31 protein-coding genes (1 of these 31 running past the window's edge) are annotated in these 41,273 nt (G+C 48.5%); 12 read left to right on the top strand and 19 right to left on the bottom strand.

Translation table 11 applies throughout. From position 1 onward, the window contains the following. Positions 1 to 581, top strand: the final stretch of a protein-coding gene (locus J0A67_RS20035; RefSeq protein ID WP_206571171.1) for a SusC/RagA family TonB-linked outer membrane protein. 2,758 nt of this gene lie to the left of the window's left edge; the window shows 581 of its 3,339 coding nt (coding positions 2,759-3,339); its start codon lies off the left edge, out of view; its stop codon occupies positions 579 to 581. 17 nt (positions 582 to 598) lie between these two features. Further along, entirely contained in the window at positions 599 to 2,185 is a 1,587-nt protein-coding gene (locus J0A67_RS20040) for a RagB/SusD family nutrient uptake outer membrane protein (RefSeq protein ID WP_206571172.1), read from the top strand. 264 nt (positions 2,186 to 2,449) lie between these two features. Here J0A67_RS20040 and J0A67_RS20045 read toward each other — a convergent pair whose 3' ends face one another. Further along, on the bottom strand, positions 2,450 to 3,808 hold the full coding sequence (locus J0A67_RS20045; protein WP_206571173.1) for a DUF6600 domain-containing protein: 1,359 nt from the start codon (positions 3,806 to 3,808) through the stop codon (positions 2,450 to 2,452). Positions 3,809 to 4,251: 443 nt separating this feature from the next. On the opposite strand from J0A67_RS20045, the gene J0A67_RS20050 reads away from it, so the two are divergent. Then, a complete protein-coding gene (locus J0A67_RS20050) occupies positions 4,252 to 6,621 on the top strand; it encodes a tetratricopeptide repeat protein (protein ID WP_206571174.1) in 2,370 nt (789 codons plus the stop codon). Positions 6,622 to 6,673: 52 nt separating this feature from the next. On the opposite strand, the gene J0A67_RS20055 is transcribed toward J0A67_RS20050, so the two are convergent. From J0A67_RS20055 to J0A67_RS20070, 4 genes are all read right to left on the bottom strand, one after another. Continuing rightward, positions 6,674 to 7,567 carry a hypothetical protein gene (locus tag J0A67_RS20055; RefSeq protein WP_206571175.1) on the bottom strand — a complete coding sequence of 298 codons (894 nt, stop codon included), beginning with the start codon at positions 7,565 to 7,567 and terminating at the stop codon, positions 6,674 to 6,676. Positions 7,568 to 7,654: 87 nt separating this feature from the next. Next, complete coding sequence (locus J0A67_RS20060; RefSeq protein ID WP_206571176.1) at positions 7,655 to 8,854, bottom strand: cation:proton antiporter; 1,200 nt, start codon at positions 8,852 to 8,854, stop codon at positions 7,655 to 7,657. Between the two features lie 97 nt (positions 8,855 to 8,951). After that, positions 8,952 to 9,956 (bottom strand): Gfo/Idh/MocA family protein, encoded by a 1,005-nt coding sequence (locus tag J0A67_RS20065; RefSeq protein WP_206571177.1) that lies wholly within the window; start codon positions 9,954 to 9,956, stop codon positions 8,952 to 8,954. 125 nt (positions 9,957 to 10,081) lie between these two features. Beyond that, complete coding sequence (locus J0A67_RS20070; RefSeq protein ID WP_206571178.1) at positions 10,082 to 11,122, bottom strand: zinc-dependent alcohol dehydrogenase family protein; 1,041 nt, start codon at positions 11,120 to 11,122, stop codon at positions 10,082 to 10,084. Positions 11,123 to 11,319: 197 nt separating this feature from the next. Between J0A67_RS20070 and J0A67_RS20075 the strand changes: the two genes are divergently transcribed. Beyond that, positions 11,320 to 12,669, top strand: a complete 1,350-nt coding sequence (locus J0A67_RS20075; protein WP_206571179.1) for a DUF3472 domain-containing protein — start codon at positions 11,320 to 11,322, stop codon at positions 12,667 to 12,669. Positions 12,670 to 12,728: 59 nt separating this feature from the next. On the opposite strand, the gene J0A67_RS20080 is transcribed toward J0A67_RS20075, so the two are convergent. Continuing rightward, the gene (locus J0A67_RS20080; protein WP_206571180.1) at positions 12,729 to 14,195 is read right to left on the bottom strand and encodes a Gfo/Idh/MocA family protein; all 1,467 of its coding nucleotides are present in this window, start codon (positions 14,193 to 14,195) and stop codon (positions 12,729 to 12,731) included. A gap of 391 nt (positions 14,196 to 14,586) precedes the next feature. Between J0A67_RS20080 and J0A67_RS20085 the strand changes: the two genes are divergently transcribed. The 4 genes from J0A67_RS20085 (at position 14,587) to J0A67_RS20100 (ending at position 18,068) form a co-directional block, all read left to right on the top strand. Then, on the top strand, positions 14,587 to 15,711 hold the full coding sequence (locus J0A67_RS20085; protein ID WP_206571181.1) for a Re/Si-specific NAD(P)(+) transhydrogenase subunit alpha: 1,125 nt from the start codon (positions 14,587 to 14,589) through the stop codon (positions 15,709 to 15,711). Between the two features lie 12 nt (positions 15,712 to 15,723). Next, entirely contained in the window at positions 15,724 to 16,011 is a 288-nt protein-coding gene (locus tag J0A67_RS20090) for an NAD(P) transhydrogenase subunit alpha part 2 (protein ID WP_206571182.1), read from the top strand. Next, positions 16,008 to 17,396: an NAD(P)(+) transhydrogenase (Re/Si-specific) subunit beta gene (locus J0A67_RS20095; RefSeq protein ID WP_206571183.1), complete on the top strand. Its 1,389-nt coding sequence runs from the start codon at positions 16,008 to 16,010 to the stop codon at positions 17,394 to 17,396. Before J0A67_RS20090 ends, J0A67_RS20095 begins: the two co-directional genes overlap by 4 nt. A gap of 234 nt (positions 17,397 to 17,630) precedes the next feature. Next, positions 17,631 to 18,068 (top strand): hypothetical protein, encoded by a 438-nt coding sequence (locus J0A67_RS20100; protein ID WP_206571184.1) that lies wholly within the window; start codon positions 17,631 to 17,633, stop codon positions 18,066 to 18,068. A 142-nt stretch (positions 18,069 to 18,210) separates the two neighbouring features. On the opposite strand, the gene rnhB is transcribed toward J0A67_RS20100, so the two are convergent. Both rnhB and J0A67_RS20110 read right to left on the bottom strand, forming a co-directional pair. Then, a complete protein-coding gene (gene rnhB / locus J0A67_RS20105) occupies positions 18,211 to 18,816 on the bottom strand; it encodes a ribonuclease HII (protein WP_206571185.1) in 606 nt (201 codons plus the stop codon). After that, positions 18,788 to 21,460, bottom strand: a complete 2,673-nt coding sequence (locus J0A67_RS20110; protein ID WP_206571186.1) for an MGH1-like glycoside hydrolase domain-containing protein — start codon at positions 21,458 to 21,460, stop codon at positions 18,788 to 18,790. The genes rnhB and J0A67_RS20110 overlap by 29 nt, the downstream gene beginning before the upstream one ends. Positions 21,461 to 21,597: 137 nt before the next feature. Between J0A67_RS20110 and J0A67_RS20115 the strand changes: the two genes are divergently transcribed. Then, positions 21,598 to 21,966 (top strand): BlaI/MecI/CopY family transcriptional regulator, encoded by a 369-nt coding sequence (locus J0A67_RS20115; protein WP_206571187.1) that lies wholly within the window; start codon positions 21,598 to 21,600, stop codon positions 21,964 to 21,966. Beyond that, a complete protein-coding gene (locus tag J0A67_RS20120) occupies positions 21,966 to 24,335 on the top strand; it encodes a M56 family metallopeptidase (protein ID WP_206571188.1) in 2,370 nt (789 codons plus the stop codon). The genes J0A67_RS20115 and J0A67_RS20120 overlap by 1 nt, the downstream gene beginning before the upstream one ends. A 4-nt stretch (positions 24,336 to 24,339) precedes the next feature. On the opposite strand, the gene J0A67_RS20125 is transcribed toward J0A67_RS20120, so the two are convergent. Both J0A67_RS20125 and J0A67_RS20130 read right to left on the bottom strand, forming a co-directional pair. Then, positions 24,340 to 25,476 carry a glycosyltransferase family protein gene (locus tag J0A67_RS20125; RefSeq protein WP_206571189.1) on the bottom strand — a complete coding sequence of 379 codons (1,137 nt, stop codon included), beginning with the start codon at positions 25,474 to 25,476 and terminating at the stop codon, positions 24,340 to 24,342. Further along, on the bottom strand, positions 25,476 to 26,345 hold the full coding sequence (locus J0A67_RS20130; RefSeq protein ID WP_206571190.1) for a UDP-2,3-diacylglucosamine diphosphatase: 870 nt from the start codon (positions 26,343 to 26,345) through the stop codon (positions 25,476 to 25,478). The genes J0A67_RS20125 and J0A67_RS20130 overlap by 1 nt, the downstream gene beginning before the upstream one ends. Before the next feature lie 306 nt (positions 26,346 to 26,651). Between J0A67_RS20130 and J0A67_RS20135 the strand changes: the two genes are divergently transcribed. After that, entirely contained in the window at positions 26,652 to 29,126 is a 2,475-nt protein-coding gene (locus J0A67_RS20135) for a S9 family peptidase (RefSeq protein WP_206571191.1), read from the top strand. A gap of 153 nt (positions 29,127 to 29,279) precedes the next feature. Here J0A67_RS20135 and J0A67_RS20140 read toward each other — a convergent pair whose 3' ends face one another. The 9 genes from J0A67_RS20140 to J0A67_RS20180 form a co-directional block, all read right to left on the bottom strand. Further along, entirely contained in the window at positions 29,280 to 29,894 is a 615-nt protein-coding gene (locus tag J0A67_RS20140) for a cytochrome c family protein (protein WP_241265274.1), read from the bottom strand. Between the two features lie 140 nt (positions 29,895 to 30,034). Then, entirely contained in the window at positions 30,035 to 30,388 is a 354-nt protein-coding gene (locus J0A67_RS20145; RefSeq protein ID WP_206571192.1) for a hypothetical protein, read from the bottom strand. Positions 30,389 to 30,498: 110 nt separating this feature from the next. Beyond that, entirely contained in the window at positions 30,499 to 31,743 is a 1,245-nt protein-coding gene (locus tag J0A67_RS20150; RefSeq protein WP_206571193.1) for a sterol desaturase family protein, read from the bottom strand. A 268-nt stretch (positions 31,744 to 32,011) separates the two neighbouring features. Next, complete coding sequence (locus J0A67_RS20155) at positions 32,012 to 32,770, bottom strand: DUF2490 domain-containing protein (protein ID WP_206571194.1); 759 nt, start codon at positions 32,768 to 32,770, stop codon at positions 32,012 to 32,014. A gap of 397 nt (positions 32,771 to 33,167) precedes the next feature. Further along, positions 33,168 to 34,715 (bottom strand): glycosyltransferase family 39 protein, encoded by a 1,548-nt coding sequence (locus J0A67_RS20160; RefSeq protein WP_206571195.1) that lies wholly within the window; start codon positions 34,713 to 34,715, stop codon positions 33,168 to 33,170. Between the two features lie 139 nt (positions 34,716 to 34,854). After that, entirely contained in the window at positions 34,855 to 35,295 is a 441-nt protein-coding gene (locus J0A67_RS20165) for a carboxymuconolactone decarboxylase family protein (protein WP_206571196.1), read from the bottom strand. A gap of 68 nt (positions 35,296 to 35,363) precedes the next feature. After that, positions 35,364 to 35,939 (bottom strand): Crp/Fnr family transcriptional regulator, encoded by a 576-nt coding sequence (locus tag J0A67_RS20170; protein WP_206571197.1) that lies wholly within the window; start codon positions 35,937 to 35,939, stop codon positions 35,364 to 35,366. 45 nt (positions 35,940 to 35,984) lie between these two features. Then, entirely contained in the window at positions 35,985 to 37,274 is a 1,290-nt protein-coding gene (locus J0A67_RS20175) for a nucleoside hydrolase-like domain-containing protein (RefSeq protein ID WP_206571198.1), read from the bottom strand. A 152-nt stretch (positions 37,275 to 37,426) separates the two neighbouring features. After that, positions 37,427 to 37,675, bottom strand: a complete 249-nt coding sequence (locus tag J0A67_RS20180; RefSeq protein WP_206571199.1) for a hypothetical protein — start codon at positions 37,673 to 37,675, stop codon at positions 37,427 to 37,429. Between the two features lie 1,841 nt (positions 37,676 to 39,516). On the opposite strand from J0A67_RS20180, the gene J0A67_RS20185 reads away from it, so the two are divergent. Next, the coding region (locus J0A67_RS20185) for an Ig-like domain-containing protein (RefSeq protein ID WP_241265275.1) at positions 39,517 to 41,273 on the top strand (1,757 nt) is incomplete at its 3' end.

Consider the following 41,273-nt stretch of genomic DNA (forward strand, 5'->3'; position numbering starts at 1 on the left):
CCGAGGTTGGAGCGATCCCAGGGGAAGCTAAGCGCAGCGCAGAGCGTATGATCATCGGCAACGGACTGCCAAAGTGGACGGGTTCATTCATCAACAATGTGTACTTCAAAAACTTCGACTTCACATTGGATATCCAATTTGTAGCGGATGTGGACATTCTCCAGCAGTTTTTCCACTCTACCGAAGACCGTACGGGACTTGCCAGTGGCTTGGCCTCCACGCTGTATGATGCTTGGACCGAGGAAAACCAAAATACGATGGTGCAGCAGATCAGAAATGGCGTCTACTCTGGACAAAACTCTGAGGTGGACAGCCATTGGGTGACTGACGGATCTTATATCAGAGGCAACCTGATTTCATTGGGCTATACCTTCAACGACGTGATGGCTAAAAGCAAAGGACTGAAAAATCTCAGGGTATATGGAAACGTGCAGAATGCGTTTTTAATCCATTCCAAGGATTTTAAAGGATATGATCCTGAGGCATCCTCTTGGGAAGGCAACCAGTGGGGGCAGAATATCTTCTTCTTCCAGTATCCGAGACCAAGAACCTTCACCCTTGGACTAAGCCTTCAATTCTAACCCAAAAAGAACTTAAGATGAAAAAGATAAATTTTCTATTTCTTGGACTGAGCTTGTTGACCGCTTCTTGTGAGGGCTTTTTGGAAGAAAAGCCGGTAGATGAGGTGGCTTCCAACCAATACTTCCAGCGACCGGAGCATGCTCGTGACGCAGTCAACGCGCTTTATAGGAGAGGTGCCATGCAGATGTATGAGACCGGTGTGTACTCCGGATCGCGCATCATGTTTGGCGCGTATGTCTCCGGTTTTGTGGACAACGATTACAAAGGGCAGGAATTCCACGTGCAGCGAGGACAGAACATCGTCTTCGACGGTTTGAACCTGTCGGATTATTTCAACTCGATGTGGTCGGATATCTATGTAGGAATCTCCCGTGCCAACAATGCGATCAAGTATATTCCTACGACTCCTGGTCTTAGTGAGGCGGATGCCAACCGCTATTTGGCTGAGGCGAGATACTTCCGTGCTTACAATTACTACTTCCTTGCGCGGATGTTTGGCGATGTACCATTGGTGACTGAGCCCTATGAAAGCTTAGAAAATCTCTTCCTGGAGCGTACTCCGGTTGCGCAAGTTTATGACTTGATCTTGGAAGATCTGGATTTTGCGATCAGCTCGGGTGGTCTTCCGCAGGCGACGATGGTCGGCAACGCGGGTCGAATCACTAGAGGTGTGGCCCAGACGCTCCTAGCTGAGGTCAATCTCACGATGAGCGGTGCCGCCGTGAATGCTAATCGATATGCAGAAGCTGCACAGGCTGCCCGTGAGGTGATCAACTCAGGGATTTACTCCCTGGTGCAGCATACCCGCACCGGTGGCGGTGAGCTCGCTGCCAATGGCTCCGCCTACAACAAGATCAAAGACAGTGAGCAAATCCCGAGCGAATACATCTACTACTATGAGTTTGACGCGGCGATCGCCAACAATGGCTATCCTGCGCTCAGCTTCCCTGTCAGTATGGCTCCTTTGGTTTCCTACGCCATTACCAACAATGCCTATGGACCTACTGCAGACCTCTTGAACTCATACGATGCCGAAAACGATTTGAGAGTACAGGAAAAGCAGTATTTCCATTCTTCTATCGTCATCGACGGCGAAAACATCGAGTTTAACACCTCCCCGTATATGTGGATGGATGAGTCGGCGATTTTTGGTTCAGCGCAGTCGAGCCGTGATATTCCGGTTTCCACCTACGCGGATGTGTTGCTGATCGCGGCGGAGGCCATCGCCAAGTCCGAGGGAGTGACCCAGGAAGCGGTAGATTATCTGGCACAGATCAGGGGACGAGCATATTGGAAACAGGATCCCCAGGCGATCCGCAACCAGCTTTCCTCTCTTTCAGTGGATCAATTTGTAGAAGAAGTCTGGAAAGAAAGAGTCAGAGAACTGGTATTTGAGTTTCCGATTTGGTTTGACGTGATGCGAACCAGAAAGTTCCCTCAGCCAGCAGAGGATGGCTCCGGCGACATCGAGTTTGTAGATGCTGTCGGTGCGGTTAATTTCTTTGGAGCTACCGTAAAAGAGTCGACCATGCTCTTCCCACTTCCTGAGCAGGAGCTTCAGCGCAATCCATCCCTGACCCAAAACCCGGGATACGCTAACTAATCAAAGGGCATGTTTTTCAGAATTTGCTGGAAAACTTGCTTCAAATCAAGGTCGCTCCGCATTATGCGGGGCGACTTTTTTATTGAATGGCTTCGTGTCTTGGTATAGAAAGACCGATTAATAGCTGCTTATTAAGACTCGAGAATCTTGCCGCATTGTATATAATATCTAATGCCCAAGTCGGGGGGTAATTGACTGTCAGATAAAAAAAAGGCTTAGCGCATTATGTGCCAAGCCTTTACTAGTTGGGATTACCTATAGATTTTAATTGTTTGAGGACCTTCCAGTGCTTGATGTCCGACTGGAGGAAGAAGAGCTTTTTCGTTCCGGTGCAGTTGATTTGCCAGATGAGGAAGGTCTGGTCGGTTGACTTCTGCTGGGTTGGGACATCTGGCTCCTTGATGGTTCAGACTTTCTCACTTGAGGCGAAGTCGTCCGAGCTGGGGCTTGGCTTGGGCGTGACTGTTGTACTGTGCCACGGGGCGGTGCGCTTTGCTGAGTCCTTGACGCTTCTTTTTTCACTTCAGTAGACCGGGATGGAGACATTTCCCTACTACCCGAATTTTGGGTACGAGAAGGAGCCGAGGTTGTGCTTCGGTTTTGTGTATTGTTTGGCATCGGAGTTACCACCGGTTTCTGGCTGCCGGATTTGACGCTTGGGCTTTCCGATCTGCCAGGAGATGGGTTTCTCGTTGCGGCGCCTGAACTTTGACCTACTCTGCTCGGCGTATTCTGTACAGATCTGCCGCCAGAAGACGAAGCTGGTGAAGTACTTCGGGATGGAGAAGAACTATTGAGCTCTCGATTGGATCTGGCGGTCTTTGCCTCTGCTGCATCGATGACTCTGGATGGCCTTATGTCATTCGTTCTACCCCGACTATTTTGTACGTCGGGCCGGTAGAGGGTAACAGAGTTTCTGGATACTGCGGCTCTGCCGGGAGCATTTGTAGCTTGTACATTGTAGATCTGAACCGGATTTCTAGTGACTCTTTCCACTTCTCTTCGCTGAGGTCCACCTACGTAGTTGTGGTTGTTATACACCACGGTATTGTTGATGATAGTGGTGTTGTTGTATATTTTTACTTTGGTTTTGTGGGGAGCGTAGTACCGATACGCGTAGTGGTGATGGATGCGGTGGTTGGGAATAAATACCCAGTGGAAACTGGGGATGTTTACACTCACTTGGATGGATACACCTGGCCCCAGAGGAGCCCAGCCGTAGTATCCCCCGCCACTTCGCCAGTTGACCCAAGCAGGTCCCCAGTCATAGCCGGGGATCCAAGCCCAGCTCTGGAAATAGTCGTCGAAGTACCAGCGTCCGTAGTGGAATGGTGCCCAACCCCAGTCATAATAGGATACCCAAGTATTGCCGTATTCGGTCATTACCCAGTGTCCCTCGGTGCCGTAGGGATGAAAATCGCCGCGGACTGCTGGGAGCCAGATGTAGCCGTATCGGGCATCTTTTACCCAGTCTCCGTAGGGCGAAAGTTCATCATAGAAAACTTGAAAGCCTATGGCAGGCTGTTTTTTTGCTTCTGCCTGTGAAGGTTTAAACATCGCCACCAATAGGGCAAGGCCTAGTAGGAGAGATCCGAAGATGCGAGTGATAAAGCGCGTGTTCATGGTGTTTTGTGGTTTAGCTTGTGGTAGTTAGCCTGGCGGTTGGGGTGTTTTGGTCTTACGGTAATTTTGAAGCTGGGTTTATTACATGGGCTTTTGGTTTTATAGATGAAGAATCAGTCTGATAGGTTGCATTACCTCTTTCGAAAATCGAGCCAGTTTTTAAAAAATATTTTTCAACTGGAGTGTATCGTTTCTACATTTTGGCAAAAAATCATCTAAAATATTTATACTTAAATGAAAAAAAAGGATTTCTAAATACGATGCCGAATTAATTTTCTTAAACTCAGTTTCACAATCAGAAAAAACGCAGTGAGAAGATTTGGTCTTTCCCTAATTTTTCAAGGACGGAAAAGGAGATTTTTTTTCGTAGTGCAAGTTTCTGTTTACAGTGGAATTAATAGATTGGTTAGTAAATTAGGCGGAGCAGATTATTTAAACTTAGAATGGTAGAAAAAAACGGTATTTGGATACTGGTTATTGCTTTTTTTGGTGCTGCTCTATATTTCCAGACCGTCCCCTACGGCTACTCTGGTGATGACGGGATCTACTCGTATTTCAACTGGGCGACCCAGAAAGGCTTAAGCGAGACTTGGGCACTTTTTACGAATGGCTCGATGAATTTCCTCTCCATCGAACCGGTCAACTCCGGGACGTACCGGCCCTTTACACTCCTGACCTTTGCCTTGGAGCACGACATTTTTGGAGAATTCGACGCCAGCCACGGGCACCTGATTAATGTGCTGCTGTATTTTCTCTGTCTCATGGTGGTAGGATTTTTTTTGAAGAAGATCTGCGTCTTAGGTAGGCTCCCGGCTTGGATTGGATTGCTCGCGCTGGCCTTGTTTGCGGCACACCCTGTCCATACCGAAGTAGTCGCGTCGGTCAAGAGCCGGGACACGCTGCTTGCGGCACTATTCGGTTTTGGCGCTTTATTCGTCTGGATCGAGGGACAGCAGAAAAAAGACATCAAATTGGAAGTGCTTGCCGGTTTTCTTTTCTTTTTGGCCTTGCTGTCCAAAGAGGAAGCTTTGCCACTATTGGCCGTCGCCGGATTCGTGTCTTGGTTTTTTCTGAACAAAAGCCCAAAGCAAGCATTGTTTTCAACCGGTTCTCTCTTCGTACCGACGCTATTATACCTATTGATCCGAGGTATGGTACTCGATCCGTCGTCGAGCACCTATAGTACCTACCTCAACAGTGTGCTATACGGGACTGATTCAGGCGGGCGACTGGCCACCAATCTATTTATCTATCTGGAATACCTGAAGCTACTTTTTTTTCCCCATCCGCTGTCGTGGGATTATTCTTTCAGCCAGGTTACTGTCAAAACATTGACGGACCCGTTCGTGCTTTTTAGCCTGCTGGTGTTTGCAGGTTTGTTTTATGCCGCCTATCGTGGCCTAAAAACCAAAAGCGTTTGGTCCTTTTGGCTGATCTTCTACTTTGCCTGCTTTTCGATCTTTGCCAATCTGAGCTCGTCGTTGACGATCGGATCCAATGTTGGCGAACGCTTTTTGTTTGTGCCTTCGCTTGCGTTTTGTGTATTGCTTGTGGTTGGGGTCTATCAGTTGTGGAAACGCGTGGAGGAGCCAAAGAAGGCCGTTTTCTCACTGCTCGTTATAGCTCCCATTTTGTTTGCGTACAGTTGGAAGACTTGGGATCGATCAAAGGTTTGGGAAAGCAACATGACGCTCTCCCGATCCGGAGTCATCGATGCCCCGAGGAGCTGGCGTACCCACATGATGTATGCGGAGGAGCTGAGGCTGCAAGGGAAGGAACTGGAAAAGACTTCTCCAGAGTCCGCCAAGGCTTTTTTTGCGGAGGCTGTCCAAGAGTACGATGCCAGTCTGGCAATTTTGGGTAGCAATAATCCCGTCCCAAGATACCTAAGTACACTTGCCGAGGCGCTGCTGGGATATGGGGATCAGAAAAGGGCAGAGGCGGTATTACGTCAGTCAATCAAAGTTGCCCCCAAAATCTACTACGCATGGTTTAAGCTGGGAATGCTCAGCTACGAAAAGGGCGAATACGCGGAAGCCGTATCGATGTATCTGAAAGCACTGGAGGCTGAAAAGCCGGACCTGTTTGCCACCTACAAAAATCTCGGACTGAGTTATATGAAGATGCAGCGTTACCCAGAGGCTTTACTTGCTGTTGAGAAAGCTCTGGCGGAGAAGGCGGAGCCTGAACTGAAAAAAACATTGGTATTCCTCTACACCCAGATTGGGGATCTGGATAAGGCAAGCCAATTCAATATTTCAGATTCCCTACAAGTGGATGTGAATCAATTCGCATTTCAAATGGCCATGACTGCTGGTACAGAGGCTTTTAACAAGAAGGATTTTCCCGCGGCGGTCAAAAGTTTCCGCGAGGCAGAGCCGGACTTTGAGCAGTATGGAGGCATTGAAAAATACCCAAAGTACCACTTGGCGTATGGCAGGGCCTTATTGGAGATCCGGGATACACTGGCGGCAAAGGCTGAGTTTTTGAAGGCCTTTGCGGCAGACCGTAACGACGCGGTCGTCTCCACCAACTTGGGGGTGATTTACTTTGCCAGGGAGAAAAACTACCCCAAGGCAGAAGAATATTTCAGATATGCGGTGCAAGCTGGGCCGGAAGATCCGCTGATGGCCCGCATCAATTTAGGCTCTGCGCTGCTTGCCCAAAGAAAAGAGCGCGAGGCAATCACTGTGCTGGAGGATGCGCTGAACTATGGCTCCAACAAATCGATCTATCAGAATCTTTACCTCCTGCATAAGGCTACCGGAAACCAGGAAAAGATGGCCTACTATCAAAAGTTCCTCAATCCCTAGAGAGATCGTATGAAAAGTAAATCAGCGGAATCGACAAAAGTCGTGAGCTTGCTCAATCGCACTTTTCCGTCTGGCTGGCATAGTGTCGCTCCTCATTGATGTAGAGTTCTTCGTCGACAAATTTTAGATTTGCCACGAAGGGAGCGAGGCCTTTTTTCTCGAAAGTCAAGGTCAGCGTGGCTTGGGAATTATTTCCCTCCACCGCCCACGAACCCTTCATGCCTCCTTTGTAGTCTGGATTGGTGTCTTTCATCATTCCCTTTTTGGAAATCTGCGCACGGAAACTACCATCCTCGCAAAGCGTCACCTTGGTCTGTTGCTTTCCGCCTGTGAATCCTTCAAAAGCGATCAGGAGTTTACCCGATAGAAATTCTTTCCAGTCAAAGCCCTCATAAGGGTCTATTTCTCTGGGCGTGGACAAGACAGCGGTTTTGAGAAGTTTTAGTGCAGCTTGTGAGGAGGCTTCTGCATTTGACTCCTCCGAAATTGCCAAAACCGTAATGCAAGCCTCTCCGCAGCGGGTAGCTGCAAAAGCACGATAGTTTTTTGGTGGAAGGTAGTTGCCAACTGCTTCTGCATGGGAGTATAGCAGATCCCCTTCGATGGTGGGATCAGTGGCTTTTAGCGTGACGGTTTCGGATACGCTCACACCAGATTTCCAAGACTCGGCAAGTTGGCTGAGATCTATTTTTTCCCTCCCAAAGACAAAAATCTCCCCGAAGGTGCCAGACGTGGAGTTGAGCAGAAAAACTTCCGTTTCCCTGGGAAGTACCCCTACCCAGCCTTGGGGTATCAGTCCGCTAAATCCATATCGAGGGGTATAAATCGAATCGCCCGCATTATACATCTTGCCTGGTTGGATGCGGTTTTTGAGATTTTGGGCGGAGAGAATCTGGGGATATGTCAGCATCCCAAGTAAAAAAGCAAGCACAAGCGTCCGGCACATAGGGTTCAATTAGAAGGTTGACTATAAGTTAACAGAAAGAAGCTTTGCGAAAAACCGTCGGCGAAATTGTTTTTAAAGGACTTTGATTCAATACTTTCTTTTGAAAATCCCCGAAAGCGGCACTGCCGTTATTCCATGGAGAAAAATGCTCAACAACACAGTGAGCGTGATGATGCTGACCATGTCTTCGTATCCTACTGTTCCCAATTCGATAATAACCATCAGCATGTACAGCACAGACGCAATTCCCCTAGGTCCAAACCAGCCGATGAACCAAATGGTTTTTTGGTTCAGGCCTGACTTGTAGAGGCTGATTGCGGCTGGGACCATCCGGATCACCGTAAGGCTGAGCAGTGCATAAGCAAGCATCTTCCAATTCCAGAGGGGGTAGGAAATGGGAATTAGCAACATTCCGAACAGAAGGAAAATAAACAGGATCATGATCTGGCTTCCGGCTTCGCCAAACTCCTTCATCCGCTCGCGGACATGTTCATTTTGGGTACCCAAAAGCATTCCTGCCACATAGGCGGCGATGAAGCCATTTCCCCCCAAGTGCTCCGCTCCTGAAAACGCCAGCACTGCAATGGAAACCGATGCCAGCATTTGGTAGATAGGAGTGATCATGCCTTTTCGGAAGGCGATTTCCACAAGCTTGCCTCCGAGCCATCCGATCAGTCCGCCGATCAACGGGCCAAAGACAAATTGTTTGGCGACGAAAGCCAGCCAATACTGGCTGTCAAAGCCCTCGCCTGCCGATCCCGATAGTAGAGCAATGCAGACTAGGATAGGAGGAAGGCCTATTCCGTCGTTCAATCCGCTTTCCACATTGATCGTCTGTCGGATTCGGCGCGGCACCTGCTCACCTGTCACGACGGCTTGGCCCAATGCGGCATCCGTGGGAGATAGGATAAAAGCCATGAGGATGAGCGTGAGCGGCCTGATCTCGGGAAACATTACGATAGCCAAATACGCCCCCAAAATCATGGTGAGCGGTAGGCCAAAGGTCAAAAGCCGGAAAGGCAATGCTCGGTCCTGTTTCAGGCTTTTTAGATCTATCGTGGAGCCGTCGATAAACAGGACCAAAAGCAGCGTGAACTCCATCAAAGGCTTTACAAAGTTGGCCTTGGGGCCTTCCTGCAGCAGTTCTAAGTCAAAAAAACTCACCAGGAGGCCAATGACTACAAAAACCATCGGAGCTGTGACAACGGAGTTTTCAGCTTTTCTGGAAAACAATCCATAGCCTAAGATCAAAAGCGCCATGAAAACAACTATTGGGTGATCATGCATAAAGGCGGCAGTTGCAGATATTTAAAGCTTTAATGTATGAAAAACTGAAATAAAAACACTTTTGCCGCTGCGAGTCAACAAGATATTGGTATCGAGGCTAGAAGACGCGCTCTTTAACCAGTTTGCCCAATACCCAGTTGGCTCGGGCGCCGGAGATGCCGGTACTTGGGCAAAGCCCCCTTCCGAGAAGCTCGTCGACGATGCTGTGGATTAGCGGCTGCTGGATATGCTTTGGAAGCTCAAATTGCAAAAGCTGGGGATCTTCGCCGTCTCGTATCAAAGTGAATTCGCCTTTTCCGAAGGTCGCGAAGCGGATCTGGCCTCTGCTTCCCTCGATGATGGTCTCGTCTATTTCGGCGGATTTGGAGGATGTGAAGCACCAATTGCCAGAGCCGAGGACTTCGTTTTCAAAGGCAAAGCTCCCGACAACAATGTCTTCTACAGCATAGGCTTTAGCCTGGTTGCCGGAGTAGCCGGATGCGTGGGTGACTTTTCCGAAAAAGAAATCCAACAGATCAAGCTGGTGCGAAGCTAGATCAAAGAAGTATCCACCGCCAGCGATCTCTGGCACTACCCGCCAGTTGTTTTCCAACTTGGTGATGATCTCTGGCTCCACAATTTGACGCATGTTGACATGGACGCTTCGGATCTCGCCAATCTCGCCCGCTTCCATGAGCTCTTTTATTTTGACGAAATGGGGAAGCGCCCTGCGATAGTATGCCACAAACAGCGGAACACCCGATTTTTCGCAACTGTCTATCATCTGGAGGCATTCGCCATGGCTGCGGGCCATGGGTTTTTCTACATATACTGGCTTGCCAGCCGCCGCTGCCATACGGGTGAGTTCCAGATGGGCGTTGGGTGGGGTAGCGATGTAGATGGCATTGACCTCGGGGTCATCAATCAGGGCCTGTGCATCCGTGTACCATTTATTTACCACATGCCGAAGTGCATAATCTTTTACTTTGGCTTCATCGCGCCGCATGACGGCCACGAGACGGCTATTCGGAACCAGGTTCATAGCCGGTGCGGACTTGACTTCACAGACATTTCCTACCCCCAAAATGCCCCATCGGACTTCGTTGTCAGAAAAATTTTTCATTTCGGAAAATAGAAAAGATTTGGGGCTTTGGCCAACTCCAAAAAGAAAAAGCCCCTGGGATATCTTGGGGCTGGAATGCATTTGATCTTGTGCGAAACGGAGGAAGTAGGGAAGACTGCAATGCGCTAGAAGCGGGTAATCATCTGCATCCCATTTTCCTGAAAGGAGTTCATGGAAATAAGCGCGTCCACGGCCTCGTAAAGCTGGATCCGACGTCCAATCAGTTTTTCTGGAAAGAGCTTTCCCTGTAAGATCATCTGCATCATCTCAGGATAAGCATGTGCCTGCATGCCATGGCTGCCAAGAATTTCAAGTTCTTTCGCGATGACCAGATGCATGGGGATGGGAGGGTCGCTTTCCTTTCCGGCCATTAGGCCTATTTGGACATGCTTGCCTCTTTTGCGCAAACAGGCTATGGAGTTGTAGCAGGTGACTTTGCTTCCAAGTGCGTCAAGAGAAACATGGGCACCCCCACCGGTGACTTCCAAAATAGCCTCAGAAACTTCCCGGAATGATTGTGCATTTAGGGTGTGGTGTGCGCCGGCAGCCCGCGCGAGCTGTAGCTTTTCTTCAGAGATGTCGACACCGATTACGTTTGCGCCCAAGGCCGAGGCGATCATGATGGACGAAAGTCCTACACCTCCACATCCATGTACAGCGACCCATTGTCCTCCAGTGACTTTTCCTTGCGCGACTACTGCCCGGAAGGAAGTGGCAAACCTGCAGCCTAAGCTGGCGGCAGATTCGAAACTCACCGAATCCGGTAGTCTGACCAGATTGATATCCGCGCGATGCACAGCGACGTATTCTGCGAAGGAGCCCCAATGGGTAAATCCCGGTTGGAATTGCTTGTCGCAGATCTGCTGATTCCCACTTTGGCAGGTAGGGCATGTGCCGCACGCACACACGAAAGGAACGGTGACTCGATCTCCGGCTCTCCAATTTTTCACCCCTTTCCCTACTTGCTGGATTATTCCTGCAAATTCATGCCCGGGAACATGCGGAAGTCGGATGTCAGGATCATGCCCCATCCAGCCATGCCAGTCACTTCTGCAAACCCCCGTGGCTTTCACCTCGATCACGACTCCATTTTCGGGAGGAATCGGATCAAGTACAGTCTGTATAATGGGTTTTTCTTGAAAAGATTCAACAACCAAAGCTTTCATTTGAAGGGTTTTAAGCGAACAGGAATTTATGGAAGTGTAGGCGGATATTTTTCAATTTTCCTAGACAAACTGAAGGTCTACCTCGGTCTTGAGTATCGAGAATTTGCTTCAAGCGAACATTGCCAAGGAATTTGTCCCAAAACACCTGTGGGGAAACTACTCCCACTTCCTATCTTTCTACTCAATTTTCGTCCATTATGCCTTTCAGACTCACACTTGCCATTCTTTTGGGGGTTCACGTTTTTACTTGTTTTAGCTTTTCGGCAAATAGCCAGGAAGTAAAGTCTTTTGAAATTCCGTTGGGGGGAAATGCCTATCAAACTGCTGGAAAGACTGAAGAAGAAATCAAGACGGAGGGCATCCTCACTTGGGAGTATCCGGACAGTGAATTCAGCGTCTATTTCAAAGCGGACCTTGAATTGGAGGCGGTTCTCAGTCTGGGAATACTACCCCAATCAAGCGCTGCTGAGATTTCTGTTACGCTAAATGGACGAAGCCAGACGATTGCCCTTTCATCCGACGATTCGGGTAGCATAGCGGTCGGTGTGTTCAATTTGGTTGCTGGCTACAACGAACTGCAACTTAAAGGGCTTAAAAAAGAGGGTACGGGCTTCGCTCAAATCAAGAGTTTGTACCTCCAGACCGAAAGAGACTTGGCACTGGACTATGTGAAGGACAACATCGGCAACCGTTTTTATTGGGGAAGAAGAGGGCCTTCAGTGCATCTGAGCTATACGATACAGGATAGCCAGGATTTTAAGTGGTTTTACAATGAGCTCACCGTACCGGAGGGAGAAGATCCGATAGGCTCCTACTTTATGGCCAATGGGTTTGGTGAAGGATATTTTGGGATTCAGGTCAACTCGGAGACTGAGCGCAGGGTGTTGTTTTCGGTTTGGAGCCCGTTTTCGACAGACAATCCCAATGAAATCCCAGAGGGACAAAAGATCAAACTGCTAAGAAAGGGAGAAGGTGTATACACTGGCGAGTTTGGCAACGAGGGCTCGGGAGGACAAAGCTATCTGCGCTACGATTGGGTTGCGGGGAATACCTATAAGTTTTTGAATTCGGTAGAGCCTGACGGAAAAGGGAACACGGTGTATACTGCCTATTTCTTTGCTCCGGAGCATGGAGAGTGGATGCTGATTGCCAGTTTTTTGAGACCAAAAACCGACACCTGGTACAAAAGGCCCCATTCATTTTTGGAAAATTTTGTGCCGGAATCCGGCAATATCGAAAGACTCGTCTTCTTTGAAAATCAATGGGCGGCGGATGAGGAAGGCAATTGGGTAGAATTGACAGAAGCCAAATTTACCGGGGATGATATTGCCAGGAGGGGATATAGAAAGGACTTTGCAGGTGGCGCTGACTCGGGTAAGTTTTATCTGAAAAATGGGGGCTTTTTCGACGCTGCCGTTCCGTTGCAAAGTATCCATTTAAGGCCCTCGAAAGGCGATAGGCCCAACATCAATTTTGAGGAACTGAAAAAGTCACCAGTCCAACAAAATAAAACCCGTGGACAGGAGAGCCCACGGGTTTGTTACTGATTTTTCTTCAGCCAACCGTAGCATACTGATTGCGACGACTGAAAACTGATCGCTAAATACTAGACTTCGAAGCCTTTTCTGTATTCTCTTCCTACAAATTGGTTCGCTTCTTCCAAGTTGGTGATGCGCATGTTTTCGCCATCCCAAAGGAGCTTGCGTCGGCCGAAGAATTCGTCTCTGCCTTGGGCGTTTTGACGCTTGAGCAGATAGCTGCGGATTGCAAGGTTGCCCATAAGGACAGTTTCGGTCATAGGACCAGCATAGTCGAAAGAAGAGGTTAATCCTTTGTGTTCTGTAGAGCCAAAACCAGCCTTGCAGGCTTCTACCCACAGTCTTTGGTGGCCATATTCTCTTTCGAAGCCTTCTTCGGTCTGGGGGCCGATTTCCACGGTGCCGTCGTTCAGGTAAAGTTTTGGCATCAGTGGAGAAGAGTCGTTGATGTTCGTAGTGATGATGCCTTTGGAACCGACGATGAAGACGCCGTTCGCGGAGCCGGATCCACCGATCTCGTGGTCAGCGGGTATGATGTCAGGGTGGGCAGGCTTGATGCCGCCGTCCATCCAGGTCATCTCGATAGGAGATCTGCTTTTGGCGGTCTCGGCGAAGTGCAACGTGATGAAGGAAGAGGCAGGACATCCATCAGGATGGTAGTTGGCATTCCACATCTGGGAATACACCGAAGCCACGGAGCACTCAGCATCGGTAGGATACATGAGTCCTAGTGTACGGAATGGGATATCGATCAAATGGCATCCCACATCGCCCAGCGCGCCAGTACCGTAGTTCCACCAGCCTCTCCAGCTGAATGGATGCAATTCCGGAGTATAGGGGATTTCGGGAGCTGGCCCGAGCCATAGATCCCAGCTGAGTGCATCTGGCTTTTTGCTTGGATCTGGAGACGGGAAAGGGCCTCCTTGAGGCCATACTGGTCTGTTGGTCCAGATTTGTACTTTTGACACGGGGCCGATGCGGTCTTCGTCCACCCACTGCTGCACGAGTTTTAGCAGGGGGTTGGAACCGCCTTGGTTACCCATTTGGGTGACGACTTTCTTATCGCGTGCCAACTGGGTAAGCATCCTCGCCTCGCGGATGTTGTGGGTCATCGGCTTTTGTACATAGACGTGCTTGCCCCGATCCATAGCATATTTAGCTGCAGGTCCGTGTACGTGATCTGGGGTGGAGATAGTCAAGGCGTCGATGTCCTTTTCCTTGTCCAGCATCTCTCGGTAGTCCGCGTACAATTTGGCCTGAGGGAATCTTTCTACGGATCTTTTTGCCGAACCGGAGAAGTCCACGTCGCAGAGAGCCACTACCCGCTCTCTACCGCCCACTGAAGCCAGCTCAATATCGCTCGCACCTTTGCCTCCAGCACCGATTGCCGCCAAGTTGAGTTGATCAGAAGGGGATGTGAAACCTACACCGCCCAACACATGCCTGGGGACGATGAAAAATGAAGATGCAATAGCTGCATTCTTGATAAAATCTCTCCGGGTTTGTCCCGAAGAGGCTTGCTCGGGTTTTTTCATGGGTTACGAATTAATTGAGGTCTAATAGTATGACAAAATAGGGATTTAAGTGTCTTTTGGGCGGGTATTTTATAGGAGGACTTTATTTTGATGATAAAAGACTATTTTCATCCATGGATTTTTGACCGATACGGAAGGACGGCTGAGCCAATTTGAAGGTCATTTTTGCAAAACGTCTGAAAAAAAGCAAAAAAACAGGAAGAAGTTAAGAAATCGATTGCGCGAATTGGGTGCCCTAATTTTGCCCTTTTTTGGACAAATGGGACCTAATTTAGCCCAGAAAAACTCGGTTTTGGCGACTTCGAAATTTCTTCCAAGTCAAACCTTTCCTTTACTTTGAATAATATTCGTCGAAAATAAATTTTGTCCTAGCCCAGAACAACCCTATAAAATGATAGTCGGAGTCATCAAAGAAACCAAGGAATTTGAGAAAAGAGTAGCGCTCAGTCCGGATGTGGTTAAGCTACTTATCAAGAAAGGGTTTGAAGTGGCGGTGGAGTCGGGTGCGGGAGAAGGATCATATTTTTCAGACCAAGACTACGTGGATGCAGGAGCCAAGGTGCTTTCAGGCCTAGGGGTTTTTTCCTCAGATGTCCTTCTAAAGGTCAATCTTTTTACGCTTGAAGAGGTCGCCCAAATGAAAAACGGTGGCGCTTGCATCTCCTACATGTATGCCTATCAGCACCCTGAGATCTTGGATGCGATGAACCAGAAATCCATCTCTTCCTTTTCCATGGATGCCGTGCCGAGGATTTCCAGAGCGCAAAAGATGGACGCACTTTCCTCCCAGGCTAACCTAGCGGGCTATAAGTCGGTGATCCTCGGGGCCAACTACCTCGGGAAGATTTTTCCCCTCATGATGACCGCATCGGGGACCATCACGCCAGCCAAAGTGCTGATCTTCGGAGCTGGCGTGGCCGGGCTGCAGGCCATTGCCACCGCCAAACGCCTCGGCGCTATTGTGGAATGTACCGATGTGCGGCCTGAAACCAAAGAACAGGTGGAGTCACTCGGAGGACGCTTCCTGACCGTGGAAGGAGCCGAAGGAGTGAAGATCGAAGGTGGCTATGCCAAGGAGGTGTCCGCAGAATATTTGGAAAAGCAGCAGCAACTTATCCGGGACAAAATCAAGGATGCGGATTTGGTCATCACGACCGCCCTCGTGATGGGCAAGAAATCTCCTGTCCTCGTGACGGAAGACATGGTGAAAAGCATGAAAAACGGTTCCGTGATCGTCGATATGGCGGTGGAATCCGGTGGCAACTGCGCGATATCCGAAAAGAACAAAACCGTGGTCAAGCATGGCGTCACCTTGGTCGGAGAGTCCAATTTGCCATCTCTGCTTCCCGTGAATGCAAGTCAACTCTATGCGACAAACATTTCGACTCTGCTGCTGCATCTTGCAAACAAGGACGGATTTGCCTTGGATATGGAGGAAGAAATCACCAAAGGCGTCCTGATCACCCATCAAGGACAACTCGTCCACGAATTCACCAAAAGTATCATCAATAAATAGACCCCCTACACTATGACTGTATCAGCATTGCTAATACTGATCTATGTTCTTGTCCTGGCCAGTTACTTGGGATTTGAACTGATCTCCAAAGTGCCCCCGACGCTCCATACCCCGCTTATGTCCGGATCGAATGCTATTTCTGGGATCACCATCGTCGGGGCCCTGATCGCCTGCAATGAACTCGGCTATGCCTCATTGGCCAAGTGGCTCGGCATGTTTGCCCTGGTCCTAGCCACGATCAACGTGGTGGGGGGCTATGCCGTGACCGATCGTATGCTTAAAATGTTTAAGAAGAAATGACCACAGCCATACAAATAGCCTATTTGATTGCCTCGATCTTGTTTATCACGGGGATCAAGCTTCTGAGTAAAACCAAAGATGCCAGAAGAGGGAATATGTTGTCAGCCATTGGGATGCTGATAGCCATTGTGGCGACGCTTCTGACGATCAACGTCATTTCCATGCTCGAGATAGCGATCTGTATTCTGATCGGTGGGGCCATCGGCTTATTTTACGCCACTAAGGTCGCAATGACCAAAATACCGGAAATGGTCGCTCTGTTCAACGGTTTCGGAGGCCTGGCCTCTTTTGCCGTCGCCCTATCGGATTATTTTCTGAAAAGCGGAAGCTCATTGGAGTCACTCGACGCGGTCAATCTCACCAGCATCATCCTTTCTGTTTTGATAGGTGGAGTGACCTTCACCGGCTCCATGATTGCTTTTCTGAAGCTGGACGGAAAGATTTCTGGTCAGCCTATCACTTTTAGTGGACAGCATTTGATCAACCTTATTCTATTAATTGCTTTTGTCGCAGCTTCGGTGCTGGTCTTCATAGACCCCTCCAATCTGCTTTTCATCGGTATTTTGATAGCAATATCCCTCATCTTGGGAATATTGACCGTCATCCCGATTGGCGGTGCTGATATGCCAGTCGTCATTTCCCTTTTGAACTCCTATTCGGGGATGGCGGCCTGCGCGACTGGGTTTATCCTGAACAACAACGTGCTGATTGTCGCAGGTTCTCTGGTCGGTGCATCGGGGATTATCCTCACCCAGATCATGTGCAAGGCCATGAACCGCTCCCTGACGAATGTCTTGCTGGGAGGCTTTGGACAAACTGTGGCGGCAGGTGGGCAAGATGGCCCGGCTATCGTCGTCAAGGAGATTGGCGTGGAGGAGACGGCGATGTTGTTTGACTCAGCATCTTCTGTACTAGTGGTCCCAGGATATGGGATGGCAGTAGCCCAGGCACAGCATGTGATCCGTGAACTGATGGAGCAGTGCGAAAAGCGAAATATCGACTTCCGTTTTGCCATTCACCCCGTGGCGGGTCGTATGCCGGGTCACATGAACGTACTTCTGGCGGAAGCCAATATCAGCTATGACAAGCTCATCGAGATGGAATCGATCAACGACGACTTCCCTAACACCGACTTGGTTTTTGTGGTGGGTGCCAATGACGTAGTCAACCCCGCTGCAAGAACCAACCCTCAAAGCCCGATCTATGGCATGCCTATACTCAATGCTGACAAAGCCCGAACGGTCATCGTCTCCAAGCGAAGTATGGGCAAGGGCTATGCGGGAATTGAAAACGAGCTTTTTGGCTACCCGAACTGTCTGATGCTTTTTGGTGATGCCAAGCAGACCATCACCAAGGTGGTAGGTGAGATGAAAGAGATGAGTTGAATCGTTTAAAAAAATCATCGTAAACAGGCTTTCCCGACTTTAGGGAGGGCCTGTTTCGTTTTAGCCGACAGATAATTTACAAAATTCCGTCCGTGGATTCTGTCGATGTCTAAAATTGAAAGATCTGGGGTAGTTTAGTGATAAGCCGGAAGGTTGGAGTAAGCTACGCAGTGAATCCAGCCTAGGCAGATGATAGGACTTTCTTTCTGGCAAAATTATTGCACTAGCACATTTATGCATCTATCCATTCTCACTTCTGCGCTACTCACTTTGGCGCTTTTTTGGAACCAGCTTGAATACAGGCAGTTGATCGGAAGTTGGCAATTGACCCACTTTGAAGGCATGGAGAAAATCGTGCATTCCTCCCAATACCAAAATGCGACTCCCGCTGAACGAGCCAGTATGGATGCCCGGATCAGGTATAGACTGGAGAACACGGTTTATCAGTTTGAGCCAGGAGATCTTTTGAAGTTTACCGACTTTGAAAATCAGACAGTCGTCCAAAAGCAAGCCAAGATAGAATTGTCAGAAGGAAATATACTGCTCATACACGAGGAGAAAGGAGACCGGCTCGCGAAGATTCTCGAATTTAGCGAGGAGAAAATGGTACTCCAGCCTATCAGCAAAAACACCGCTTCAGGAAAGCTGATTTTCGAACGCATCAAGAAATAGCCTTTCTATTCCCCATCGTCGCGCCATCCTTGACGGATTGGTCGGAGCCATCGCCATTTGCTTAGGCGCGTGTTTGTGAAACAAAGAGAAATGAAACACCCTTAAAATAAACGAAAGCCTTCAGAGCATCTCTGGAGGCTTTTTACTTTAATCCCAATACCAGTTGTCTGGGGAGCAGCTGGAAACTTTTCCGGTGCCAAATGGTGCTGCCGAATCGTTCGATTCCTTGCCGATGGGCCTGGGTGGGGTATCCTGCGTTTCGCTCCCAAGCAAAATGGGGAAACTCTTCCGCCAACCTTTCCATCAATTCATCCCGATAGACTTTGGCGAGGATGGAGGCCGCTGCAATACTCGCAAATTTCCCGTCTCCCTTCACCACACAGGTGTAGGGAAGTTTCAGGTCGGACTTCCAGCGGTTGCCGTCTATCAGTAGATGTTCCGGCGGTACAGCAAGTGAAAGCACTGCCCGCTTCATCGCCAAAAAAGAGGCATGGAGGATGTTGATCCGGTCAATCTCTTCCACACTCGCCTCGGCTACCGCCCAAGCCAAAGCCTTGGATTTGATCTCTTCGATTAGGTTCTCCCGATTGGGTTTGCTCAGCTTTTTTGAATCATTGATCCAAGGATTGGAATAGTCGGGGGGCAATATCACTGCCGCCGCCACCACGGGACCTGCGAGGCATCCCCGGCCCACTTCGTCGCATCCGGCTTCGATCCGATCAGCTTCTAAATAGGGGAGTAGCGGCATCGTGATTGACTTCTTCGGTTTTGTAGTATTTGTGGATCATCTCAGCAACCAACCCCGTCCACCCTGTTTGGTGAGAGGCACCGAGTCCTTTGCCGCTGTCTCCGTGGAAATACTCGTAGAACAGAATGTAGTCCTTGAAATGGGGGTCTTCCTGGAATTTTTTGTTTTTGCCGAAAGCAGGCCTGTGGCCTTTTTTGTCCCTCATGAAGATCCTCATGCACCGTAGCGACAGTTCCTTGGCCACGATGTCCATCGTCACATAGTTACGAGATCCAGCTGGGTATTCGATGGAGAAATCCCCGCCGTAGTAGAAATCAAACTTCTTCAATGATTCGATGATCAGGAAGTTGATCGGAAACCAGATCGGCCCCCTCCAGTTGGAATTTCCACCAAACATTCGTGTGTCGGATTCTCCCGGTGTATATTTGATGGAAAGCACGTCCCCGTTTATTTTGATCGTGTAGGGATTCTTCTCATAGTACTTGGACAGTGAGCGGATGCCGTAGTCGCTCAAAAACTCATCCGAGTGGAGCATTCGCTGAAGCACGCTTTTCATGCGATGCCCGCGCAGCAGGGAAAACAGCCTTCTTTTGTCATAGCCTGGTTGAATCCAGCTGGACACCAAAGCCGCCAGTTTTGGCTTTTCCCTGAGAAAGAAATCGAGCCTTTTTTTGAATTCTGGCAGATTGTCAAACAGGTCTTCTCGAATCGGCTCGACCGCAAAGAGCGGAATGAGTCCCACGATGGACCTCACCTTCAATTTTTTGGGCTCTTTTCCATTGTAGTGAAAGATGTCGTAGAAGAAGTTGTCCTCGTCGTCCCAGAGCGAGATATGTTCCGAGGAGATGTTGTTCATCGCCCCTGCGATATATAGGAAATGCTCTAGGAATTTGGTCGCGCTAAACTGGTAGACGGTGTTGAACTCGCAGAGATCCAGTGCGATTCTGAGCAGGTTGAGCGAAAACATCGCCATCCAGGAGGTGCCGTCTGCCTGCTCTAGTTTCCCTTGGTAGTATTGGGCGTGATTTCTGTCGAAGAGGGAGATGTTGTCCAGGCCGAGGAAGCCGCCTTCGAAGATGTTGTTTCCTTCGGAGTCCTTTCGGTTGACCCACCAGGTGAAGTTGAGCATGAGCTTGTGCATCGCCCTTTCGAGGAAGTCCTGGTCGCCTTTCCCTCCATTTGCTTTTTTGTCGATCTGATAGACTCGCTGTACCGCGTAGGCATGTATGGGTGGATTGACATCGGAGAAATTCCATTCATAGGCCGGAATCTGCCCATTGGGATGCATATACCACTCATTGAGCAGGAGTAGCAGTTGGCTTTTGGCAAATTCAGGGTCAATTCTGGCAATGGGGATGCAATGAAACGCAAGATCCCAGGCTGCATACCAGGGGTATTCCCACTTGTCGGGCATGGAAATGATGTCGTAGTTTTGCAGATGGCGCCAGTTGTGGTTTCTGCCCTTTTTACGCTCATGGGGCGGGCTGTAGCGGCCTGGGTCTCCCTCCAGCCATCGCTCGACATCGTAATAGTAGAATTGCTTGGACCACATCATGCCGGCATAAGCCTGCCTTTGGATCGACTTGAGGTCCTCGTCCACCACTCGTTGCTGGATGGTTTCATAGAATTCATCCGCTTCTTTCCGGTGTTTCTCCATATTTTCAAGACAGGTATCCAAGGGATTTTCCTCCACTTGGCGCTGCATCCGCATCTTGATGGATTTTTTGCCTCCTGCCGGAATCTCCAGTTCATAGATTGCGGCGGCCTTTGTACCGGTATTTGACGGATTGAGCCTGGATCGATCTCCCGAAACAATAAAGTCGTTGATTGCATCTTTGGTGTACTTCCGCTCATTTGGGATGCCATAGAGTTTTTCCCGGTTGGTCTCATTGTCGCAGAAGACCAGATCTTTATTGGAGCAAAAAGTGAAGATGTAATTGCCCGATTTGGGATTGAAGGCTTTGATCGAACGGTCGCCGAGCTTAGTGATCCTTGGCATGAAGGGCTCATGGCCAGTAAACCAGGTTTTGCGAAACCAAACGGTCGGCATCACGGTGATCTTGGCCGACTCGGGGCCCCGATTGTGCACGGTAACGATGGAGATGATGTCCTCCATGTCGTTTTTGGCGTACTCGATGAAGATGTCAAAATACCGATCCTCGTCAAAAACACCGGTGTCGATCAGCTCATACTCTGTATTGAGTTTGCCCGCTTTTTTGTTTTCGTCGATGAGTTTTTGGTAGGGAAATTCAGCCTGGGGATACTTGTAAAGCATCTTCATGTAGCTGTGGGTGGGGGTAGAGTCGAGGTAGTAGTAGATCTCCTTGACATCCTCGCCGTGATTTCCTTGGTTGCCAGTCAGTCCAAAAAGCCGTTCCTTGATCATGGGATCCTTTCCGTTCCAAAAGGCCCAAGCCAGACACAGCTTTTGCTTGTAGTCGGAGATTCCGGCTATCCCTTCTTCTCCCCATCGGTAGGCTTTGCTCTTGGCATCGTCGTGGGTGACATTTTCCCATGCTGCTCCGTCGGGACTATAGTCCTCCCTGACAGTTCCCCACTGTCGTTCGGTCAGGTACGGGCCCCATTTTTTCCAATGTTTGGTGCGCTCCTTGTCCTCTTTTAAACGAAGGTATTCAGCTGACATGTAGGTGGTATAGGTTGAGCAAGTTTCGAAATTAGAATTTTCTGCCTATTAACTCTAAAGAAAGTTGCAAGGTTTTTTGTTCTACACTTGTAGAATTGGAATTTCCTTCTACATTTGTAGAAATAAATTTTCCAAAAATGAAACTGTCCCGAGCCGAAGAAGAACTGATGAACCACCTATGGGCGTTGAAAAAAGCCTTTATGAAGGATCTGCTGGATGCCTATCCGGATCCCAAGCCCGCCGCAACGACTGTTTCCACGCTGCTAAAGCGCATGCAGGAAAAGGACTTCGTTGGCTACAGTACCTTGGGAAATCTCAGGGAGTACTTTCCAAAGGTGAGTAAGGAGAGTTACTTCTCCTCCCACATCAAAGGGCTGATCAAGAATTTCTTCGACGATTCACCTGCCCAGTTTGCCTCTTTTTTTGCCAAAAAGGTGGATCTCTCCGAATCCGAACTACAGGAAATCAAATCTCTGATCGATGACGAACTAAACCGGAAAAACTGATGGACTACCTGCTCAAATCCATACTTTGCCTGCTGGTGCTGCTCCTGATCCACCGGGTGATGCTGCAGCGTGAAGTGCTCCACCGCTTCAACCGATTTTTTCTCCTGGCCGCGGTGCCGGGTTCCTTCTTAATCCCACTCTATACCATCAAAGTGCCGGTAGAAAAGACAGAGCCACTTGTTTTCGAAGCGGCCTTGGAGGAGGAAAATGAGGCGGGCGATTATGAAAATTTTGCAGGAGTAGAAGATGTCGAAAACGTCATAACGGGCATGGAAACAACGACAATAGAACCGCAGGTGTCTGAAAGCCAGTTCCCTTGGCAAAAAGTGGCTTGGACAGTATATATGCTCATCTCAGGTCTCTTTTTGTTTCGGTTTTTTAGAAATCTTATGAGGCTTTTGTATCAAATCCGCCGCAACCCCAAGCTGCCTTACCGAGGTGAGACTTTGGTTTTGCATACCGAAAAGACACCACCGTTCTCTTTCCTCAACTACATTTTTGTCTCGCGTCCGAGTTTTGAAAAGGACGGTATTTCTGACGCGGTATTTGCGCATGAGCGCTGCCATGTACGGGAGCGCCACAGCTGGGATGTCTTGCTCGTGGAAGCACTGATGGTGCCTTTTTGGTTTCACCCGGGACTTTACCTGGCCCGCCATGCCATTCAGCTCAACCATGAATTTATCGCAGACCAAGCTGCGCTGGGCACGACCCCGGTCCAGGAATACCAGCAACTCCTGCTCGGCATCCTATCGGCCAATTCCTCTTCGGCTATGGTCAGCAGTTTGAATTTTTCTCTCACCAAAAAACGCATGCAAATGATGAACAAGAAACCCAACAGCCCGCTCCGGTGGCTGAAACTTCTCGTACTGGTTCCGGTGATCGGCGCCTTGGTGTATTTCTTCGGTGAAAAGGTGGAAGTCCAACCCGAAGAAGCTGTCGTGGCTGAAGTCCAAACTCCGGCTACTGAAAATCCCGTGGAAAGAGTGGAGACGAATATCCGAATCATCTCAGATCGTGTGGTAGAAGTCGATGGCGAATCCGTGCCTATCGAAGAGCTGTCCAAATGGCTGGATGAGATCAAAGCCAGCCAGCCCATTGTGCGGATTTCCGCCGATCCGGGGGTAGAAATGGGTGCTTTGGCGGATGTGCAGGAGATGCTGAGAGGGATGGAGATGCGGCGGGTGATCTATGATGGCCAGGGATCAACCGGTTTACAGAGTGAAAAGGATGTTTACTACCGCAACGCTACATTTTTCGTGGAGGATAGCAAGGGGCTTTTTGTCCGAAGAGACTACGGGGAATTGTCGAGCGAAGAGAAATCCTATCTCGTAGCTCCCGCCAAATCGCCGGCTTACAGGACGCCCACACCCGAAATGTTGACATCTTTGAAAAACGCCAAGGAATATGCGATTTGGCTGAATGCAGAGCCTATTTCAAACAATGAAGTGGCCAGCCATGAGGCTGATATTGTGTTTTACTTTTCAAGTTTCTTTCCAATCTCAGAGCGCACGGCAAATTATCCTCAGGCTTACAAGATCCGAATGTTCACAAAGAAGGGATATGAGGAAACATTCGGTGCTAAGTCTGGGTTTGCCACCCCACTCGTCGAGGACGATATATTTTACCTCTATCCGCTAACCAAGCGGGTCAACTATGGAAGGACAATTACAAAAAGCAATCAAAGTCCGATAGACATGTATCTCCGACTTTACGATTCCTACGCGAGCGAATTTGAGGGCAAAGGTGACGACGATCTTTCAGAGTGGCAGCAAGCAATAGGTTGGCAACTATTTACAGAATTGGGCGGACGATATTACCGGCTTTCTGCGGCAAACAAAAAGATGGTACCTAGGGCAAAAAGGCCTGAATTCCAATATTGGGTTCCATTGATGAAAGATGGAGTCAGGTACTATAAAAAGCAAAATGAACTGACCGAGGAAGAGAAAAAGCAACTGCCTCCTCCGCCACCTCCGCCAAGTAAAAGTGAAGGAGATTTTGACCCCAATCCATCGGAAGAAAAGCAGGTAGTGGCTGCGGGGAATAAATGGGGCGAAGCCAAGGCATATACCATAGTGTACGGTAGCGGCTTTCAAAGCAACGCTTTAAAAGAATACCTCACCCGCTACGGGCAGTTCCAAACCAAAGCCTACGAAAATCATGGCTTTTCCCAAAAGTCCGATTGGGAGATCGAAGCCCTGAGACTGGATTTTGACCGACTGGTCAGGAGCTACGAGCGGCTGACGAATGACGAAAGAAGAAACGTGCAGCGAGCCACTTTTCCCTATGCCAAGATCGAAAAAGACGGCAAGACGATCTATAAGAAATTTGCAGACCTGACCGAGCAGGAGCGCAAAGAGCTGTCCTGCTAGCGGATCAGCCCAGCGCCGGCACTGACTCGTTGGAAAGGAGCTGGGGAATCTTGGAGTTTCGCCTTTCACTTTCCAAAACCAAGTTACGCAGCAGCTCCGGCCAGCTGCCCACCCAGTCACGATAGATCAAGGATGCTTCGGCATCCTTTTTTTGTGCCCCTGCAAGCTTGGCGAAGTCAAAAGTTTCGGAGGCGATGCCCGCTCCGGAGGCCTCTCCGTCCAATGCGTTGCAGGCCTGCTCGTACTGCCCGGCGACCGGGATCATCAGGACGGGTTTCCCCAGATACATGGCCTCGCACACCGATTCAAATCCGGCCGTACAGGCCAGACCCTTGCAAGCTGCCATGTCCTGCAAAAATGTCTGATCGTTGACTTGGTGAAAGCTGAGATTGGGCAGCGGACGCATGGTCTCGTCGGCGTCTTTTTTGTCCCAGTAGGCTTTGATTCGGAGTTGGGGATGCTGCTGAGCAAAATGAATGACTTCAGCCGCATAGCCTGTGTTGACTAGGTAGGCGAGGTAAAAATAGCCTTCGCTTGGTGCCAATGAGTGAACGGCCCTTCTCAAAAGTGGAGGAACGACTCGGATGCGTTCTGTCGGGTTGTCTTTGGGAAGAAAAGAAAGCGCCAGTCGCTCTTTGGCCCCCAGGCATGTAAAAAATGTGTTGAGCTGAAACAGTGTCTTGTCCACAATACGCCCTTGAACAAAATGGAATTCGGGATGGGAAATGAGGTATTGGTGCCCAATCACCCAGAACTCTGCTTTTGGACGGAAGAGGAAGTTATAGAGTCCGCCGAGTAAATCGTAAAAGTTGAGGATGACATCAGGTTGGCTTTCGGCCACGATATGGTCGATTCGCTTCAGACTTTTCCAAAATTTTCTGATTTTGAAGCAGTTTCTTTGGATGGTTTTACCGATTAGGATCTTTTTGTCCGCTCCGTCGCATTCGAAGTTGGGACTTTCCACTGCGTGGATTGGCGCTTTGATCTCTCGCTCGAAAAATTCCGGGATCCTTCGACGTGGACTTTTCCCCACGATCACTCCCATAAGCTGATGGCCCTCAGATCTGAGCAGGCTGGCAAAAGCAATGGCTTGGGTCATGTGGCCCCGTCCTTCCCCTTGTACTACGAACAGAAATTTCATCAGAGTCGGATGGTTGGTGGAGTGATGTCATCGTCGCTTCGTGACTCAAAGGAGACTTGACGCAAAGGGATGATGGTTGCTTCAGGGAGTGGAAATGGAGTCAGTTGAGTTTCGGCCTGTATGCCTCTAAAGTCAATCTCCCGGTAGTAAATGAGTTGCCAGTTGCCCTCGTGATCTTCAGCCAAGGCACTCATAGTTTCCACCCAGTCGCCGGAGTTGAGGTAGTGGATGCCATCGATCATCCGGTTTTCGGCCTTGTGAATATGCCCGCAGATGATGCCATCGCAGCCTTTGGCTTTGGCCATTTTGGCAAGTTCGGTTTCGTAATCATCGATGAAAGAAATAGCCTTTTTGATCTTGCTCTTGATGTATTGGGAGAGTGAGTAGTAGGGCAGTCCGGCCTTGAATCGGTAGTAGTTGACCACACGGTTGAGCCATAGAAGGAAGGTGTAGCCTACATCGCCGAGGTAAGCGATCCAGCGGAGGTTGGTGGTGATGCTGTCAAAGACGTCCCCATGGGTAATGAAGTATTTTTTGCCGAAGGACTCATAGTTCATGTCGGTGAGGATGTGCAGCCGTCCGATCTGAAGCGGAAGTATTTGCTCCAGAAAGTCGTCGTGGTTTCCCCTGAGGTAGTAGACGTTGGTCTGGCTCTGTTCGATCATCTTCAGAATGCGATTGAAGAAACGGGTATGCTTGCGCTTCCAGCTGCCGGACTTTTTTAGTTGCCACCCGTCGATGATGTCGCCGTTGAGGATGAGGTTTTCGCAGCGGTACTGCTTGAGGAAGCGGGAGATCTCTTTGGCTTTGGAGCCTTTGGTACCCAGATGCACGTCAGAGATGACGATGGTCTTGAAGGATGTCTTCATTCTACTGGTTTTGCACGAAAATTAGCGGGCCAGTATAAATCCATCATGTTTAGGTTGTTACGCTTTTGTTTTGATTTCGGAATTTTCTTTGGCATAAATGAATAGAAGGTTAAGCGGACGTGAAAAAGACCAGCGTTACGCGGGGAAAATTAGGAAGCCTTAAAACTGAAAAATCAGCTTTCGAGGAACGTCAACCCACAAATCGGTTTCCTATTTAATCCGTAATCACGCAGCATTTCTTTATGAGCGGTAATAGTCCTTCTTGCCCAGCTTTTTAGCTTCGCTTCCAAAGAAAATTAAACTCAAATGAAGAAAACTATACTTGTCTTTGGGATGATTCTGGCCTCGTTGTCGGGATTTGCCCAGGAGAAAGTCTATCCCGGAAACTACGAGCTGGCGGCTCGATTTTCTCCGGAGAAAATGAAGAAAATGGTCTTCTCCACCAGTGTGGATGCCCATTGGATGAAAAAATCCGACCGCTTCTGGTACGAGTACGAAACATCAGACGGCAAGAGCTGGTATGTCGTAGATCCTGTGCGAAAAACGAAAACCCAGCTTTTTGACAAAGACAAACTTGCCGCTGAGATCACCAAAGCGGTGAAGGATCCCTTTGACGGGCAGCATCTCAAGCTCGATGACCTGAAGCTGCTGGAGGACGAAAATACGATCCGCTTCAAAGTGAAAAGCACCGTAGATGTGCTGAAATCGGACTGGGCGGAGATCAGGGAGAAAAACAAGAATGCCAAAGACTCCCTGGAAAAGAAGGTGCATACCTTCCTGTACAACATTTCCACGCAGCAGCTCACAGAGATTGCCACCGAGAAAGACCCCAAAAGACTGATGTGGGCGAATATCGCCCCCGATTCCTCCAAGGTGGTGTATATGAAAGATTATAACCTGTACTGGATGGACAAGGCCAACTTCCTCAAAGCCGTGAAGGACGAGAAAGACTCTACCATCGTAGACAACCAACTGACTACGGATGGAGAAAAGGACTATAGCTACGGTTTTGGAGGCCGTGGAGACGATAACGTCGAAGAGGAAAAAAAGCAGAAGGACCGAAAGCGCGTCGGAGCGCTGTGGAGTGCGGACAGCAAACAGTTTATCCTGACGCGTACCGATGAGCGTGCTGTGAAAGACCTTTGGGTAATCCACAACACCAAGGATCCACGGCCTACGCTGGAAACCTACAAATACGCCATGCCGGGAGAAAAGGAGCAGCCGAAGACGGAACTGCTTCACTTTTCCTTCGAAAGCATGGAATTGAAAAACCTTCCCGTAGCCACTTTCAAGGACCAAACGATCAATCTTTGGTCGACAACTCCGGCGACGAATACCCGCGACGATGACTTCCGTCCGTCCACTTGGCTGGGGGATTTGGATGAATTTTACTTTGCGCTCACCTCACGGGATCTGAAGAAGGTGGATGTGGTTCGTTGGAATCTTGCTTCTGGAGAAAAGGAAGTCCTGATCGAGGAGCGAAGCAATACCTATATCGACTTCGAAAAGCTTGAGTTGACAGGCAATGATCTGATTTGGTGGTCGGAGCGGGACGGCTGGGGACACTACTACCTCTATGGGAAAGACGGTTTGCTCAAGCGCCAACTGACTTCTGGTCCTTTCCATACAGCGGGAGCCGCGAGGGTGGACGAAAAAGGTAGAAAACTCTACTTTACAGCCAACGGCCGCGAAAAAGGCGAAGATCCCTATTACGAACACCTCTACAGCGTGAGCTTGGACGGTGGCGCAATTGCCCTGCTCAACAGGGGAGACTTCCATCACGACATCAGCATCAATGACAACGCCACCTTCTTTGTGGACAACTTTTCTAGGGTTAATACCACTCCGGTTGCCGTGCTTTATGATAAGGCTGGAACGAAAGTGATGGACTTGGAAACTGCCGATCTCAGCCAACTTTTCGCAGCGGGCTATCAATTTCCGGAACCTTTTAAGTTTAAGGCTGACGATGGGATCACCGATCTCTATGGTGTGATGTACAAGCCCTTTGACTTTGACTCGAGCAGGAAGTACCCGATCATCGAGTACGTTTACCCAGGACCTCAGACTGAGGCGGTAAACAAGGCTTTTGGCAGAAGCCTAGATCGGACAGACCGTCTGGCTCAATTTGGTTTCGTCGTGATCACTTTGGGAAATAGAGGAGGGCATCCGTCGAGATCCAAATGGTACCACAACTATGGCTATGGAGATTTGAGAGACTATGGTTTGGCGGACAAGAAAGCCGCGATCGAGCAACTTGCCGATAAATATGACTTCATTGATCGCAACAAAGTCGGAATCCACGGGCACTCAGGTGGCGGATTTATGTCCACGGCGGCAATGCTCGTCTATCCCGATGTGTTCAAAGTAGCGGTTTCCTCGGCGGGCAACCATGAGAACAATATTTACAACCGCTGGTGGTCAGAGAAGCACCATGGGGTAAAGGAGCAGGTTACGGCTAAGGGTGACACGACCTTTGTATATCAGATTGAGAAGAATCCCGAACTGGCACAAAATCTCAAAGGGCATCTGATGCTTAGCACAGGTGACGTGGACAACAACGTGCACCCAGCAGGCACCATCCGCATGGCCAATGCGCTGATCAAAGCCGGAAAGCGATTTGAATTTGTGATTCTTCCGGGTCAGCGGCATGGCTATGGTGATATGACGGAGTATTTCTTCTGGAAAATGGGCGATTACTTTGTGCAGCACCTTTTGGGCGACAATACTCCTCCGCCGGTCGACATGATCGAGATGCAGCGGGACAAGCCGAAAGACAAGTAGGCAGAGAGCAGTCGCAGTTCGTAGACATTTCCCATTGTGTGAAGCTGAGCCGTGTCGTATCCGTTTTGACGAAGTCACTACCATATTTCGAGCCTAGTCTCAAAATCTAGAACCCAATAAAAAGCCCGATTCCACATTGGAATCGGGCTTTTATTATTGGACGCCAACCGGAGGGATGGGTGGAGGAACCATGTTGCTGACAGGCTTGATGGATTGGAGATAGGCGAAGATGGCTTTCAGCTCCATATCCGTCATAAACTTGAACATCTCCCAAGGCATAGGAGGCATTAAGGGTCTCGAGTTCGGCAGCCCCTTATACTTTCCATTGCGGATTGCGTAGATAAACTGATTCTCGTTCCAAGTAGCGAGACCGGTAGGATCAGGAGTTAGATTGGCAGCATAGGAGACTCCCCAGGGCCCGACCCACTCCGTGAAGACTTGGGTCACCACCAAGCCCTTACGTTCCATGGCCTTTCTGTCTACGTCGATTGAAGGGGATCCCGCCGGATGTCCGGAGAGCCACAGGGCTGAGTCAAGTTCCATCCCATGAGTCCCTATTTTTTTTGGCGTATGGCAGTCGTTGCAACCTCCGATTAGGACGAGGTGTTCCCCTAGAGCAATTTGGCTTTCAAACCCGTTAAATTCCATGGCAACTTCCTGATGAGTTTCCTGGACTTCTTCGGCACCTTTTTCGGCGGTCTTTCCCGTGCACTGGAATAGAAAAAATGCAGCCAGTACAGCATTCAGGCAATGTTTCAAAGTTTTCATTTCAGGATAGATTGGTTCAGCCGAAGGTACCTAATAAAAAAAATATCTTCCTGAATTGATTTTAGTGTAAATTACTGAAAACAAGCGTTTTGAGTTGTGGGTATTTGCGAAAAATGCAAATCAGCAAGCGACAAAAGTAGTCACGGATATTTTTTTATTTGCATGGTATAATTGACCGAATCGCCAAATTCTTTGATAGGCATCCGACTTTGCGGGTCGGGTAGTTCGACGAAGGGAAGCTCTACTCTGAAGTTTGTCCCAGAGTGGAGGGTCAACTGTCTTTCGGTGTACAAGCTGCGAGGGACAAATACTTGGGAGGAATCCGTCTTTAGCGACTCAGGTATTTTTAGCTTCAAGGGAGCGTTTTTCTTAAACTGATCACCAAAACCAAACTTTTCTCCATTTGTACTGGATTCTCGTTCACTTTTTTCCTGGGAAAAGGCAGCGACAACCGCAACCATCATTAAAAACGCAAGAAGTACTAATTTTTTCATGTTGATCCAATTCGTTTCCTCAAAGTTCCAACGGTTTCGATGAATTCAAGGTTAGCCGTACTGATCTTACTTTTTCAGTTTCCAGTCGATCCCAGGGCATCCCAACGTCGTCAGTCTTTTGGATTGACATGAAAAGAAATCCCTAGGCTAAATTGCCCGACCCCATCTTCTGCAAACATCCTCCCATACTCTGCCCGAACAGCCCACCGATCAAAGTTGGGGCTAAATCCCAAACCAAAATTTGTGGCGAAGTTACTTTCACAATCTTCACATAGGCTGATCAGGTACTTGGGAGCTAGGGTGGCTTCCAGTTTTTCCTTGGCAAAGGGAAGGGTGAACAACATCGTGGGCTGAAGCTGGAACACCTCTGAGTTGGTAGCGTAGCCGATTGGTAGAAACGCAGCAATCCGATTTTCCATCAGGGAAGCCTTTGGCCCCATACCGATAATATAGTCTGTTGATCCTTCCTTGATCCAATTGGCCTCCAAGCGCCCTCTCAGATCGACTTTTGGCGAGAGCCCAACAGCAAAATTTGCCCCAACGTGATTTGCCCCATCACTCTCGGACTCCATCCCGGTACTGGTATAGTAGGGGGTGACCTCCACCTGGCCCTTTCCGACCAAGCGGGCACTTTGTAAGTCAGAAAATACCGGTACGCACGCAGTGTCAAAAACAGAGATCGTCAAGATCGTGACCAAGGCCAAGAGCGGATTGCCATGCGGGCGTGATACAATCCTTGGAGTGGAAAACGGATTCCTTTTTTTCGTTTTGCCAAAAAATACTTCTGCCATCCTAGGAGTGACCTGTGCGTCCTTTGGGGGAAGAGTGTCAAACAGCCAATCCCATAATGTAGTACTGAAGCTGAATCCACAGTTGGGGTATCTGGTGTGGTGGAGGATGTGCGACCTTTGGATTTTCGGAAATAGGCACTTGCAAAAGGGCTGATGAAGCAGGTAGTGGAGGAGATTGTAGCCCAAAAAACCCGTGGTGAATCCAGCAAAAATGGTGAAGGCATTGTTCAACTTCAGTGCAGTGAGGAATACGGCCAAGCAGAGTAGAAATACCGCGAAACGATGGATAGGCTTGACGGCCAGATCATGGGGATTTTGATGATGGTGCTTGTGGTTGAAGATTTTTTCCTCCTTACTCGGCACTAGCAGCTCGTGCATTAAAAAGCGGTGTACGCAATACTCGAAGAAAGTCCACGCCAACCATCCACCAAAAAACAATGTCACAAAAAACCAGGGAGTACCTGGGAAGGCATATCCAAGAAGGATGACGGCGATCAGCATTGCGCTGGCTTTGGCAATACAAAGTTTCATTGCCTGGATCGAGTTAGTAGCATTAGTGTCCATGGTTTTAAAAGTTTTGACTGAATTTATATTCAGTTTACTGACTCCGGTGTATGCGATTTGCCGATGTGATGACGGACTTTATTTGAAATAGCCAAGGCATAGGGCGATGGTCCTCATATTTGCATTTTTGCTTAGGAAATACTTTTTGGACCGATGGAAAATGAAATTTTGCCAAATCCAGTACTTGGGTTTTCAAAAAAAGATGGAGCCCTGTCAGATCGAAAAAGTGTTTGTCAGCAGGATCGGGGCAAAATATGCATCAGAAGTCCTAATTGGAGAAATCTAGATTGTGCCGTATTTGTAGCCATGCAATGTGGCTTTTAAGATAAGTTTCCGGCTGCGGCGTGCCGGCAAATTGGGAATTGTAGGTGAAGGAAACGCTCAATGCTTTGTTCCATTGAAGTGTAGGGCTGAGGATCAGGCGATTCTGGTCAAAAATACTGTGACCGATATCTTTTCCGGCATTGATGAAAATTTCATCTCCCAAATTAAGGATGATTTTCCGCTGGGGATCTTTTTTGGAAAGACGGGCTAGGGGGATGCCGACCGAAAAAGCATAGCGAAACCGGAAGTTAAAATCCACGGTGGCAAAATCTAAGGCGAGGTCTTTGAAAAAGCGTTCTTCCACCCGAAGGCGATGACTGAGATTTAGTTTTCCTAATTGATCTTTGAAAAGCAGTTCTTGATAGGGGCGGTACTCCCGGCGGACAACGCTATTGCCTGCATAGACACCCAAGTTGGCAAAACCACCTCCAAGTCTTAGTCTTGGGGAAATGGAATAGCCAGCACCCGTCCTGACGATATAGGCTAGCTTATCCTCGACCCCATTTCTCCATCGGAATCCCCCATCCAGGAGAATCGTCCACTTCTCCGAAATCCTGCCCTCGTGGTAGGAATGCAGCCACACTTGATTGGATTTGAGGATGTTCTTCTGCGCCTGTGTATGGGCTGCCGCCAGACAGAGCATCATCATTGCAAGAAGGGAAAGTTTCAGGCTAAAAGTGGGATGAATTGCACGCACTTTCATTAGTGGTTTAGGCAGATTGAGGTTTGGTATGTTTGGTTTCCCTAGGCAAATAACCAGAGAAAAATTGATTCCGTAAGGGACAGACGAAACACTTAACGGGATTAATCCTTCGTATAGACGATTTTTGCTCGATAGCTTTGCCTTTTTAGGGTCTTAATGCTAAGAGAGCTACTGACTTTCAGGCGATGGTAAGCAACCCTTTGACTGAAGTCGAGGTCGGTATTTTCTCCAGTAAATTCACTTTCTCTGTCAAAGGTCACGCTAAATTCCACCGCCAAATTGCTGGTTAGTCCATTACAGTTTTCTTTTTCTAAGATCCCTCTGGCCGGGTTGTTTTTGTCGAGTGGAAGATTTCGTTGCCGGAAAGAGGCTGAAGCATATTCCCCTCATTTTATCCCTACTCCTCTTTAACGCTATTTCCATTTTCCCACACCTTTTTTTCCTCGGCGATTTCTTCTTTCAGGATTCCGTTGATATCCACCTTGGCTCCGCGTAGGTAGAGTACAGTGGTGCCAATCTCACGCGCTAGTGGATGGGTGATTTTTCCAATTTCCCGATACTCTTCGAAAAAATTCAGCTCCCGATCTGTGATCTCTTCGTCTCTCTCCCACACTAGGATCAGGTTATCGACTTTGGTTTCCAAATCAAACCAATAGAGGTAGTCGGCATGCATAGTCAGGGCCTGAAGCCCGGGGATTTTTGAGTAATAGTTGATCGCGCCGGCCTGGCCATAATTGTCGCAAATAATCAGCGTGCGGCCGGACTTGGGCATCATCAGATAGGCTGAGTCTACATGATGGGCCAGCTCACTCCAACCAAGCATATCCGCAAAGTCTTGGGGGATGGGATGGTCCTTGCCATCTTCCCATCGATTGAGGCCAAGAAGGGAATAGGCGGGTGGGTTTTTAAGGATCCTTTCTGGTGAATAATAGGGATGGATCAGAGGCAATGCAGGCAAAAACAGGAGTGGAGGTAATGCCAATGCTACAGGCTTCAGCCTTCTTTTCCAGCCGTTTTCCAACCACTCGGAGATCAAAACCGCACCGAATGCCAGAAGAACAGGATAGAGTCCGATGGCATAATAGGCTTTGGCCTGAAAATACGTGAAGATCCCAATAGTCAGGACAAAAGTCCAAAAGATGAAGCGATAGGAACTAAACCGTCTGGCAAGAAGCAAGGCAATCAACCCCGACACCCAGATAAAAAGTGCTGGGTAGAAAAACAGCAATTGCTCCATCAGAAATCCCATTCGGCTGATGTTTACGAGCTGGTATTTGCTCAGTAGGTTCATGTGGGTTATCACCGGAAATCCATTTTGATATTGCCAAACGAGGTTGGGTAGGACAAGCAGAATGGCCAATAGCAGGGCGAAATAGAGGTGTTTGTTTTGAAAAACAGTCCTTCTGGGCGTGATCAAAAGTGCAGGGAAAAGCCCCATGGCGAGGAATACGATGTTGTATTTGTTCAAGAAGCCAAAGGCAAAACTGATGGCCAGGAGATACAGCCATTTCGGATTTTGGGTCTGAAAAAATCGGACCAGCGTGTAAAATACCAAGGTCCAACAGAGAATGTCCAGAGAGTTGGGCTGGAATAGTATGTTAAGCCTGATCATGGCGGAGGACAGCATGGCTACGGCTGCTAGGGACTGTGCGAAAAGGTTGCCGCCCAGTTTTTTGACCAAGTTCCAAACCGCCCAAATTGTAAACGCACCTATCAGCGCCGGGAAGAAGCGCACCCAGAATTCCCCGTTTCCAAGCCATCGGATCAAAACCGAGATCCAGGAAGTCACTGGTGGGACAGATAGGTAGCCCCAGGCCAAATGGTCGGCTTGATCGAGGTGCAGAAACTCGTCCCGATGCAGGTCAAAATCGGGATGGACGACGGCATATTGGAGCGCAAACTTCAGCAGGATAAAAAAGCAGAGCAGAAAGTTTTCTTTCTTCATCTCGATGGCGGTTTTAGGCTCGACCAAGATACCGAAATGTGCGGACACGTTTGCCAATGCGGATTTGTCGGCAAGGGAAATAAAAAGGCTGGACTCCCTTCCTGGAAATCCAGCCTTTTTGTTGTTGAGCTAGAATCGATTAAGCAGGGATAGGCTTCAGGGTGCTGACCGAAAGACGGTTCCATGCGTTGATTGCGATGATCGCCATGATCGCTTGGGCGAGGTAATTCTCTCCTAGAAGTTGGACGGCTTTTTCATAGGTCCCTGTGCTGAGGCCATTTTCGCTGATCAGGGTCACTTCCTCGGTCACTTTGAGGAGGATTTTTTCTTCTGGGGAGAAAAGCTCCGTTTCATTCCAGGCATTGAGCAAAAGAATGCGCTGCAGGCTTTCCCCCTGGGCGAGTGCGTCTTTGGTGTGCATGTCTATGCAAAAGGCGCATTTGTTTATCTGGGAAGCGCGGATTTTGATCAGCTCCTTATGCGTGTGGCTCAGAGTGGATTGTTGAAGGTACTTTTCAATGCCGAAAAGTGACTGGTAGCCTTTGGGCTCCACTTGGTCTATTTGCAGTCTAGTTTCCATGGTTTTTGGTGTTATGATATTGGATAACCAAAGGTATGTGGAGCCATTCCCAAAAATCTTGAACTGGATTAAGATCGTCTTTTGCCCCGGAGTTTGCTGAGATACTCTGGGGTAAGGCCGAGGTAAGTGGCTAAGACGTACTGCGGTACGCGGCTGACAAAATGGGGAAACTGCTCGGTAAAATTGAAGAATATCTCTTCTTTGGAATAATTGAACAAGAACTTCAGCCGGGTGATGGCGGCGCCGTAGCCGATCTCGTACATTTGCCGAAAGTAGGATTCCATCACCGGATGATCCAAAAGAAGCGCCGAATAGCTACTTCTGGAAATGCTCCAGACTTCCGAGTCCTCGACCGCTTGGATGGTAGAGTCTGTAGCCCTTTGCTTGTAGAAAGCCTGATAGTCGCTGATCCACCAGTTCTCCAGCGCAAACTGGATGGATTTTTCCACGCCATGTTGATCGGTGAAATAGGCGTGGACACAACCCTTGGCGACGAAAAACAAGCGATCGCAAACCCGGTTGGCTGGCAAGAGGATGTCTTTTTTCTGGACGCTCTGCTTATCGAAATAAGCGAGAATCTGAGGATCGAGTGCCGGGTCAAGAGAAACGAAATTGCGGATATGGTCAAAGAGAGGTTGCGACATTTAAGGAATTTTTCGGATGGATGAGGTGAGAGGCAAAAGGGCAATTTACTCTTCCTTGAGCCAAGCCCAGCGCTCCGCCCAGTTAAGCAGGACTTCATCTCTCCACTTTTGGATAGTCTTTCCCCCTTGCAGTTTTCCATAGTAGAGCTCAGGATTGCTGCGGTCACTATACCAGTTTTCGCCAAGTTGGAAATCTGTGGAATTTGCCTTTCCTGGCCAGAGGTTGGTTACGGTCAATTGTCCCTTGGATGCAGGGAATCCTTCTATTGGGGAAGTAAAATTAAAGCTTAAAGTTTCCGCTTGCTTTGGCGCGTACTGCAGGGCGTAGCTGCCATCCCCCAGGTAATAGCCTGGCCAGACTTGGGAGGAATTTTGATAGGGGACTTCCATCCAAAAGACGGCTGAATCGGCTGGCACTTTGATCTTTGGCCCAGTAAACCGAAACTCAACCGTGGCACAAAAGGCGACCGAATCGCCAACCGAGGTGGCACGATCATACACCACCCGAGCACTTCTTTGGATAGGTTCGAAGCTTCCACCCCAGCTTTCCCCTTCTGGATCATCTGGATTGCCGTGCATCAGATAGAGCAGCGAAGGCGTGTCGCCCATTTTCACATCACCGTCATAATAGCTCTTGAAATCAGCCCCCAGATGTCCCGCTCCTTGGATATACTTTTCATAGTAGTTGGAGGTCTGGATCACGTCCGGAGCTTGATTGTCGGAGAAGAAGCCATAGTAAGAGGAGTTTACTTCGATCATCCAAAGGTCCGGATGGTTTGAAGCAATGTGGGCATAGGCATTGGCGCTCCACTTTTTGTTGGGACCGCCGATCCAGTAGACGCGGATGTTTTGCTGGATCTCGGGCGCGTCGTGCAAGGCCTGTGCGAGATCTTCCAATCCTCCCCAAACCAATATCCAAAGCGGTCTTTGGTCTTTCTTTTTCGCCGCTTTAATGATCCATTTTGAGCCTTCGGTGGGCGAAGTGATGCCCGAAAATGGCGCTGCGCCTCTCCTTCCTTGTTTAGTCACACGGCGGAGATCAGCGGGTTTCGCAAAACCGTTACCGTGTCGCTCAAGCTTAGGGAGGTCCTTTTCATATAGGTCTATCATGCGGAAAATCTCCGCTTTGCTGCCGGTGCCATAGGAAGGCGAAGACACCAGTCCTTCGATTTCGAACTTGTCGGTATACATCAGGAGGTGGGCCATGCTTTGGTTGTCGTCGGGATCAGTGCCGCCAATATCGGTGGAGATGATCACTCGAGGTTTTGGATTCGGGTTTTGGGAGAAAGAGCGGACTGAAAGGACGACGAAAAGTAATGTGAGAAAACGGTACATTGAACGGCGTTTTGGTGGGAAAGCTTTCAAATATCCCTTTTAGCAGCCAGAAACTGTCCTGCCTCGAAAGGGAAATAGAAAAAAGCCGGGATAAGCAGACTTTGAATTTTATGGAGGACTTAGCCTTTTTTCACCTTCGTGGCTACAAGATCCTAGTGGATGATCTTTTTCTGCAGATAGCTGTCATTGCAGGCTAGGGACGGTGCGGCGGCGCGGAATCCGAATTCTGCGTCTTCGACGACTTTTTGCCCTGTACGGATCGAATCAAAAAAGTTGGTGAAATGATCCAAATGGTCACCGTATCCGTCAGGCGCTTTGAATACCACATCTTCTTTGGAAGGTTTACGGCGCTGCTTCGGAGTCCTTTTGGCTTCGTAGTCCGCCTTCATCTTATCCTGCATCTGTTTCGAAAAAGTGAAAAGAGAATCATAGCCGCTCTTAAGAGTTCAATCGTCTTAGACAGGTTTCGTTTGCGACCGTTTGAAATTGGTGATTTCCTTTTATTGTTCTTTGAGCATTTTGAATCCATGTAGTTTCACGCCGCATTATTTTTTCTTTAGAATGAGTTTCAGCGTGAACTTCGTTCAGCATTGGGTTATTTGGAGATCTTGCTTGATCCATTGTTCTCCTCAGTTTGGATGTTTTGGGGCATTTGGAAAAGCCATTGCCGAAAGATAGGCATTCAACTCCATAAGGGGGTGTTCACTAAGACTTCGTTGTCTTTTCTATCGCCTAAATTTTTGGAAGGAGCTTGCCTTCATCTTTTATTAGGTAGAAGAGTAAATGGGACAGATTGATTGGAATGCAAAGTGTTTCGGAGCATTTAGTGTGATATGAAAAGCAGAATGTTTATTCTTAAAGTATAGGGTGCATATTTTGTTTCTTCTGTAACATTATTTTGTAATGGAAATTATATATAAACTATAGATATTTTGATCAATTGATATCCTAGGTGTTTTCTATGTTCAGGTTTTCTGACAGGCTTTTTGGCCGATAGTAAGGGGTTCTGTTGTAAAAACTGTTTATAGATTTTTTTTTTTTTTGCTTTTATTTTGTGGATAAGAATAAAAGATATTTATTGATTGGAAAGTAAAGTATTTCGGAATAACGTTTTGTTTGATGTCAAAAGCAGAATATTTTGTTCCAAGATGCAAAGTTCAAATTTAGGTTCTTTTACAACATTAAATTGGAAATGAAATAAGGGGTGGATTTAAATATATTCGCATCCATGCGCATTATTTATTCTCTATCGCGAAGTTTCAGGAAGTTCATCAAGGTTGTTGGTTGATATTAAATCTAACTGCTGGCTGGGATGGAATGCATTTATTTTCTGTTGAAAAGAATAATAGAGTATAACAATACATTAAATAGTTCTATGAGTATTTCGATTTAGTCTCATGTTAGGTTTAAAGATGGTTGTTGAAATGAAAAAGAATTACGGTCATGTCGGGTTTTGAAAAGAAGTCACCCCAAACTTTCATTGTGGATAAGACCCACAAACTGTTTCAGAAGTCGTCGGTTTCAATGGAAATATGCCTAGCAAACCCAAGTCTATATGGCCTAACGGCTGGTCGTCCATCAATTTTCTCTGAAAATTTGATGGACGATATCCGAATCGAATGCGTTCCTCCCTAGCTGTAAATGAGCGAGTTGATTTAATGCTTTTGAGAAGTATCCCAGAATCACCCGGTGGGATCAATTATAGTTTAGCAAAAAGATTGTGTTCACCCCGCACAGTGTTAAGGTTAAATTTTCCGCTCAAAATTTAGGTCAATTTCCGGCTAGGTTTCAATGGTAAAGATCACCCCATCCTGTAATCATCGAAAACATATCACCTAATTGAACATTGGTTTGATATACATAGTATGATGAAAGGAAATACAATACACGTTGAACCAAATACGCTTTTGATAGAATATGCTTACAATTAATGTCACCCTGTTTTTAGTTGTAGTATAGTATATCATTTCACCCAATTTGCCGACTGGATAATACTTGTCTATTGCCATCGGTAACAAATGTCTACAATTAATGTCACCCAACTTTTAGTTGTAGCATATTAAAACAATACACCCAATATGACCAACTGGCAAATGCTTATCCATTGCCATTGGAAAAATATGCTTACAGCTATTATCACCCGGTTTTTAGTTGTGGCGTATTTCGGCAATTCACCCATTTGACCAATCGGTTAAAATTCGTTTATCACCCCGCCAGGTGCAAGCCTGGGAATCTATTACCTATGAAAAACAAAATTACCTTCGCGCTGTTTTGGTATCTACTTTCATGCTCTTTGTATGGTATCAATGCTATAGCTAATGCCCATTCTTCATCTTGGGATAACGCCGCCAGTTCAGATCGGCCAGGTGTCAATTTTCCGCTTTCAATCGGGGCAGAAATTGAAAAGGAGCCACTTTCCGTTTCGGATGATTTCGTGATTAGGAGAAAGGCGGATTTCAACAACCACTCCGAAGGATATTATACCGATGCCCAGTATAAGTCGGATTGGAAGGTAGGCAAACTATATCTTCCCAATACCACCCAAGTTCGGACGGTCGACGGAAAGAAGGTCTTGGCCAGCTTTTTCCCCAAAGGAACCTGGGGTCGAGGCGGCGGATTAAACCAATGGAGCGATTTCCGAGATACGCCAGATGACATTACAGAGATCTATTGGACGTTTCGTATCAAATATCAAAATGATTTTGATTGGGCTCTTGGGGCCAAACTTCCGGGAGTAGGATTCGGTTTTGTTCAGACAGTTGCCTCTGGGGGAGCTGGCCCCGGCATAGGCGACAAGGGAGCAAGTCTAAGGTTGATGCAGGTAGCAGGCGGTAAACTCAAATTGTATGTCTACCATCACAGCATGGGCAATACCTATGGGGATGACATGGGCCAAGGTACATTTGGACAACTAAAAAGAGGAGAATGGCAAGAGCTGACCGTCCGAGTAGTGGCAAACCAAATCGGTAAGGCTAACGGGATCATGCAGGTTTGGTTGGACGGGGTGCTTGTGGCGTCGGCACAGAATATTGAAATGCGGACGGCTACAAGTCCGCAAAGAATCAATTCCTTGGCCCTGCATACTTTCATGGGGGGTAATAGTGAACTTTTTGCGCCGGATAGGGATCAGTTTATGTGGATGGACGACGTGCATTTTTGGCAGTATAGCAAAGAATATTTGGCTGCAAACTCTAATGTTGCACGTGGACTCCAACTCCATCCCGCGTCACAAAAACTGTATACGCCAATTTCTGGAGTTGCTAATTCCAACGCGAGCCCAACGGTTAGCATCACCTCTCCTTCCTCCGGCGAACAGTTCAAGGTTGGGGAGACCGTCTCCATCGCGGCGGCTGCGGCGGACAGCGACGGAACGGTGGCCAAGGTGGAGTTCTACAACGGGACCAGCCTGTTGAGCACGGACACCAGCGCTCCATACAGCTATTCGTGGTCGAATGCTTCGGCCGGCGAGTACAGCATCACTGCCAAGGCGACCGACAACAAGGGGGCCGTTACCAGCTCCGAGGCGGTGAAGATCACGGTAATGGCAAACGCGAGCCCAACGATTAGCCTGACCTCGCCTTCCTTAGGCGGGCAGTTCAAGGTTGGGGAGACCGTCTCCATCACTGCGGCTGCGGCGGACAGCGACGGGACGGTGGCCAAGGTGGAGTTCTACAACGGGACCAGCCTGTTGGGCACGGACACCAGCGCTCCATACAGCTATTCGTGGTCGAATGTTTCGGCCGGCGAGTACAGCATCACGGCCAAGGCGACCGACAACAAGGGGGCCGTTACCAGCTCCGAGGCGGTGAAGATCACGGTAATGGCAAACGAGAGCCCAACGGTTAGCATCACCTCGCCTTCCTTAGGCGGGCAGTTCAAGGTTGGGGAGACCGTCTCCATCGCGGCGGCTGCGGCGGACAGCGACGGGACGGTGGCCAAGGTGGAGTTCTACAACGGGACCAGCCTGTTGGGCACGGACACCAGCGCTCCATACAGCTA

Source organism: Algoriphagus aestuariicola (assembly GCF_017254835.1).
Lineage (GTDB): Bacteria > Bacteroidota > Bacteroidia > Cytophagales > Cyclobacteriaceae > Algoriphagus > Algoriphagus aestuariicola.

Bases quoted from the DNA above. Each gene is read 5' to 3' on its own strand.
- J0A67_RS20040 (WP_206571172.1), top strand. From the start codon at position 599: ATGAAAAAGATAAATTTTCTATTTCTTGGACTGAGCTTGTTGACCGCT.
- J0A67_RS20045 (WP_206571173.1), bottom strand. From the start codon at position 3,808: ATGAACACGCGCTTTATCACTCGCATCTTCGGATCTCTCCTACTAGGC.
- J0A67_RS20050 (WP_206571174.1), top strand. From the start codon at position 4,252: ATGGTAGAAAAAAACGGTATTTGGATACTGGTTATTGCTTTTTTTGGT.
- J0A67_RS20055 (WP_206571175.1), bottom strand. From the start codon at position 7,567: ATGTGCCGGACGCTTGTGCTTGCTTTTTTACTTGGGATGCTGACATAT.
- J0A67_RS20060 (WP_206571176.1), bottom strand. From the start codon at position 8,854: ATGCATGATCACCCAATAGTTGTTTTCATGGCGCTTTTGATCTTAGGC.
- J0A67_RS20065 (WP_206571177.1), bottom strand. From the start codon at position 9,956: ATGAAAAATTTTTCTGACAACGAAGTCCGATGGGGCATTTTGGGGGTA.
- J0A67_RS20070 (WP_206571178.1), bottom strand. From the start codon at position 11,122: ATGAAAGCTTTGGTTGTTGAATCTTTTCAAGAAAAACCCATTATACAG.
- J0A67_RS20075 (WP_206571179.1), top strand. From the start codon at position 11,320: ATGCCTTTCAGACTCACACTTGCCATTCTTTTGGGGGTTCACGTTTTT.
- J0A67_RS20080 (WP_206571180.1), bottom strand. From the start codon at position 14,195: ATGAAAAAACCCGAGCAAGCCTCTTCGGGACAAACCCGGAGAGATTTT.
- J0A67_RS20085 (WP_206571181.1), top strand. From the start codon at position 14,587: ATGATAGTCGGAGTCATCAAAGAAACCAAGGAATTTGAGAAAAGAGTA.
- J0A67_RS20090 (WP_206571182.1), top strand. From the start codon at position 15,724: ATGACTGTATCAGCATTGCTAATACTGATCTATGTTCTTGTCCTGGCC.
- J0A67_RS20095 (WP_206571183.1), top strand. From the start codon at position 16,008: ATGACCACAGCCATACAAATAGCCTATTTGATTGCCTCGATCTTGTTT.
- J0A67_RS20100 (WP_206571184.1), top strand. From the start codon at position 17,631: ATGCATCTATCCATTCTCACTTCTGCGCTACTCACTTTGGCGCTTTTT.
- rnhB (WP_206571185.1), bottom strand. From the start codon at position 18,816: ATGCCGCTACTCCCCTATTTAGAAGCTGATCGGATCGAAGCCGGATGC.
- J0A67_RS20110 (WP_206571186.1), bottom strand. From the start codon at position 21,460: ATGTCAGCTGAATACCTTCGTTTAAAAGAGGACAAGGAGCGCACCAAA.
- J0A67_RS20115 (WP_206571187.1), top strand. From the start codon at position 21,598: ATGAAACTGTCCCGAGCCGAAGAAGAACTGATGAACCACCTATGGGCG.
- J0A67_RS20120 (WP_206571188.1), top strand. From the start codon at position 21,966: ATGGACTACCTGCTCAAATCCATACTTTGCCTGCTGGTGCTGCTCCTG.
- J0A67_RS20125 (WP_206571189.1), bottom strand. From the start codon at position 25,476: ATGAAATTTCTGTTCGTAGTACAAGGGGAAGGACGGGGCCACATGACC.
- J0A67_RS20130 (WP_206571190.1), bottom strand. From the start codon at position 26,345: ATGAAGACATCCTTCAAGACCATCGTCATCTCTGACGTGCATCTGGGT.
- J0A67_RS20135 (WP_206571191.1), top strand. From the start codon at position 26,652: ATGAAGAAAACTATACTTGTCTTTGGGATGATTCTGGCCTCGTTGTCG.
- J0A67_RS20140 (WP_241265274.1), bottom strand. From the start codon at position 29,894: ATGAAAACTTTGAAACATTGCCTGAATGCTGTACTGGCTGCATTTTTT.
- J0A67_RS20145 (WP_206571192.1), bottom strand. From the start codon at position 30,388: ATGAAAAAATTAGTACTTCTTGCGTTTTTAATGATGGTTGCGGTTGTC.
- J0A67_RS20150 (WP_206571193.1), bottom strand. From the start codon at position 31,743: ATGGACACTAATGCTACTAACTCGATCCAGGCAATGAAACTTTGTATT.
- J0A67_RS20155 (WP_206571194.1), bottom strand. From the start codon at position 32,770: ATGAAAGTGCGTGCAATTCATCCCACTTTTAGCCTGAAACTTTCCCTT.
- J0A67_RS20160 (WP_206571195.1), bottom strand. From the start codon at position 34,715: ATGAAGAAAGAAAACTTTCTGCTCTGCTTTTTTATCCTGCTGAAGTTT.
- J0A67_RS20165 (WP_206571196.1), bottom strand. From the start codon at position 35,295: ATGGAAACTAGACTGCAAATAGACCAAGTGGAGCCCAAAGGCTACCAG.
- J0A67_RS20170 (WP_206571197.1), bottom strand. From the start codon at position 35,939: ATGTCGCAACCTCTCTTTGACCATATCCGCAATTTCGTTTCTCTTGAC.
- J0A67_RS20175 (WP_206571198.1), bottom strand. From the start codon at position 37,274: ATGTACCGTTTTCTCACATTACTTTTCGTCGTCCTTTCAGTCCGCTCT.
- J0A67_RS20180 (WP_206571199.1), bottom strand. From the start codon at position 37,675: ATGCAGGATAAGATGAAGGCGGACTACGAAGCCAAAAGGACTCCGAAG.